Origin of the sequence: Flavilitoribacter nigricans DSM 23189 = NBRC 102662 (assembly GCF_002646595.1) — a bacterium.
GTDB lineage: Bacteria > Bacteroidota > Bacteroidia > Chitinophagales > Saprospiraceae > Flavilitoribacter > Flavilitoribacter nigricans.
On record NZ_PDUD01000032.1, the window covers coordinates 1 to 57671 of the forward strand.

General features: G+C 50.6%; 46 protein-coding genes and 1 tRNA gene (1 of these 47 running past the window's edge). 25 read left to right on the forward strand and 22 right to left on the reverse strand.

The features are described from left to right. Window positions 1-33: 33 nt before the first annotated feature. From CRP01_RS26915 to CRP01_RS26930, 4 genes are all read right to left on the reverse strand, one after another. Window positions 34-107: transfer RNA gene (locus tag CRP01_RS26915), tRNA-Arg, on the reverse strand. Between the two features lie 280 nt (window positions 108-387). Then, entirely contained in the window at window positions 388-852 is a 465-nt protein-coding gene (locus CRP01_RS26920) for a CBS domain-containing protein (RefSeq protein WP_099153159.1), read from the reverse strand. A 100-nt stretch (window positions 853-952) separates the two neighbouring features. Beyond that, window positions 953-2566, reverse strand: a complete 1614-nt coding sequence (locus CRP01_RS26925) for a S8/S53 family peptidase (protein ID WP_099153160.1) — start codon at window positions 2564-2566, stop codon at window positions 953-955. A 270-nt stretch (window positions 2567-2836) separates the two neighbouring features. After that, window positions 2837-3505 (reverse strand): ABC transporter ATP-binding protein, encoded by a 669-nt coding sequence (locus CRP01_RS26930; protein WP_099153161.1) that lies wholly within the window; start codon window positions 3503-3505, stop codon window positions 2837-2839. A gap of 158 nt (window positions 3506-3663) precedes the next feature. Here CRP01_RS26930 and CRP01_RS26935 point away from each other — a divergent pair, with 158 nt between their 5' ends. From CRP01_RS26935 to mmuM, 4 genes are all read left to right on the forward strand, one after another. Further along, window positions 3664-5346 carry an ArnT family glycosyltransferase gene (locus tag CRP01_RS26935; RefSeq protein WP_099153162.1) on the forward strand — a complete coding sequence of 561 codons (1683 nt, stop codon included), beginning with the start codon at window positions 3664-3666 and terminating at the stop codon, window positions 5344-5346. Window positions 5347-5657: 311 nt separating this feature from the next. Next, window positions 5658-6371: a hypothetical protein gene (locus CRP01_RS26940; RefSeq protein WP_099153163.1), complete on the forward strand. Its 714-nt coding sequence runs from the start codon at window positions 5658-5660 to the stop codon at window positions 6369-6371. Next, window positions 6368-6583, forward strand: coding sequence for a DUF4177 domain-containing protein (locus CRP01_RS26945; protein ID WP_099153164.1), 216 nt, complete (start codon window positions 6368-6370; stop codon window positions 6581-6583). The genes CRP01_RS26940 and CRP01_RS26945 overlap by 4 nt, the downstream gene beginning before the upstream one ends. A gap of 10 nt (window positions 6584-6593) precedes the next feature. Further along, window positions 6594-7553, forward strand: a complete 960-nt coding sequence (mmuM, locus tag CRP01_RS26950) for a homocysteine S-methyltransferase (protein ID WP_099153165.1) — start codon at window positions 6594-6596, stop codon at window positions 7551-7553. On the opposite strand, the gene CRP01_RS26955 is transcribed toward mmuM, so the two are convergent. Next, the gene (locus CRP01_RS26955) at window positions 7536-8639 is read right to left on the reverse strand and encodes an arginase family protein (protein WP_099153166.1); all 1104 of its coding nucleotides are present in this window, start codon (window positions 8637-8639) and stop codon (window positions 7536-7538) included. The two genes, mmuM and CRP01_RS26955, sit on opposite strands and share 18 nt — an antisense overlap. A gap of 365 nt (window positions 8640-9004) precedes the next feature. On the opposite strand from CRP01_RS26955, the gene CRP01_RS26960 reads away from it, so the two are divergent. Continuing rightward, window positions 9005-10459 (forward strand): OmpA family protein, encoded by a 1455-nt coding sequence (locus CRP01_RS26960; protein WP_099153167.1) that lies wholly within the window; start codon window positions 9005-9007, stop codon window positions 10457-10459. Window positions 10460-10910: 451 nt separating this feature from the next. On the opposite strand, the gene CRP01_RS26965 is transcribed toward CRP01_RS26960, so the two are convergent. Together CRP01_RS26965 and CRP01_RS26970 are read right to left on the reverse strand one after the other, a co-directional pair. After that, window positions 10911-12227 carry an ABC transporter permease gene (locus CRP01_RS26965; RefSeq protein WP_099153168.1) on the reverse strand — a complete coding sequence of 439 codons (1317 nt, stop codon included), beginning with the start codon at window positions 12225-12227 and terminating at the stop codon, window positions 10911-10913. A gap of 33 nt (window positions 12228-12260) precedes the next feature. After that, window positions 12261-13157, reverse strand: coding sequence for an ABC transporter ATP-binding protein (locus CRP01_RS26970; RefSeq protein ID WP_099153169.1), 897 nt, complete (start codon window positions 13155-13157; stop codon window positions 12261-12263). Between the two features lie 127 nt (window positions 13158-13284). Between CRP01_RS26970 and CRP01_RS26975 the strand changes: the two genes are divergently transcribed. The 4 genes from CRP01_RS26975 to CRP01_RS26990 all read left to right on the forward strand — a co-directional run bounded on the left by CRP01_RS26975 (window position 13285) and on the right by CRP01_RS26990 (window position 17936). Further along, complete coding sequence (locus CRP01_RS26975) at window positions 13285-14235, forward strand: diacylglycerol/lipid kinase family protein (RefSeq protein ID WP_099153170.1); 951 nt, start codon at window positions 13285-13287, stop codon at window positions 14233-14235. A gap of 159 nt (window positions 14236-14394) precedes the next feature. Beyond that, window positions 14395-15060, forward strand: a complete 666-nt coding sequence (locus tag CRP01_RS26980; RefSeq protein WP_143473546.1) for a hypothetical protein — start codon at window positions 14395-14397, stop codon at window positions 15058-15060. A gap of 463 nt (window positions 15061-15523) precedes the next feature. Next, complete coding sequence (gene dnaB, locus CRP01_RS26985; protein ID WP_099153172.1) at window positions 15524-17050, forward strand: replicative DNA helicase; 1527 nt, start codon at window positions 15524-15526, stop codon at window positions 17048-17050. Window positions 17051-17120: 70 nt separating this feature from the next. Then, window positions 17121-17936 (forward strand): pseudouridine synthase, encoded by an 816-nt coding sequence (locus CRP01_RS26990; protein WP_099153173.1) that lies wholly within the window; start codon window positions 17121-17123, stop codon window positions 17934-17936. Window positions 17937-18052: 116 nt separating this feature from the next. Here the strand turns inward: CRP01_RS26990 and lipA are convergent, their stop codons facing one another. Both lipA and CRP01_RS27000 read right to left on the reverse strand, forming a co-directional pair. After that, on the reverse strand, window positions 18053-18931 hold the full coding sequence (gene lipA, locus CRP01_RS26995; RefSeq protein WP_099153174.1) for a lipoyl synthase: 879 nt from the start codon (window positions 18929-18931) through the stop codon (window positions 18053-18055). Between the two features lie 398 nt (window positions 18932-19329). Further along, window positions 19330-20136, reverse strand: a complete 807-nt coding sequence (locus CRP01_RS27000; protein WP_143473547.1) for a hypothetical protein — start codon at window positions 20134-20136, stop codon at window positions 19330-19332. 313 nt (window positions 20137-20449) lie between these two features. On the opposite strand from CRP01_RS27000, the gene upp reads away from it, so the two are divergent. The 3 genes from upp (at window position 20450) to CRP01_RS43210 (ending at window position 22939) form a co-directional block, all read left to right on the forward strand. After that, window positions 20450-21100 carry a uracil phosphoribosyltransferase gene (gene upp, locus CRP01_RS27005; protein WP_185154578.1) on the forward strand — a complete coding sequence of 217 codons (651 nt, stop codon included), beginning with the start codon at window positions 20450-20452 and terminating at the stop codon, window positions 21098-21100. Window positions 21101-21213: 113 nt separating this feature from the next. Beyond that, entirely contained in the window at window positions 21214-22656 is a 1443-nt protein-coding gene (locus tag CRP01_RS27010; protein ID WP_099153177.1) for a sulfatase, read from the forward strand. 154 nt (window positions 22657-22810) lie between these two features. Next, window positions 22811-22939: a hypothetical protein gene (locus tag CRP01_RS43210; protein ID WP_262510339.1), complete on the forward strand. Its 129-nt coding sequence runs from the start codon at window positions 22811-22813 to the stop codon at window positions 22937-22939. A gap of 325 nt (window positions 22940-23264) precedes the next feature. Here the strand turns inward: CRP01_RS43210 and CRP01_RS27015 are convergent, their stop codons facing one another. Continuing rightward, window positions 23265-23753: an RNA polymerase sigma factor gene (locus tag CRP01_RS27015; protein WP_099153178.1), complete on the reverse strand. Its 489-nt coding sequence runs from the start codon at window positions 23751-23753 to the stop codon at window positions 23265-23267. A gap of 173 nt (window positions 23754-23926) precedes the next feature. On the opposite strand from CRP01_RS27015, the gene CRP01_RS27020 reads away from it, so the two are divergent. The 7 genes from CRP01_RS27020 (at window position 23927) to CRP01_RS27050 (ending at window position 29937) form a co-directional block, all read left to right on the forward strand. After that, window positions 23927-24196 carry a hypothetical protein gene (locus CRP01_RS27020; RefSeq protein ID WP_099153179.1) on the forward strand — a complete coding sequence of 90 codons (270 nt, stop codon included), beginning with the start codon at window positions 23927-23929 and terminating at the stop codon, window positions 24194-24196. A 216-nt stretch (window positions 24197-24412) separates the two neighbouring features. Further along, a complete protein-coding gene (locus CRP01_RS27025; protein ID WP_099153180.1) occupies window positions 24413-24859 on the forward strand; it encodes a hypothetical protein in 447 nt (148 codons plus the stop codon). 119 nt (window positions 24860-24978) lie between these two features. Further along, window positions 24979-25530, forward strand: coding sequence for a hypothetical protein (locus tag CRP01_RS27030; RefSeq protein ID WP_099153181.1), 552 nt, complete (start codon window positions 24979-24981; stop codon window positions 25528-25530). A 106-nt stretch (window positions 25531-25636) separates the two neighbouring features. Next, window positions 25637-26329 carry a LytR/AlgR family response regulator transcription factor gene (locus CRP01_RS27035; RefSeq protein WP_099153182.1) on the forward strand — a complete coding sequence of 231 codons (693 nt, stop codon included), beginning with the start codon at window positions 25637-25639 and terminating at the stop codon, window positions 26327-26329. A gap of 40 nt (window positions 26330-26369) precedes the next feature. Beyond that, a complete protein-coding gene (locus tag CRP01_RS27040; RefSeq protein WP_099153183.1) occupies window positions 26370-28598 on the forward strand; it encodes an ATP-binding protein in 2229 nt (742 codons plus the stop codon). Between the two features lie 122 nt (window positions 28599-28720). Continuing rightward, window positions 28721-29305, forward strand: coding sequence for an RNA polymerase sigma factor (locus CRP01_RS27045; RefSeq protein ID WP_099153184.1), 585 nt, complete (start codon window positions 28721-28723; stop codon window positions 29303-29305). A gap of 203 nt (window positions 29306-29508) precedes the next feature. Then, window positions 29509-29937, forward strand: coding sequence for a DUF4783 domain-containing protein (locus CRP01_RS27050; protein WP_170110553.1), 429 nt, complete (start codon window positions 29509-29511; stop codon window positions 29935-29937). Between the two features lie 27 nt (window positions 29938-29964). On the opposite strand, the gene CRP01_RS27055 is transcribed toward CRP01_RS27050, so the two are convergent. The 7 genes from CRP01_RS27055 to CRP01_RS27085 form a co-directional block, all read right to left on the reverse strand. Beyond that, a complete protein-coding gene (locus tag CRP01_RS27055; RefSeq protein ID WP_099153186.1) occupies window positions 29965-30432 on the reverse strand; it encodes a hypothetical protein in 468 nt (155 codons plus the stop codon). Window positions 30433-30695: 263 nt separating this feature from the next. Beyond that, window positions 30696-31472 (reverse strand): DUF6503 family protein, encoded by a 777-nt coding sequence (locus CRP01_RS27060; RefSeq protein WP_099153187.1) that lies wholly within the window; start codon window positions 31470-31472, stop codon window positions 30696-30698. Window positions 31473-31579: 107 nt separating this feature from the next. Further along, window positions 31580-32893 (reverse strand): alkaline phosphatase D family protein, encoded by a 1314-nt coding sequence (locus CRP01_RS27065; RefSeq protein WP_099153188.1) that lies wholly within the window; start codon window positions 32891-32893, stop codon window positions 31580-31582. A 43-nt stretch (window positions 32894-32936) separates the two neighbouring features. Then, a complete protein-coding gene (locus tag CRP01_RS27070) occupies window positions 32937-34040 on the reverse strand; it encodes an endonuclease (RefSeq protein ID WP_099153189.1) in 1104 nt (367 codons plus the stop codon). 173 nt (window positions 34041-34213) lie between these two features. Then, entirely contained in the window at window positions 34214-34783 is a 570-nt protein-coding gene (locus CRP01_RS27075; protein ID WP_099153190.1) for a hypothetical protein, read from the reverse strand. A 47-nt stretch (window positions 34784-34830) separates the two neighbouring features. Beyond that, window positions 34831-35055: a hypothetical protein gene (locus CRP01_RS27080; RefSeq protein WP_099153191.1), complete on the reverse strand. Its 225-nt coding sequence runs from the start codon at window positions 35053-35055 to the stop codon at window positions 34831-34833. Between the two features lie 138 nt (window positions 35056-35193). After that, window positions 35194-36087 carry a T9SS type A sorting domain-containing protein gene (locus CRP01_RS27085; RefSeq protein ID WP_099153192.1) on the reverse strand — a complete coding sequence of 298 codons (894 nt, stop codon included), beginning with the start codon at window positions 36085-36087 and terminating at the stop codon, window positions 35194-35196. 237 nt (window positions 36088-36324) lie between these two features. Here CRP01_RS27085 and CRP01_RS27090 point away from each other — a divergent pair, with 237 nt between their 5' ends. From CRP01_RS27090 to CRP01_RS42460, 3 genes are all read left to right on the forward strand, one after another. Continuing rightward, window positions 36325-39642, forward strand: a complete 3318-nt coding sequence (locus CRP01_RS27090) for a WD40/YVTN/BNR-like repeat-containing protein (RefSeq protein WP_099153193.1) — start codon at window positions 36325-36327, stop codon at window positions 39640-39642. Window positions 39643-39744: 102 nt separating this feature from the next. Then, a complete protein-coding gene (locus tag CRP01_RS27095) occupies window positions 39745-42306 on the forward strand; it encodes a M14 family metallopeptidase (RefSeq protein ID WP_099153194.1) in 2562 nt (853 codons plus the stop codon). A gap of 524 nt (window positions 42307-42830) precedes the next feature. Further along, window positions 42831-42977, forward strand: coding sequence for a hypothetical protein (locus tag CRP01_RS42460; RefSeq protein WP_170110554.1), 147 nt, complete (start codon window positions 42831-42833; stop codon window positions 42975-42977). A gap of 20 nt (window positions 42978-42997) precedes the next feature. On the opposite strand, the gene CRP01_RS27100 is transcribed toward CRP01_RS42460, so the two are convergent. Next, on the reverse strand, window positions 42998-43561 hold the full coding sequence (locus tag CRP01_RS27100) for a hypothetical protein (RefSeq protein WP_099153195.1): 564 nt from the start codon (window positions 43559-43561) through the stop codon (window positions 42998-43000). Between the two features lie 155 nt (window positions 43562-43716). Beyond that, the gene (locus CRP01_RS27105; protein WP_099153196.1) at window positions 43717-43950 is read right to left on the reverse strand and encodes a sigma factor-like helix-turn-helix DNA-binding protein; all 234 of its coding nucleotides are present in this window, start codon (window positions 43948-43950) and stop codon (window positions 43717-43719) included. A gap of 427 nt (window positions 43951-44377) precedes the next feature. Here CRP01_RS27105 and CRP01_RS27110 point away from each other — a divergent pair, with 427 nt between their 5' ends. Then, window positions 44378-45943 carry a PAS domain-containing protein gene (locus CRP01_RS27110; RefSeq protein ID WP_170110555.1) on the forward strand — a complete coding sequence of 522 codons (1566 nt, stop codon included), beginning with the start codon at window positions 44378-44380 and terminating at the stop codon, window positions 45941-45943. 427 nt (window positions 45944-46370) lie between these two features. Next, on the forward strand, window positions 46371-49613 hold the full coding sequence (locus CRP01_RS27115) for a CheR family methyltransferase (RefSeq protein ID WP_099153198.1): 3243 nt from the start codon (window positions 46371-46373) through the stop codon (window positions 49611-49613). Here CRP01_RS27115 and CRP01_RS41970 read toward each other — a convergent pair whose 3' ends face one another. From CRP01_RS41970 to CRP01_RS27130, 3 genes are all read right to left on the reverse strand, one after another. After that, a complete protein-coding gene (locus tag CRP01_RS41970) occupies window positions 49614-51746 on the reverse strand; it encodes a sigma-54 interaction domain-containing protein (protein ID WP_143473548.1) in 2133 nt (710 codons plus the stop codon). A 160-nt stretch (window positions 51747-51906) separates the two neighbouring features. After that, window positions 51907-54732: a DUF4961 domain-containing protein gene (locus CRP01_RS27125; protein WP_099153199.1), complete on the reverse strand. Its 2826-nt coding sequence runs from the start codon at window positions 54730-54732 to the stop codon at window positions 51907-51909. Between the two features lie 201 nt (window positions 54733-54933). Continuing rightward, a complete protein-coding gene (locus tag CRP01_RS27130; RefSeq protein WP_099153200.1) occupies window positions 54934-55467 on the reverse strand; it encodes an RNA recognition motif domain-containing protein in 534 nt (177 codons plus the stop codon). Between the two features lie 412 nt (window positions 55468-55879). On the opposite strand from CRP01_RS27130, the gene pbpC reads away from it, so the two are divergent. Next, window positions 55880-57671, forward strand: partial view of a penicillin-binding protein 1C gene (gene pbpC / locus CRP01_RS27135; protein WP_099153201.1) — the 5' portion only. It continues 632 nt past the right edge of the window; 1792 of the gene's 2424 nt are visible here — the first part of the coding sequence; its start codon is at window positions 55880-55882; the stop codon falls past the right edge of the window.

Below are 57671 nucleotides of genomic sequence, written 5' to 3' on the forward strand. Positions count from 1 at the left end.
TTCAAAAAGGGCAGTGCGACCGTTGTAGCACTTAGACTCCGTTTGGACTCGAACCTTAAACCTTCCCGATCGTATCGGGATGCTCTATCCAGTTGAGCTACGGAGCCGTTATTCAAAAAAGGACAGCGCTAACGTTTTTAGCACTGAAACCCGCTAAAAAGAGATTTTTAACGAGTGACTTTTTAATGAGCCATTCCTCAAATGCGGATGCAAAGATAAGACTTTATTTTATTTCAAAAAAGGTTTTGTGAAAAAAAGAGAAAAAATCCTGGATAGGGTGATTAGGTTCGGTCAGTACAGTTGAGACAATAGTATGATTCTCTTGCAGATAGCAGTAAGTCTACCGGCAAATCAGGGAGGTGAAACAAAACCAAAAGGAAAGCGGATCTAACGTGCCAGGGTATGAATATCGTGGATGGCCCGCAAAATATCCTGCCGGCTGATCTGGCCGATCAGCCGCTGCTGATCATCCACCACCAGTAACCTTTTGTATTTGGTGCTGAGAAAAATATCCGCAACTTCGAATATATCGGCATGTGCGGAGATGGTCCGCATCACATTAGTCATATAGTCGGATACGGTATTTTTGTTGACGGGCTGATTGTGGTAAGAACTGTCAAACAACACCCGAAGGCAGTCTTTATCATCGATCAGTCCCACCAATTCTTTGCGCGAATTCAGCACCGGCGCACCGGCAATGTTCTTTCCGAGTAGCGTTTTGATAACCTCCATGATAGCGGTATCCGGCTGGAAGGTGATCAGGTCACGGACCATGTAATCAGAAACGGAAGGAGCTTTGACGGTGGTACGGTCATCCGTACGCTCAACGGGTTTTTGCTGATAATTTTTCATAGCTCGATTGGTTAGGGTGGAGAAAAGACAATTGTTGTATAAAATACCGATTTTTTGCGGATTTTCCTAACCAGAAGCACGCCCTACCCGGAGCGAAAGCCTAATGAACGAGTAATTTTTTACTGGAGATCTCCCGGCCGTTACTGACGCTGACTACGTACATACCGGCGCCAAGCTGGGTGAGTTTGATGCTTTTTCTTTTAGGGTCTAATTGCAGAGGAGAGAAATTTTCACGGTATACGACCTGGCCGAGTGCATTGGTAACGATCAATTCGTAAGTCTCAAAATCGGGAGTCTGCATCTCGATCGTAACCTCTCCCTGGGTTGGGTTAGGATAAAGCGTGATCAGATCGAGATCACCGATACTGGCGGAACAACCCTGGCTGAGCAGTTGCAGTGATTGAAAGAGGTTTAGCCGGCCACCGGTAACTGTTTTATCCTGAAGGCTGTTGAGCGGATCGACACCGTTCAGTAAAGCTTCGCGAATGGCCAGTGCCGTTTCCGCCGGTTGGCGCAGGGCATCTTCGGCCAGGTATTCGCAGGGCAGGCTGTATAATAAAGCGATAGAGCCGGTCACGTGGGGTGCGGCGGCAGAATTACCGCCAAACAGGCTGCGTTCGTCGTAGAGGTCAATGGTGACGGTGCCTTCTCCGGGAGCTCCCAGGTCAACGGAGGTGTTTCCGTAGGCCGAAGCTTCGTACTTTTCGTCGCGCCGTGTCGTATTGGTCACGGCAAGGATATAATCGCTGGTACAGGTGGGCGGCATATCTCCGAATTCTTCCACATCGAAATTTTCGTTCGCAGCCGCTACTCCGGCCAGAATGCCTACTTCGCCCAGGCGATCGTACATGCTGCCCCATACGGGCTGGTCCACACAAAAAGTACGCGCCAGACCCAGGGATAAATTGGTGGCGACCACAAAGGCCCCTTCCGCACCGTCCGATTCGTTGTAGCGCCGCCGCTGTTCGATCATATAATCATAGGCTTCGATCAGCCCGCTGATCCGCGTACTGGTCAACAGCATCATTTTGACTTCCCAGTTGATGCCGGAGGTGCCGAAACCGTTGTTGCCTCTGGCCCCGATGATGCCGGCTACCCGATGGCCGTGGTTATCGGCCGGGTGGACGTTATTATTCAGATTGAAATTCCAGCCCCGGTCGTCGTCGATATATCCATTGGCATCGTTATCAATCCCATCGTCGGGGATTTCACCTTTATTGAACCATAAATTGGGCAAAATATCTCCATGCCGGGGATTGAAGCCGGCATCAGTAATGGCCACTACAATGGTATCCCCACGAGCGGTAACCCCGCCGGTCGTAATATCCCAGGCTTTTGCAATACCGATGCGATTGAGGGTCCACTGGTCGGTGAAATACGGATCGTCGGGAGTGTTGCGCGGACTGAGTTCGTAGTCGGCCTGTACGGCTTTTACCGATTCCAGCACGGTCAGCCTGCCGATCACTTCAAACAGATCGAGTTCGGGATCGCAACTAAAAAGGTGAATGTTGTTTGGGGCGGAAAGCGTTCGGCTGTAGGCCAGTTCCAGAGCTTGTCCGGGCAGACTTTTGCTGTTGGATACTAAGTCCTGAGGAGAGCTCTTCGTATCCAGCTGGAGGATAATTACTCCCGGAATGGGGCCCGGAGCATCCCGGCTAAAAAGGGAGGAAAGCGCGATAAAGAATACGACAAATAAGGACGTAAATAATTTCATGCCTATATTTTATGGCCGGTATTAAAACTAATAAGCCGGAACGACTACTAAATTAAGCATTCGTTTTACCTCCTGCCAACTTATGCTGTTGGTTTTACCCGACAATAACTAAATTTATTCGGGTAGTAATGCTACGCTGGAGGCAGCAAGGAATAGTTCCGCTTCGGTAGATATCGAGTCCTTTCGGGGATAAAGAATACCTGCCGGAATGCTAGTTATCCGGTCCTATATATACGGAGAAATTTGGTGGAAGGTTTTGGGCCTGATGGGTTAGATGACCACTTTGCCGCCTTTGAGCCGCAGCATGCGTTGGGTCTTGGCCGCCAGATCGAGATCGTGGGTAACCAGCACCAGGGTGGTGTTCGCTTCCTCATTCAGCTGAAAAAGCAGATCCTCTACTAACTGGCCCGTATCCTCGTCCAGGTTGCCGGTAGGTTCGTCGGCAAATAAGATCTTGGGGCGGTTGGCAAAAGCGCGGGCCATGGCTACCCGCTGCTGTTCCCCGCCGGAGAGCTGGGAAGGATAGTGATCCAGCCGATCGTTCAGCTCTACACGCCGGAGCAGTTCCGTCGCCTGGCTGAGCGCATCGGGATCGCCCTGCAGTTCCAGCGGTATCATTACGTTCTCCAGCGCAGTGAGAGTGGGCAAAAGCTGAAAATTCTGAAAGATGAAACCGACGTGTTCGTTGCGTACGGCGGCCCGTTCGTCTTCGCTCAGCGGATCCAATTGGATACCATTCAAATAAACGGCACCGCTGGAGGCCTGATCCAAACCGGCGCACAGGCCGAGCAGGGTCGTTTTTCCGCTTCCGCTGGGACCGACAATAGCAAAGGTTTCCCCGGCTCCGATCTCAAAGCTCACTTCGTGTAATACGGTGAGCTCCCGCCCGTCATTTCCCGTAAAGGTTTTACTTAGGTTTTCAACTTTCAGCATGGACATCATTTAAAATGAGCCGCAGTCAGGCGGCCATCATTACTAACCCCTAAATGTACAAAAGGTTGATGGAAGGGTAGGAGGAAGAAATGGAAGGCGGGGATAAACAATCCTGGGAATGCTTTTATCTTTGCCTCCTGATTTAATCTAATGACGAGCGAAATATGCTTTGGGATAAGGAAGCGGTAAGGTATTCGGTTCTGCTGGCCCTGCTGGGAGCGGTTTTTTACATTTCCTTTCTGGGAGGGGTGCACCTGTTTGATTGGGATGAGATCAATTTTGCCGAGATCAGCCGGGAAATGCTGATCACCGGTGAGTACACCCGGGTATATATCGATTTTCAGCCTTTCTGGGAAAAACCACCGCTATTCTTCTGGCTGCAGGCGGCCGCAATGCAGGTATTCGGGGTGAATGAATTTGCGGCCCGTTTGCCGAATGCGGTTTGCGGGATTATTACCCTGGTGGTTCTGTTCAATATCGGCCGCAGACTTTACGATACACGTTTTGGTTTGATCTGGGCGGGCGTCTATTTCGGAACGATCCTGCCTTTTCTGTATTTCAAATCCGGGATCATTGATCCCTGGTTCAATCTTTTCATTTTTCTGGGAGTCTATTATTTCGTGCTGTCCCACTGGAAAAGAAATGGTTATACCGGCATTGAACTTCCGGCCAGTCACTGGACGTATCTCATCGCCGGTGGCCTGTTCATCGGTCTGGCGATGCTGACGAAAGGCCAGGTGGCTTATATCATTGCCTGTCTGGCGTTTTTCGTTTACTGGGTTATCTATGAGCGCTTTCGCTTTTATATCAATATGCCGCAGTTCCTGGTCTTTACGCTGGCAGCGGTGGTGATCACACTGGCCTGGTACGGCATTGAGACCTGGAATAACGGGCCCTGGTTTATCGGGGCGTTTCTGGAGTATCAGTATCGGCTGTTCAGTACGCCGGATGCCGGGCACCGGGGATTCCCCTTCTACCACGTTGTTGTATTGCTGGTGGGATGTTTCCCGGCTTCTGTTTTTACGATCCGCTCCTTTTTTAAGCTGCCGGGCGAGGAGCAGGCTTTCCGGAAAGACTTTCAGGTCTGGATGAAAATACTGTTTTGGGTGGTGCTTATTCTGTTCAGCATCGTTCAGTCCAAGATCGTCCATTACTCTTCGCTATGTTATTATCCGCTTACCTTCCTGGCCACGGTAGTCATTGATAAAATGGTGCGGGGGGAGATCCAGCTGCTGCGCTGGATGCGGATAGCGCTCTGGAGCATCGGCGGACTCTTCATACTGGTAACGGTGGCGCTGCCTTTTTTGGGAATGAATATCGAGTTGATCGAACCGCTGTTCAGTAAAGATCCCTTTGCGGCCGCAAACCTGGAGGCGGATGTCACCTGGACCGGTTTTGAGATCATTCCCGGACTGCTGTTGTTTGCGGTTATTTTCCTGACTTTGCGCTGGTGGCGACAGGAACAGTTCCGACGGGCCATACCGACCTTATTTGGTGGAACGGCAATATTCGTCATGCTGACGCTGATCTTTTTTATTAACCGCATCGAAAGTTATTCCCAGCGAGCCGCGATCGAATTCTTTGAAAGCAAGGTAGGGGAGGATGCTTATCTGATCACCGACGGCTATAAATCCTACGCCCAATACTTTTACGGAAAGACCCGGGAGTATTCGCGGAAAGGAGAGGAGGAGCGGGAAATACTTTTTTCGGGAGATATCGATAAGGATGTCTATATCGTAACTAAGATCCACAAAGCGGATCGGCTGCGGGCCAGACCGGAATTGACGGAGATCGGAGCGAAGAACGGATTTGTATTTTTTAAGCGGGAAAAGACTGCTGGGGACTAAATTTTGTAAAGACAACTCTCGCTTCGGATCGTCTAGTGTTCCTACCGGTTCATTCTGATGGTTCTTATTTTATGCACCAGTATTTCTTCCTTTTCCCCGGCGAGAGTCAGGGAATCGAACCAGCCTTCGCAGGCGCTTTCTATTTAACAATCATCAATTTAAAATATTAACATTTTCATAATTGCGTTTCGTCGATTTAACCCTTCTTTAACGTGGACAAAATTGGCAACGGAGCGCTTTTTCTTCTAATTTGTAGTGGCCAATATTCGTGAATTCAACTACAAGTTATGAAAACCAAATCTACTCTTTTGATGCTCTCTGGCTTGGCGCTGCTCTCTCTGAGTGCCTGCTTTTCTCCCCGCCCGGTAGTCCGGGTAGAACCGATTGAAGAACCGCAAAGATGGAATTACGGCCAGGCCATCCTCGAAGCGGAAAAGAACGGTATCACCGCCAATGCGGCCTTCGCTTACAGCGACGATGATTTCCTGGTGTTTGATGTAGAAGTTACCAACTGGCGCGAGGAGCGCATCCTGGTGGATCCCGCCGGCATCCAGCTCGATGTCAATTCCGCTACCAGTATGTACATTCCCGCAATTGATCCCGAGGAACAAATGCTGGGTATGGAAATGGATGCCTCCCGTCGGGAAGCCAATGCCAAAAATGCGGCAGTAGTGGCCGGGGTAGTAGCCGTGGCGGCCGTAGCGGCGGCCGTTGCTACCAGTTCTAATGACAACAACAATAATGAAAACAATTTCAACAACGATGGTGTTGATGTGGTCAATGTAGCGCCTACGCTCGTGCTTGGCGCTGGTGCCGGCGGAGCACCGCCTCCCGGACCTATTGCCGTGGATCCCTGGTTCTGGTCCGATCAGACCTTGCGGAAAACCACCCTGGAAAAAGGGCAGCAGGTGCGCGGTAAAGTACTTTTTCCACGGAATGATCAGATCCGGAATTTTGAAATGTCGGTACCGGTTGAAGAACTTATTTTTACCTTTGAGTTCAGACAAGTTTTACACCGACCATGAATTTGAAAAAATACGAGTACAAGATCGTTGAGGCAACGCGCAAAGGTAAATGGCAAAGCGAAATTGATGTAGATGCTAACGAAGATATCCTGATCGGCTTGGGCCTGGAAGGTTGGGAACTGATCCAGGTAAGCCCACATGTGCAGAACAACGGGCTGACGGCTTATCTCTACTATCTCAAGCGCGAATTGCCACCGGAAGATCTCGTTTAACCTTTATATTTTGAAAAATCCTTTTCAGCCATTTCTGGAACAGCAGGGTTTTGTGGTGCTGGATGGGGCAATGGCTACAGAACTGGAAGCGATGGGAGCGGATCTCAATGATCCGCTCTGGTCGGCCAAAGTCCTGGTGGAAGATCCGGAATTGATCCGCGAGGTGCACCTCAATTATTTGACTGCGGGAGCGGATGTGCTGAGTACCGCTACTTACCAGGCGACCTACCGGGGCTTTGCCCGGCGGGGCATCGATCGCGAAGCGGCAGAAAATCTTTTTGTCGAAAGCGTCCGGCTGGCTGCTGCCGCGAGAGCACAGTTTTGGATGGAGGAGCGACATAATATTGCGAGTCGGAACTTTCCCCTTATTGCCGCATCCCTGGGACCTTACGGGGCCTACCTGGCCGATGGCTCCGAATACCATGGCAACTACGGCCTTTCCCGTTCGGAGTTGGAAGACTGGCACCGGCCCCAGGTAGAAACGCTCGCTGCTCTGGAGGAGGTCGACCTGCTGCTTTTTGAAACGATTCCTTCCCTTTTGGAAGCCGAAGCCATTATCGATCTGATGGGGAATTTTCCCGATCGGCCATACGGATTGAGTTTTAGTTGCAAAAATGGGAGAGCAGTGTCCCATGGCGAAACGTTCATGGAAGCGCTCGCTCTAGCATCGGGCGTATCGCAGATCGCGGCCGTAGGGATCAATTGTACGGCTCCGGAGTTTATCGGTCCTTTGCTGGAAACGATCAAGGGGGAGGGTAGCCGGCCGCTAATGGTGTACCCCAACAGTGGCGAGGTTTGGAATGCCGGCGCTCACTGCTGGGAGGATCCGGAAAATAAGCAGGGGATTGCGGATCACCTTTCAGATTGGTACCATTCGGGCGCCCGCATCATTGGTGGCTGTTGCCGGACGACACCTGCCGATATTGCCCGGATCCGGGGAAATCTTCAACCTTTAGTCAAACCGCTGTAGCGCCCTGAGGAGCCTTTCGGGCAGTTCGTCCTGGCTGGCCTTTTTGTAATCGTTATAGGAGCAGGGGATCAGCCGGTGTCTTTGTAATTTTTTATTGGTCTTGACCGGGATCTGCATCCACCATCGGCCGCTTTTATTACTTTTCCAAAAGGTGAGTTGGTAGTCCAGTCCCTTGAAATCAACGATATATTCCACCAGTCCATCCGTACTGACGGGGAAATCGTTTTTACGACTGTAAAATCCTTCCGCAAAGTACCAGATCATTTGGGCTAAACTGCGGGCGGTCTGCTCATCCCGATCCTTCTCCGGTTTAAATCCATAAATACCGAAGGCCCGAAGTTTATCACTCATGCCTGCATACCGACTGATCTGGCAGGCTTCCTCCGTGAAAAAGCCGCTGGGTGATCCATCCTCCTGCCCCGGTGCTTCGGCCTGTTTTAAAGCGGAGATATGAAAGCTGAGTAGGTCGGCATCCCGGATCAGGGGTTCCAATTCCGACAGGTCGGCTTTGGCCTTGCCCAGCCGCATCATATCGTACTGTTGCTGGTGAACCCAGTTATAGGTACTATTGTTTATGAAATGTGACTGGCACCCGATCAACCCCAGGTGAAAGAGTCTGGACCTTTTTTGGTGCACGATTTCGTGAAAGTAATGCCGCTCGGTAGCGGAGCCCTCCGCTGCGAAAGGTACCTTTTCATCGACAATCACCTGACTGATGGATTCCTTAATGCTTTTAAACGCCCGGTATTGGGCCTGGATCATGGTGGCATGACTGCCGATAAGGATCGGAACAATGCGGCTGTCCATGAGTTCCCGGATCACCGGAACCAAAAAGCCAACCTGTTTGCGGCGGGCATTTCCGAAATCCATTAATTGCAGATTCTCGAAAGGGAAACTGAGCTGGTACAATTGGCGACGTACGGCATCTGCCGTTTCCTGGTCCAGCCCGACCAGCGCAAGTTGTACAGATTGCAGGTCAGCCTGGTCCGGACGAAAAAATTGGATGCTTTGCCCAAAATCTTCTGCCTTGAGGTCGAGGTCTTCAAAATGAGAAAGATCGATGGGGTGTAACCAATTTTCGTACATGTAGATGATAAATTTTTAAGCTAAGGGTATAAGTACTGCCTGGTCAAAGAACGATATTTTGTTAAAATATTTCAAAAAAGTTCGTTCAAAATGAAACCGGCGCAATGCTTATGCGTAAGAACTAATTAATTATGAATTTTCTGGGATATGACGCAAATAACATTTACCTTTGCGGAGGATTATGTCCCATGACGATTTGTAAGTGGCAGCTACCTGACCACATACCAACAGGGAAATTGCCGAATGAGAAAACTAACAGAGCTTACTTGTCTGCAAAAGATAAATTGAGAGGTTTGGTGGCCTGGTCCGTCAAGCCTTTTGTATTTTTTAACCACATTCCATGAACTGATTTAAAATCCACCCCTATGACAAGGAGAATTACCCTTGCGGCAGTCCTGATCCTCGGTCTGCTTTTTAACGCAAACGCACAACGAAAAAACAACGGACCCAAACCACGTAATATGTGGGAGGTTGGTGCCAATGGCGGTTACCTATTTTATTCTGGTGATGTTCCATCTGAAGGAGGCTGGGCAGCCGGTATTCATTTTCGGAAGGCACTAGACCATGCATTTTCTCTAAGAGCCGATGTTTTGTATGGTATGACCAAAGGTGACAATGGAACGAACAGACTTTACGATAGTAAGTGGACCAGCGGTACCGTTTTTGGTATACTGAGTATGAATAATTTCAGTATTGACCGAAAAGCTCGCAAATTCAACTACTATATTTTGATCGGTGCGGGCTTTAACCGATTTGAAACTAATTACATTAATGAGGGAGATGGTATGCAAGGTAGTACAGATAGAGGGACAATAGAGATGGACCTTGCGCCCCACATGACCCCCGGTGCCGGCTTTGCCGTACGCCTCAGCAAAAGACTCAATATCGGTGCCGAATACCAGGGCATGATCCTATTCGGTCGTCGGGCGGATTTGCTGGATGGCTCCGAATTGGAGAAAGGTATCCGTTCACCCTTCCGTGATATCGCCAACTACGCTAACCTCAAGATCAATTTCAACCTCGGTAATCCTTCCAAAAAATCCGAGCCTTTATACTGGGTAAGCCCCGGCGATGTGGTATTCCAGGAAATAGATGAGATCAAAAAACGCCAGGATGAAGCATTCCAGGATAGTGATAAAGATGGTGTGATCGACCTGCTGGATCAGGAAGAAAATACACCGCCCAATGCGGAGGTAGATACCAAGGGACGTACCCTGGACAGTGATAAAGACGGTGTACCCAACTACCGCGACAAAGAACCTTACTATCCACCCCGCGCCGGTGAAGAAGTGGATGATGACGGTGTTGTTATCAATCCGATCGCTGGTCCTAATGGTGCAAATGGCAGTGGAGGCGTGACCGAAGATCGCGTTCGGGAGATCATCGACGAAGAGTTATCCAAGTATAACCTTTCCGAAGGAGGTTCAACTGTAGCCGAATGGTTCCTGCCGATGATCCACTTCGGTACCAACAGCCACTCCGTGAAATACTCTGATTACGGAACGCTGGCGGGTATCGCCCGGATGATGAAGGGCAATCCGAGCCTGCGTCTGGTAGTGGAAGGCCATACTGACCAAACTGGTGGTGAGTCTTACAACGACATGCTTTCCTACGAAAGAGCTAAAGCCGTTGTTGACCATATGGAAACCAATCACGGCATCAGCCGCGGTCGTTTTGTGATCATCTGGAAAGGTAAGGAAAACGGTTTAGTTCCTCAGAATAGTAGCTACATGAACCGCCGCGTTGAATTCCGCGCTGCCGGTCCTGGCGATTACGAAATGGCTCCTCCATCTGAATCAGGAAAATCAAACGGATACTAGAACAAGCGATCCGTTCGTATAAAGTCTCTACGTTGAGGACCTAAAAAGGGATATCGGTTTCGGCCGGTATCCCTTTTTAGTTGTCCACAGCTTGGCTTTGCAATCCTAATAAGCCCCCCTTCGAAAACTACCTCATTCACTGCCGGCCCGGCACGGTTCGATCAAAGCGGATTGAGTTGATCCGGCAGCGGATCGGAGCGAACCTTATGCGACTGTCTCTGAGCGAATTCCCGCTTGAATGAACGATAATTTTCCAGCAATTAACCGGCAGGAGAAAAAACGTAGACATCGTTAAAATAGGGGAATCGGCACTTTATTAAAAAATTGTACTATATTTACAAGGGCAAACATGCAGTGAGAAAGCAAAATCAATCCGATCGCCGGAGTTGCTTTCCGAAAAATTCGGAGGCTCTCCGGCAATTTCAATATATAATTGCAATCCATTCTCTTTTTACATTTTCACAAAGAGCCAGCGCACCAACTCCTTCAGGCTCGTTTTCTTTCCATACATCAGAATACCTATCCGATAGATCCGGCCGGACAACCAGACTAGTCCGATCGCGGTACCGATCAATAAAAGGATGGATACCAGTAATTGCCAGGCCGGAGGATCATAGGGTATCCTGGCGGCCATAACAATCGGCGAAAAGAGCGGGAAAATGGAAGACCAAACCGCCAAACTGCTATTGGGAGCTTCTACCGTAGCGATCATGATGTAAAACGCCAGAAGTACCGGGATCGTAATGGGGATCGTAAGGGATTGTCCTTCGCCCAGATCATCACCCATAGCGGAACCAACCGCGGCAAAGAGGGACGCATAAATAAAGTACCCACCCAGGAAATAGGCAACGAACAACGGAATGATCACCCACCAGTTGAGATTGGAGATCTCCGCCATGATCTGAGTGACCATCGCCTGGGTTTCTTCCGGATCAATTTGTCCGGCTCCGGCCGGGGCTTCCATCTGGGACGGATCTACCCCGAAAAACAAGCTACTGATCACTAAGATAACGGGGAACAGGATCAGCCAGATGGCCAGTTGGGTAAGCCCGACTGCTCCCACGCCAATGATCTTTCCCATCATCAGCTGAAATGGTTTTACCGATGAGATCATGACTTCAACGATCCGGTTGGTCTTTTCTTCCATCACACTGCGCATCACCATCATACCGTAAATGAAAACGGTCAGGTACATCACAAAGCCCATTACAAAACCCATTGCGGCGGCGATCTTACTCGCCAGTTTGCCGGTATTGTTTTCGGCGGCCGCCGTGATCGGCCTGGGTTCGAGTTCTATATCGGTGTCCAGCGCTTCCAGTTGCCGCTTGTCCAGCGAAAGGGCATTGATCTTGTACTCCCGCAACGCGCGACTGACGCCGCGCAGGATAACGGGTTCCAGATCGAGCGTCAGTTTTTCATCCGAATAGAAATAGATCTCGTAATTGTTATCCAGCACATCTGCTACCGGAGGCAGGTACAGGATCCCATTGTAGTCTTCCTGGGGCAGATTTTGTTTGAGCGTCTCGAGATCCGTATCCATTTTCCGAAAGAAAATATTTCCATCGGAAGCGATGTTTCCGGCCAGGATCTTTCCTTCGTCGACGATAGCGATCCTCTTTGTATCGTCACTCTCGTAAGAAAAGATCACGGTGATCACTACTATAAAAAGCCCCATAGCCAGGGGAGTGAGCAAGGTAGCCAATATGAAAGACCGTCTTTTTACCCGGGTTAAATACTCCCGTTTTATGATTAGCCAGAGTTTATCCATAGTTGTTTTTTTAGGCTTGGAAGAATTAGGTGGTTAGAGTTGATTGACCTGACGGATGAATATCTCGTTCAAACTGGGAAGAACTTCCCGAAAAGCCCGCAGACGTACCCCATGATCCAGTAAATACCGAAGCAGATTGGTGGAGTCGACGCCTTCAGTCAGTTTTACCTTATAAATGCCGTTGCGCTCGTTTACAACGGTGGCGATTTCCTCCAGACTGGTTGGCAGCGTGTCCAGCGGTTCCAGCTCGTACAGGTTCTCTTTAAAGTTTTCCTTGATATCGGCCACCTTTCCTTCCAGGACGTTTTGACCTTTGTTGATCAATACGATGTATTCACAGATCTCTTCGACCTGTTCCATGCGGTGGGTAGAAAATATAATGGTAGTTCCGGACTGGTGTAATTTGAAGATCTCTTCTTTGATCAGATTGGTGTTGATGGGGTCCAGTCCGGAAAAAGGCTCATCGAGGATCAGCAGGCGGGGTTCGTGCACTACCGTGGAAATGAACTGAATCTTTTGTTGCATCCCCTTGGAAAGCTCATCCACTTTTTTGTTCCACCAATCGGTGATCTCGAATTTTTCCAGCCAGGCATTGATCTTTTGGCGGGCGGTCGCTTTGTCCAGTCCTTTTAGCCGGGCCAGGTAGATCAAATGCTCTCCCACCTTCATCTTTTTATAAAGACCCCGTTCTTCCGGCATGTAACCGATCTGCATCGGGTGGGCCGTGTTAAGCGGTTCTCCCTCAAAAAATACGTGGCCGGTATCAGCCCGGGTGATGGTGGTTATGATCCGGATCAGAGAGGTCTTTCCGGCTCCGTTCGGTCCCAACAATCCAAAGATGGAACCCTGGGGTACGGAAAAACTAACTTCATCAACCGCTTTGTGACGATGGTACTGTTTGACCACGTCCTGCAATTGGAGTACATCCATAAATTAATAATTAGGTTTTGAGTGGGCGATCACGAGCGAAAATAATTACTTTCGGTTAAACAAAACATAATTATCTATTGATCGCACCAAGCCTTCGATGAAGGCTGAAACTATCCACCCTTAGCGAATGGCTCGATTTGAAAATGCTCACTGGATGTTTATTGTCAACCCGGCGGCGGCCAACGGAAAAGTCGGTCGGATCTGGCCCGGCTTGGAAGCCCGGATCGCCGAACGGCTACAGCTTTACGAAGTGAGTCATACCCGCTATTCCGGGCACGGTATTGAACTGGCCCGGAAAGCTGTCCAGTCCGGCTTTCGGCACATCATTGCGGTAGGAGGAGATGGTACCAATCACGAAGTGACCAATGGAATCCTCCAGCAGGATCTGATCCCCAGTCGTGATATTTTTTATACATTGCTACCGGTGGGAACCGGGAATGACTGGATCCGTACCCATCGGATACCCCGCCAACTCGATGCCTGGCTGGATATGCTGGAGGAAGGCTTTTTGACCGTTCAGGAAGTAGGGTTGGTGCGTTACCGGCTTGAGAATGAACAATCTCAAAGGTATTTTGTCAATGTAGCGGGGATGGCCTACGACGGCTTTGTTGTGCATTACGGTGAAAAGTGGAAGGCCTGGATCCGAAACCGCTTCTTTTATCTGCTGCTTATCCTTCGGTGCCTTTTTTTGTATCGACTCACCGGAGGGATCATTCTGGCAGACGATAAACGAATTGAGAACCGTTTTTATACTATTAATATTGGGATCTGCCGGTTTTCGGGTGGCGGCATGCAACTCGTTCCTCAGGCCGATCCCCGGGATGGTCAACTGGCCCTTACCTACGCCGGGCCGGTATCTAAAATGGGCGTTATCCTCAATACTTGGAGGTTTTATAACGGCAGTATCGGACGGCATCCAAAAATTGAACTCCTGCAGGCACGGACCGTCGAGGTCGGCAGTCTGCCCGGCGAAAAGGGGATCCCGCTCGAAGCGGACGGAGAATTCCTGGGGTATAGTCCGGCCGCTTTTTCTCTGGTGCCGGCGGCCCTGACGGTGATCGTTCCGTCACCGGAATAAGTGCGATCGTATAGTAATGAAGGATCGCGAAAGAGGGGATCGGAGACAATTTACCGGGCCGTAAAAGGACGACTCCAAAGCCCGCAAACCGGCCAGGGGTGTGACCACTCCCAAAATTGACCGTCAAAAGAATGCCTATCAACCAAAAATTGATATACCATGAGAATTTATATGCTGAGCTTTTTGCTGATTTTTGTTACCACTCAATTCCTTTCCGCCCAACTTTACGAGAAAGCCGTCCCCATGAGTGAGGGTAGCAACAATGCATTGACGCTCTCCTTACCCCGTATCTCCGTAAAAGATGCGGAAAAAGTCTGGCAACAGTACATGGACGACTTTTATGACAGTAAAGCCAAATGGAACCGCAAGACCAAAGAATGGATCATTACCGATGCCGATATTGTTGCCCTCGGCCGTGGCAAAACCATTGATATGTACACTACTTTCGATAAATCGGGAGATGGTGTAAAAGTTAATCTCTGGGTCGATCTGGATGGCGAATTCCTTACCTCCAGAGAATACCCGGATCGCTATACCGATGCGGAAAAGCTGATGATGCGCTACGCACTGGAAGTCGCCAAAGCTTCGGTACAGGAAGAACTCGATAAGGAAGAAAAGGAACTGGATCGCATGGAAACGGATATGCGAAAGTTGAAGAATGCCAACGAGCGTTATCACCGCGATATCGAGCGGGCAAAAGACGCAATCAAAAAGGCCGAAGAAGACATCGTGAAAAACGTCCGGGAGCAGGAGGATACTCTGAAAAAGATCGAATTGCAGAAGGAATTACTCGATCAGATCCGGAAAAAACTGAATGAACTTTAGACGAAAGAAACCCTCATAATACACATTGGTATTTTTTGAAAAGCCTCGCTTTAAGCGGGGCTTTTTTTTGTGGAAAAACGACCAAAATTACTTTTGCACAATCTGCCGATAACAACAATATAGTGATAGTTTTATCCTAACTTTAAAGGACTGTGTCAAACCTGAATAAACAGTAGGTAAACTCCAGGTAAACAAACTGTCGATAAACTGAACAATATGCATTATTTTTTATAAACATATATAGAATTTTATTTTTTAAAACGAGTCCCCGAAAACCTGGAAAAATGGCATCAGATTGTGGACAACAAGTGGTTTATCCACAGTTTTTGCGCCTTTATTAACAATGGGCCTCGTATCAATTCGATCACCATTTCGTATAATCTTGAATTATTCATACGTTAACTGTAAGATAAGCTGTAAATTTGGCACTACTTTTCCACAGCACTAAAGCATTCAGCATACTATGGCCGAAGTGAATAAATCTGCAAACACCAAGGGGTACCGGAGCACGCGCGATAAGAAGAGAGGGGATGACCTCTCCAACTTCGTATTCGGGCGGGTGCAGCCACAGGCCAGTTCCCTGGAGGAAGCAGTGCTCGGTGCCGTAATGCTGGATAAGAATGCCTTATCGATCATACTGGATATTCTCCGTCCGGAGAGTTTTTACGTCGATGCCCATACGCTGATCTTCAAAGCTATGCTCCGGCTTTTCGAAAAGTCGCATCCCATCGACCTGTTAACGGTGATGGAAGAGCTGAAGAAATCCGGTGACCTCGAAGCGGTCGGCGGACCGGCTTACCTGGCAGAACTGACCAATCGCGTTGCATCGGCCGCCAACATCGAATTTCACGCACGGATCATCGCCCAAAAGTATATTCAGCGGGAACTCATCGCTACTTCTACCAAGGTGATCCGGGATGCATTTGAAGATACTACCGATGTATTCCAGTTGCTGGACGACGCAGAGCAGGGCCTCTTTGCCATTGCACAGCAGAACATGAGCCGTGGTTACGAATCCATGAGCACCCTGGCGAGTAAAACGCTCAAACAGCTGGAAGGCCTGAAAGACCGGGAAGACGGTCTGACCGGGGTGCCCACGGGTTTTACCGATTTCGACCGACTGACTTCCGGTCTGCAGAAATCGGATCTGATCATTCTGGCGGCTCGTCCCGGCATGGGTAAAACCTCTTTCACTTTGTCCCTGGCCAAAAATGCCGCTGCGGAATTCGGTAAGGGGGTCGCCTTTTTCTCCCTGGAGATGTCCAGTCTGCAGCTTGCCCAACGGATCATCTCCATGGAAGCGGAGATCTCCGGTATGAAGATGCGGAACGGCCAATTGGAAGAATACGAGTGGCAGCAATTGCACACAGCTATCGAAAGGGTAGGGGAAGCTCCGATCTTTATCGATGATACGCCCGGTATCAACGTTTTCGAACTGCGTGCTAAATGCCGCCGCCTGAAAATGCAGCACGATATTCAACTGATCATCATTGACTACCTACAATTGATGAGTGGTGGTGGCGAAAACCAAAAGGGTAACCGGGAACAGGAGGTTAGTGCCATCTCGCGGGCACTGAAAGGCCTGGCCAAAGAACTGGACGTACCCGTCATCGCCCTGTCCCAGCTGAGCCGGGCCGTAGAGGTGCGGGGAGGAACGAAACGCCCTCAGCTGAGTGACCTTCGGGAATCCGGCTCGATCGAGCAGGATGCGGATATGGTAGCCTTTATCTACCGTCCGGAATACTACCAGATCATGGAAGACGAAGAAGGACAATCCCTAAAAGGAGTCGCGGAGATCATCGTAGCCAAAAACCGTCACGGTGAGCTGAAAGACGTGCGCATGCGCTTTACCGCCGAGTTCGCCCGCTTTTCGGATCTGGGAGATCCCGATTTTGGGGATCTGCCGGACGATACTTTCGACACACCCGTCATTCCCAATATCATCACCCGTCCTTCCAAGATGAATGACGATGAGGATATTCCTTTTTAATTAAATTTACTACTCTACAGATTGGTAATGGCCGGATGGTCATCCTTCACATCTATTTAAACGTTGCAAAATGTCTAAAAGCAGGAAACCTGAAAAGAAAAGATCCTTCCGTCCCAGCGCACCTCCCAAAAAAGAAAAGCAAGCCGCCGCACCCGTCGAACAGACCACTTCGGTCGTCGGCATGCGACTGAATAAATACGTTGCCCACTGTGGTGTTTGTTCGCGCCGGCAGGCCGCCGACTTCGTAAAAGCGGGGAAGGTAAGCGTGAACGGTAAGGTTGAACTTTCGCCGGCCTACCAGATCGAAGAGGGAGATCAGGTCTCCTTTGAGGGCAAACCCATCCAACCGGAAGAAAAGCTGGTCTACATTCTGATGAATAAACCGCGGGGCATTATCACCACCGTGAAAGACGATCAGGGACGCCGTACGGTGATCGATCTGGTTTCGGATAAGGTATCCGAGCGGATATTCCCCGTTGGCCGGCTCGATCGGGACACATCCGGTTTACTCCTGCTCACCAATGACGGCTCCCTGGCCGAGCGCATGATGCACCCCCGACACGAGACCAAAAAGGTCTACAACGTCACCCTTGATAAAACGGTGACCAAAGCCCATATGGAGGCCATTGCGGCCGGCCTGGAACTGGAGGACGGACCTGCCCCCATCAAATGGGTACAGTACCTGGATCCGGATAACAAGAAGGAAGTAGGGATAGAGATCGTGATCGGCCGGAACCGCATCGTACGCCGAATCTTCGAACATCTGGGCTATCGCGTGCGAAAACTGGATCGTGTCTATCTGGGGGGGCTCACTAAAAAAGACCTGCCACGGGGATGGTGGCGTTATCTGACGGACCAGGAAATCATCATGGTAAAGCACTTTTAGACAGGCCAATACTCCAGGCATACGTCCAATAGATCACCTCGATCGGAAAGCACCGGTTAAACCGGGAGAGTACCATCAGCCCTCTCCACTATCAATACCGTAATCGCATTCGGAATTTACACATTCACGTGCCGTTCGGCGTGGTAGGAAGAACGTACCAGCGGTCCGCTTTCCACGTATTTCAGACCTTTTGCCAGTCCAACCTCTTCGTAGCGCGCAAATTGATCCGGATGGACAAATTCCGCTACTTCCAGGTGCATTTTGGTGGGTTGCAGGTACTGACCGATAGTAAGGATATCACAACCGTGGGCTACCAGGTCATCCATGATCTTGAAGACTTCCTCTTCCGTTTCACCGAGGCCGACCATGATACCCGATTTGGTTCGTTTACCGGCGTCTTTGGTACGCTGGGTCTGTTCCAGGCTCCGGGCGTATTTGGCCTGTGGGCGCACTTTGCGGTACAGGCGCTCTACGGTCTCCATATTGTGAGAAACGACTTCCTGGCCACCGCTGATCATGCGGTCCAGCGCATCCCAGTTGGCTTTTACGTCCGGGATCAGGGTTTCGATCGTGGTTTCCGGGCTGATTTCCTTCACCGCCCGCACGGTCTGGTACCAGATCTCGGCACCGCGGTCTTTCAGTTCGTCGCGGTTCACGGAGGTGATCACGGCGTGTTTGACCTGCATTAATTTAATGGCTTCGGCTACCCGGCGGGGTTCGTCTTCGTCATATTCCGGCGGTCTGCCGGTCTTTACGGCGCAAAAAGAACAGGAACGGGTGCAGGTATTACCCAGTATCATAAAGGTGGCCGTGCCGGCTCCCCAGCATTCTCCCATGTTGGGGCAATTACCGCTCTGGCAGATGGTATGCAACTTATATTCATCCACCAGTGACCTCACTTTTTTATAGTTCTCCCCAATGGGCAGTTTCACCCGCAACCAGTCCGGTTTCCGGGTTCTTTCTTTCTTATTCTCTACAATTGGTAATTCCAGCATGAAAACGTTCCTTTTTTGGGTATTAGCCAGTGCAAAGATAACACTTATCCTTCATTTTGGTTGTATGCGTGGACTGGCTTATAGGTCAATCGCACTAAATTCTTAACACTCTTTTAGCGATCAAAGAGAGTCAAAAAAACCGGCCAATCCTATGCTCGTCACCAGGCTGTCAACCAAGAGGTGCGCACCCGTCTGGGCGCCCACTGCATTGGCCGATTCCCTCGTGTAAAACCTAATTTTTGTGATACCCTTATTTTGATGCGATTGTCTTAGCTCAATTTTCGGAATTGCTCTGGTAAGATCATTTAAATTCCAAAGGGCCCGTTCCAAAACGATAGAAGCCCGACCGGCATCTCATAACCGGTCGGGCTTCCAGGTATCGGGCTTATCTCCGATGCTTACCAGCGTTTACCCAGCTGCACATTGATGAACAGATTGATAAACAATGGCGAGTTCTCTATATCGCCGTTAGCAGTTTCCACCATGATGGGCACTTTCTTAAAATAGAAATCCACCATCACGCCGGCTTCCATGGCTTTTACGAATTCGTCAAACGCACCCCAGTCGAAGTGGAGCGCCATTTTAGCGTGGCCACCGGGGAGGATCTTAAGTTCGTCCAGCCCTTTCGAGAAACCCGAGGAACCGTAGATGAGCCCCAGGTTGGTAAAGTCGGCCGCATTTTCCTGCGTATAGCGTTCGCTGCGAATGAAGTAGTTATTTGATCCCGGATCAAGCGTCCGGTATAGCTCCAGGTAATAAGGCTTCAGCAGACCCAGAGAGGGGCCGGCTTCGTAGCTGATACCGATGGCGAGTCCTTTGTGTTTGGCTTTTTCCGAAAAATAGCGCTTTTCGCCCACGCCGCCCCGGAGTACAAAAAAGCTGTTTTGCTTTCCGAAAATGAAGGCACGGGATACTTTCCCCGCCGCGGCGGTCTGAAAATCGCTTTGGCGGTATTCCTTGATGTGCTTGAGCTCCCCGATCTCAAAATTCAGGAAACGGGTCAGATAGTAGGTATTGATGGTACCGATCTGGGTGCCGATAGCAAAGCCGTGCGTATGAAACTTCAGGTCAATGGTCAGCTCCTTATTGTACACAATACCGGCCCGGTCATCATAGTAGTTTTCTCCAGAATTTAAGTATTGCTGAGCATCTGCAACGACTGCCAGCAACAGAAAAGGAAGTACAATATATATAGCTCTTCTCATGGGCTATGTTCTGTGACCCCGTCGACCAACATTCAGGTGCGGGGTAATGTTAAAAAGGTAAAAATTTCGCTCCCAGGGGGATGGAAATGCGTGTACGATAATTATTTAACGTACAATTTAAGCAAATCATTTGATTAAAAATAGTCGTCCACCAGCCTTTAAGGGCGATTTGGACAAAAAAGTCCCGCTAACCGGATCGAAAGCAATAAAAATTGGTAGGTCGATGAATTTTCGCCAATTTTATGCCGCGTTAAGGGACTAGTTTATTAATAAAAAACAAGCGAGTTATCCTCTTGTTCAAATTATTTACGGAATGATCTTCAACCTGAGTAAACAGGCAAATATTGGGAACCAGTTTTTGGCAGAATTGCGGGATATTCACGTGCAAAAAGATCGGATGCGCTTCCGGCGAAACCTCGAAAGGGTCGGCGAAATTCTGGCCTACGAGTTGAGCAAGCGCTTAGAACACAAAGTGATAGAAGTAGAAACTCCGCTGGGAACAGCCACCGCTAATGTCCCGGCGGATCGTATTGTATTGGCTTCGATCCTGCGGGCCGGCTTGCCCTTGCACCAGGGATTACTGAATTATTTTGATCAGGCCGACAATGCCTTTATTTCCGCTTACCGCAAACACCATAAAGACGGCACCTTTGAGATCAATCTGGAATACGTTTCCTGCCCCGATCTGAACGATTGTGTCCTGATCCTGTGCGATCCGATGCTGGCCACCGGCGCTTCCATCGATATTACACTCCAGGAACTGAGTCCTTTCGGCACGCCCAAAGCGATCCACATCGTGACGGCCATTGCCGCTACCGCGGGCCTCAACCACGTGCGAAGACTGCACCGCAAAGCCCACATCTGGCTGGGAGCCGAGGACGAAGAACTGACGGCCAAGTCCTATATCGTGCCCGGACTGGGCGATGCCGGGGATCTGAGTTTTGGTCCTAAATTGCAGGAATAAGTAGGGATAATTTTGATGATCTGATGATCGTATGATTGGATCGGGGGAAATGACCACAGAACTCACCTGCCCGCTTGCGAAGCTTTTCTTTTACCAGACACCAGCGTTTAAATATGAAAAACTACCTGATCGTTATTGCATTTCTGGCTAGCCTGCAGTTGGTGGCCCAGGAAGAAAAGAAGATGAATGTGCTGTTCATCATTGCCGATGATCTTACCGCAACGGCCGTATCCGCTTACGAAAACAAAGTTTCCCGTACGCCCAATATTGATGCGCTGGCGGGCGAAGGGGTTCGGTTCACTTCAGCCTATTGCCAATACCCGGTATGTGGTCCTTCGCGGGCTTCGCTGATGTCGGGATATTATCCGAGTGCAACCGAGATATTCGGTTATGTCAGCGGTCGGGACGGGATCGGCCCGGAACGCCGGACCTGGGCGCAACTGTTCAAAGAGAACGGGTACTACACCGCCCGGGTGAGCAAGATCTTCCACATGGGCGTACCCATCGATATTGAAAAAGGCAGTGACGGTACGGATGACCCGGCCTCCTGGAACGAAAAATTCAACAGTCAGGGGCCGGAATGGCGGGCTCCCGGCGATGGAGAGCTGGTACAGGGAAACCCGGACGGCACCCTGCCGATCAAAGGGGGAAATGTGATGACGATCGTGAAAGCCGAGGGTGACGATATGGTGCATTCCGACGGAAAAACGGCCGAAAAGGCCAGCGCCCTGATCCGGGAACATAAGGATAAGCCTTTTTTCCTGGCGGTCGGTTTCGTTCGCCCCCATGTGCCCTTTGTTGCCCCCAAACCCTACTTTGAGCCCTATCCTTTTGAAGACATCATCATGCCACCCAAGGTGGAAAACGACTGGGATGATATTCCCAAAAAGGGGATCAACTACGTGACCAGCGTCAATGGCAAAATGAACCGGGAGCAGGAGAAAAAAGCCGTTGCCGCTTACTATGCCTCCGTTGCCTATATGGATGCTCAGGTCGGCAAAGTGCTGCAGACCCTTAAAGAGGAAGGTCTGGAGGATAACACCATTGTGGTATTTACTTCCGATCACGGATTTCACCTGGGCGAACACAACTTCTGGATGAAAGTCAGTCTCAAAGAAGAATCGGTACGGGTGCCCCTGATCATTAAAGTACCGGGCCAGGCGCCGGCGGTCAGTCACTCTCTGGTCGAACTGCTCGATCTGTACCCGACGATCTCCGAGCTGGCCGGACTGGAACATTCCGAGCATCTACAGGGTAAAAGTCTGACGACCGTACTGGAACAACCGGAAACGGAAGTACGGGATCTGGCCTTCTCGGTTACCCAGGGCGGCAACACCTTCCTGATCCGTACCAAAGACTGGGCCTACATTCAGTACCAGGAAGACGGTAGCCTGGGTATGGAATTGTTCGATATGCGGCGGGATCCGCAGCAATTTACCAACCTGGCTCACATTCCGGCCTACGCTCCGATCGTGGCTGAATTCCAGCAAAAATTGCGGGATAAACTGGAGGCCGTGCGGACCAATGATCTGGAAAAGGATTATTCCGATAAATAAATAGGGGCAGTGATCCGACAGGTAGGTCGCTTCGACGGCTTCACCGACAGATCATTCCCATCCAACGATACATATTCCCGATCCACCGAAGAATCCGGCGGCGTGATCAGAAGGAGCCTAACTTCGACTCAGTTTTTAAATAAAATATGGAGTTATGGCATCTTCACCGATGAAAAAAGAAATATTCGACCGCGACAAAGTAGCTCTGTGGTTTTTCATGGGCACTCTGGTCCTCGGTCTGATCCTGATCCTGGTTCTGCTGCTGAAAAATTATTTAACCTAGCAGTTGCTGCTCCGGGCATAGCCTTGGGATCTGAAGAACTATTTAGCGCATGTCAGTGCGATATTTTGGGTCAAGTCCAAAATTTGCGTGATTAAAACCTCAACGGCCTGGGCAGTTACACCCAGGCCGTTTTTCGTCTGTATTGCTCTCCGGGAAAAATTGATCCCGTTTGTGGTTTGTTTCCGAAAATGCTAAGTATGGATATGAGAAAGTGGCCGGCCGGGATCACAGTGGGAGCAGGCCCGGCATTCCGAAAGCCATCGGGAATACCCGATGCTTGCATGGAGCCTCCAGTCACTATGATCTGCCGCCCGGCGGGTACCGGTCAACTGGCGAGTCTTTGCTTTAAATAACCTCTGGCTGAGTGCATTCTGCTTTTAACCGTACCGATGGAAATGCCCATGTCTTCGGCAATTTCCCGGTAGGAAAAACCTTCGTAAAAAAGTTCAAGGGGTTTACTGTAATTGGTTGCCAGCGTGTGGATCTCGTTCAGGAGATCGTCGTATATCATTTTTTGTTCTCCGGAGTTTTCGATATGACTTTCAATTTTTTCTTCATCATAATAGGCCGAATCGTTTCTCCTTTTTTTCTGCTTGCGGTAGTCATTGATAAAGAGGTTCCGCATGATCATCGAAGACCAGGCTTTAAAGTTGGTCCCCATTTCGAATTTATCCTGATTACTCCAGATCCGGACGACGGTGTCCTGGAAAAGATCGTCCGCTGCCATTTCACTGGAAGTGTAATTGCGAGCCAACTGTTTCAGGTAAATAAGCTGGGAATCGATCAGGGCTTCGAAGTTCATTATCACATCCATGATTTTCGGTTTTTGTGGAAAGGACAGGAATCCGGACAAAGGTCACCCGTATGGCTGCAAAAAATTGATGCCGCTTAATCTGTAGCGCCTGGAGTCGATTGTGACCTTTGGTAAGCAGCCAGTCTTTTAGGGGATGAATGGAATTGCTCTTTTAAGACCTTAAAATATACACCATGGATCAGGATCAGCTTCGTCGGCACGGCCCCAAGGTTATTTTTCTTCTTCTGGCACTCCTGTTATTATTTCTCCTCTGGCCGGATTTAACCGATACCGGAGAGGAGAAAGAAAAGGTGCTGGAAGATCAGACCCGGATAGAACAGGAGGAACAAGCCGGCATTGAGAGCGCCGAAGAAAATACGACTCTGAAGCCGGCGCCGGAACTACGCGACGAAATAAGAGAAGTACCGGATACGATTCCCACTAATCTGGACTCAATTAAGTAATTCAAGTTTCGATACTTGAATTGTAGAGAGTAGATGGTAAAGCGTAGAGAGACTGCAACCGTTAAAATGAGCGATTTTGCTCCATTTTAACGATAGGTAATCCCTCTACCCGCTACTCTCTACCCGCTACCTAAGTTACATCGCAACTTAGATTAAATAAGAAAAGTGACCTCTCCCAAAGCGCTTGTCCTATCCGTAAACCAAATCCATTATGCTATGAAAAAGATCAAGATCGCAGTAATCGCCGGGATAACCGTCCTGAGCGCCTGCGAACAGGTCATTGACCCTTCGGATCAGGCCAAAGAACGCACGCCGGAAAATACTACGGTATTTGAAGCCTACGCGGTGACGGATGCCAATGCCTCGGTTCAGGCTTTCGGAGAAGTAGTGGAGGCCTTTGAAAAAAATGATGAGGGATTAGTCGCCCGGAAACTCCAGACCGGGATCAATGCGCTGGCCAACGAAGGCAAAAGTCTCAACGGCCAAACGAAAGTCCGGCTGGACCGCGCCATACGGAAGCTGGAGCAACTGCGCACGAACGTGATCGACGGTAAAGTGCCCAATATTGACGAGCTGCTGACCGCAATCTCCACCGCAGAGCAGGATGTACCCCATAAACTACTGGCCGGCTACGCGGAAACGGAAGTTGAACCGGGATCTTAGCTATCGTTTCGGCACCTCCATCCGTATCCAAAAAACCGGGAACAATACCGCAAAAGACCAAAAATATCATAATCGGCAGGGATTCGATCCTGCCGAAAGAACCACAAAAATTACCAGTCATGAAAAAGCAAATTGCATTATTCGTACTATCAGCCTTGACGGTAACGACGGTATCCGCCCAAGAAATGCTATTCTCCGCCAAATTGAAAAAAGAAGAAATTCCGGCCGTGGTGATCACCGCGCAGGAAAGTGATTATCCGGGTATGGAGATCACCGATTACGAGGCCGTGCCGCTGGAATTTATTGGAGAAGACTGGATCGTGCACCCCAACACGGCAGCCTTCGCCAATAAAGATTACGATACTTACCTGATCACCTTCTCGGGCGATCGACTGAAGGGGCAGGCTACTTACGATAGAGACGGTAACCTGATCTCGGCCCGCGAACGCATGGAAAACGTGCCGCTACCGCATTACATCCAGAGAGCCGTTGCTCAATCCTATCCCGGATGGGCGATGGCCATGGACCACGAGTTGTTGACTATTAACCGAAAAGGCCAGAAACGCGTGTACTACAGGATCGAACTTGATAAAGCTGGAAAAACTAGAAATGTAGTGTACGACGGTAATGCCAACGAAGTGAAAGAAGGTAAAGTCCATCATCTGGGATAGTTTCATTGCGAAGTAGAAGCGGTGGTCTGTCGGCTGGTCCTGTCACCAGTCCGGCAGACCATTTTCTATTAAGCTGCTTATCTTTGGGCGGGTAAAACGGAAAGAAATGAAATGCCTGATCGTAGACGATAACCCACTGGCCAGACTGGCATTGAAAAAAATGCTGGGCGGCGTAGCGGACCTGATCCTAATCGGGGAATGTGAAAATGCCATGGCGGCCTATAATCTGCTGCAAAAAGAACCGGCGGATGTACTTTTCCTGGATGTGGAAATGCCCGGCATGTCGGGGCTGGACCTCCTGAAAAGTCTGGATTACCAGCCGCAGGTGGTGCTGATCACTTCCAAAAAGGATTACGCCGCAGATGGTTTTGACCTGGAGGTTGTCGATTATATTGTAAAACCGGTTGAAATGCCGCGATTGTTGAAAGCCGTACAGCGCGCGCGGGACCGGTGGATACAGGCAGGCGGTTCCGGACAGGAAGGTACCGGGTCCACTATTTTTATCCGCGTAAACAATCAGCTGCTGAGCGTCAGGTACGAAGATATTCTCCAGGTACAGGCGCTGGGGGATTATGTCGTTTTCGTGACGGCGGACAAAAAATATCCCGTGCATCTGACCATGAAAGTGGTCGAGGAACGGCTGCCGGCAGATCGCTTCCTGCGCGTGCATCGCAGCCACATCGTAGCCGTGGATAAAATTACGAACCTGGAACAGAATTCACTACTTATCGATGATCAGGTGGTTCCCGTCAGCGAGGGGTATAAAAAGGCGCTGATGGAGCGATTGAATATATTTTAGGGACCGAATCTGCGGTGGGCCATTTGAAAAAACAGCGTGTATGAATCATGAACATAAACAGTCGATCAAGCTGGAAAAGCAGGACTGGCAGCTGGCGGCCGTGCTCCTTACGGCCATCCTGCTGGCGCTGGCGGCTCACCTGGTAACCATCGAAACGCTCGAAGAACTGGAAGCTTCCGGCAAGGAAGTCATGGGCGTATACGATGGCACCGAAAGCCTGCGGAGCCTGGACCGTCATCTGATCGAACTGGTGCACGCTCAGAACGATTTCGTCGACACCGGCGATGGCGCGATGACCCAACGGGCGGAGACCGCCGTTCGCGGGATCAAAAAAGATCTGGGTGAGATTAAGCTCTTTTTTCAGAACGATCTTACCGCTCCTTTTTTGAATCAACTGGATAGTCTGGTCGCCCAGAAGATCGCCTACCACCGCAACCTGATTGCGAAAGCCCAGACAGAAGGAATACAGCCCGAATTGCAAAACCTGGACCTCAACCGGGGCGAAATACTGCGGGATAGCATATTGGAAACAACCGACCAGCTGCGGCACTACCACCGGCAGTACATGCTGAACTATCTCGATAAAAAAAATGGCCTTTCTTCTACCCTGATGCTGATGAGTCTGGGCAGCGTGATTTTCGTTATGCTAATCGGCATTTTTTCCATCTATTACCTGATGAAAACGGCCCGCCGCCGGCGGGGCTTACTCAATAATCTGGTCGATGCAAAAGAGCATGCTGAACGGGCCGCGCTGCTGAAGGAACAGTTCATCGCCAACATGAGCCATGAGATCCGCACCCCGCTCAACGCTATTATCGGTTTTTCCAATCTGCTACAGCGTACCGACCTGCAAAACGACCAGCCCGAATTCGTACGCAGTATCCGAACGAGTAGTGAAAACCTGCTGTCCATTATTAACGACATTCTGGATTTTTCCAGGATCGAAGCGGGCGCCCTGCACCTGGAGATCATCCCCTTCCACCTGGAAGCGCTGATCGGATCGGTGGAGAGTATGTTTCGCTACCGCGAAAAGGATAAACCGATCCGTTTCCGGGTACTGCTTGTCGGGGAGATCCCCAGTGTTTTGCTGGGCGACCCGACCCGGCTTACCCAGATCCTGGTCAACCTTCTGGGTAATGCCTTCAAGTTCACGAACGAAGGTCAGGTGGAACTGGTGGTAAAAGCCGGAGCGCTTCAGAACGACCAGCAGTGGATGCATTTCGAGATCCGAGATACCGGTATCGGGATACCCCCGGAAAAGTTATCCAACATCTTTGATCGTTTTGCGCAGGCCAGTTCGGAGACTACCCGGAAATACGGGGGCGCCGGACTTGGGCTTACCATCACCCGACAGCTGGTGGATATCCAAAAAGGGAGAATAGAGGTAGTGAGTAAGGAAGGGGAAGGGACTACCTTTTTAGTGGATATTCCCTACCGGGTCTCAGCGGTAGCCCAGGAGGCAGACCGGCGTACGATCGCCGCGGCCCACCTATCCGAACCGGAAGAGGTCCGTATCCTGTTGGTGGAAGACAATCCGCTGAATCGCCGGATCGCGGCCTTACTGCTCGATGAATGGGGTTTTTCCCACGATCATGCGGGCAATGGCCGGGAAGCTTTGGAAAAACTATCTGACCGGAAATACGACCTGGTCCTGATGGATATTCAGATGCCCGAAATGGATGGATATACGGCCGTACGGAAAATGCGGGAAGAGATGGATCTGCAAACTCCCGTAATTGCTACTACCGCTCACGCATTTGCCGGAGAACGCGAAAAGTGTCTGCAATATGGCATGACCGAATACATTGCCAAACCGCTGAATGAACAGGAGCTGCTCCGGCTGATCCTGCAGTTGCTGCCCGCCGGCAAAAGGACGGAAGAGCAACCCATCCTCCCGGAGGCCGCCGGTATGGAAACCTCCCCACCGGCCTTCAACCGTGCTTATTTGCTGGAGATCGCCCAGGGGGATGAAGCAACTATTCGGGAAATGGCAACCATTTTCCTCGAACAATCTGCGCGGGAAATGGAAGCTATTGAGCAGGGGCTACGAGAGGAGGACCTCGCCGCAGCGGCAGCGGCGGCCCACAGTATGAAAAGTACGGCTTCCTATATGGGATTTGCGGCGTCCCTGAGTAAAACCATCGGTCACTTTGAGACCGAGTGCAGGAAGGATGTACCTTCACCGGAGGCGCTGCGGGACCAACTGGAAAAGATCGGGGAGGCCTTAGACGCAGCGGGCGCGCTGATCCGTCGCGAATTCCTGGCCTGAACGCCTACCGAAGCATTTACGGAACTCACCGAAGTATTTCCCCAATCTACCGAAAAAACCCATACCGGGGGGCGCTACGGACTAACTTGTAGGTATCAATTAAACAAAGAAAAAAGTTAGTCATGGAAACTGTCGCTCAAAACACCTTACAAGATCTGCCAGATAGCACCCTGGTCTACCAATATCAGTTAACACTGAATGAAATTTACTTTAGCACCCTGTACAAGCGGTATTACGAAAAGATGAACCGCTACTGCCTGAAAGCACTCGGCAACCCTACCGATGCGGCGGATATGGTACAGGACGTTTTCCTGAAGGCATTCGAGAAATTACCTACTCTCAACAATCCGGAACTGTGGGTAGCCTGGTTATTCAGGATCGCTCGTAATAAGATCATCAATCTTCACAAAAGACAGGCCCTGCGCCCGACCGACTCCCTGGAAGACAAAACCCCGGATATTCCGGCCACCAATGAGATAAAAGAAAAACTGGAACTGGAAAAAAAGTTGCTGGCTATTCCCCGCTTGCTCGGTAAGATGCCCAGCCAGCAGGCCAGGATCCTGCGGTTGAAATACATTGAACACCGCACTATTGAAAACCTCTGTGACGAGCTGCAATTGAAAGAAAGCGCCGTGAAAATGCGCCTGCTGAGGGCCAGAACCAATATCGTAAAAATGTACGAAGATCAATCCCGGGTCAGTGCCTGATCCCGGTGATCTTCGCCTGGACACTCATAAATTACGTTCTGAGATCAGAACTTGTTGATCATTGTTGACCGATCAAACCCGAATTCCGGGTCTGAAGGTTTTTAAGTTGTCGATGCTCCGCCTACCCTGAGAGGCGGAGCATTTTTTGTAGCTATACCGGTGACCGGCTCCCGGCCAAATGTCTTTTTATTAAATGCATGACCATGAAAAATCTAATCGCAATACTGTTCATTGCTCTGGCATTTGTCACGCTTATTTTGATCACGGCGATTGTATCCGTGCGTACCGAAGCACTCGAAGAAAAGGCCATACGGACGGATGAGGCGATCGTGGGAGCTTTGCAAACGGGGATGGCGGATCGGCTGAGTACTTTTTTTGCACCGGACGTTACTTTCTTTATTCCGGGACATCCTACTTCCAACGACAGCGCGGAGGCTACCCGACTGGTGCGGGGATTTATGAGCGCGCATCCGGTACAGAGTTTTGAAAAGAAAAGTATGTTGCCCGGCAGTGCTCCCAGTCTGTCTTACCTCAAAGGGATACTACACACGACTGATGATGATTTTGCGCTCTATGCTACCATTTACAACGGCAGGATAGAGCGCTTTGATCTGAACGAAGAGAAGAAGTAGGTCGCTAAACTGCGGCTACAGGGCCGCTTAATTGCGGTTAAAGAGATAAATAAAAATGATGGAAGCCAGGAAGCCCATACTCACGTCAACCAGGAAATTCCCCATGGCGTTCAGCGCAAATTTGAATCCACTGGAGATCGGCAGAGTCATGATACCCACCTCTACCGGTACGTGGATCAGAACGAAAATAATGTTGCAGGGCAGGGTGAATAAGGCCGTGGCGGCGGAGATCATCAAGCCGAGAATAATGGTGTCATTGGCTTCAAATCCCTCATTGAGCAAATGCTGGCCGCCGGCCCGAAAAGTACCTATTCCTATCATGAGAAAAAAGATCAGGTAGTTCAGCATGTGAAACCCCTGCCGTCCGTCCATACCGGCAAAATGGATCAGAAGTTCAAAAATGCTCATCAAAACGGCCGTGGCCGCACCGTAGAAAAGGGCGTATCTGAGAAATTCACCCAGATCGTGGTGCCGGGAAATTTTTAAGGATATCATAATACCTTGGTTTGGGAAGGTACCGGGAGATCGGGTTGGGAAACCAGAGAACCTGGAGAAATGGCGAAAAGCAGTGCTTTTCCCCAATCTCCCGATCACCCCGTCTAATAGCAAGGCAACTACAGGCATGGCCCGTATAGCTGCGATCTCCCAATACCTTCGAGGATTTAAACAACTTACTGGTCACTGAAAAGACCTTTTAAATCCCCAAGGTCACCACTGCATCCACAGCCGGAGAGATGTAAAAGCCCGATAGGGGAGGCCTAACGGAGCTGCACGCTAATATCTTCCGATTCGATGCGCGATAACTCCTTCATCTTTCCTTCATTGAACATACGGTCGAAAGTAGCTACTTCCCGGATTTCGGGTTCCGGCCGGTAGTTGACGTAATCCGCAAAGCGAATACCGTCGATGGTTCGTACATTATAAGCTTCCCGGAAGCGGGCGCCTCCGCCGTCAACGATGTAGTTATAGGCAAAATAGTCCATCGTAAAATCATCCTGGTGGATCCAGTAAACGAATTCATCTTCGAAGTCTTTGCCGCCGTCCGCCTGCCGGAAGGTCACTTTGACCTTGTGGTAGGTCTGGCCCTTGATATCGCCCTGCCCCAGGTAGGTTTTACGTACGGCGGGATCGTTCAGATAATAGGGCAGCAGTGCAAAATAAAGCACGGAATTGGTGCTATTGGCGTAAGCCGAACTGTCTTTGGCCGAGAGTTCCACCCGTTCGCCGTTAATCTCCCGGTAGAGTCGGTCGTTGGTCAGCACATCCCGGTACTGATCGCCGGTGGTATCCTGCCAGATCCGTTCGTAAGTGAAAGCACCTCCCTGCCGGTCGGAAATGTAATGGCGGTCCCGAAAGTCGAATTCGATATGGCTGTTGTCGACCTTGTCCCCACCGTGGGCACTTATCGCCTTATCGATGACCCACTGGGCACTATCGACGGCACTGCCTCCTTCGTTTTGGGAAAGCTGGTCGCCAGACTCATTCCCACAGGCCCAGAGAATGAGTAAGAGTAGAATGTACCAGGTATTTTTCATGCTTATTTTTTTGCAAAAATATGGTTTCACGATCATATGGAGTGTCGGTCCCGGAACAGTGTGTTGCAGAAGCCGCATCTCCGATCTCTGAATGAAGGTACGACACTTTATTCGCCGCCAATCTCATACTCCCACAATAATGCTCCCTGCGTATCCCGCACTTCGATCTGAATCCGGCGGTCATCCCGGGGACCGGTAACGTTCAGGATACCGAAATTCTGGATGCCCACATGGGTGCCGGGCACCCGCAGGGTATTGGGCTCGTCCGTGGCGTCATAGCTGCGGGAAGTCAGCGGGGAAATAGTAAGATCATAAACCGGGATACCGCGGTTGTTGACGTAGCGGCTCAGTTCCGTATGGTGCCGATCCCCTGTCAGGAAGACCACCCCGGTGATCCCTTCTTCCTCAATACGGTTCAGCAGATATTGTCTTTCTTCAAAATGCCGGTTGGCATAATTTTCGAACAGCGGCGCCGTGTTGAGTACCTGCCCGCCGACGGCCACCATTTTGTACGGTGCGTTGCTGTAGCTGAGGGCATCGATCAGCCATTCCAGTTGCGCTTTGCCTAGTATGGTCTTTTCTCCTCCCCGCCGGTCATTGGGGCTGCGGTGGTACCGGTTATCCAATAGGAAAAAATCGATGTCCATATACTGGAAAAAGCTGATCGCACCGGGCACGCCCGGAAGGCCGAAGGTCGGATTGCCCCAAAAAAGCTCGAAGGCCGCGAGCGTTTTATCCTTGTGGATGAAGCTGCGGTCGCTATTATTGGGGCCGAAGTCGTGATCGTCCCAGATGGCATAATTATGGGCGGTGGCCAGCAACTCCTGCATTTTGGGGATGGAGCGGGTGTGGGTGTAGCGGTGCAGGATCCCGGTTTGGGTGTACCAGTCTGCATCACCCAGGTAAATATTATCACCCAGCCAGAGCATCAGGTCCGGTTGCCGGTCGGCAATACTGGGAAAGATCTCGTAGCGGGCCGTGAATTCCGGGTTGGGCGCATCAAACAGGGGATCGATGGTATTGGTGCAGCTTCCGAGTGCGATCCGAAAATCGGGCGCACGGCCATCGCGCTTCCAGTTGGGCTGGGCGGTGAAGGTGGTAGGGTAGGGCAGGTCGACGACCGTACGGTTGATGATGAGCCGGTAGTCGTAGGTTACACCGGGCATCACCCGATCGGCGATGAATTTGGCGGTAAAAGCCCGTTCCGGTTCGGTCCGAATCTGCCCGGTATATAAGGTATCGCTCGGCTGGTCGGACTCCCAGTACATAAATTGCACCTCGGCGGCGGAAGTGGTCTGTACCCAGAGCAGGACTTCCCGCATTTCGTTGTAACCGAGCATGGGGCCGGACTGCAAAAGGGCGGATTGAGACCAGACCGTCAGGGAGCACCAGAACATCAAAACTGCCAGTACAAAACGCATGCCACTGTATTTTTAAATGAACGAATTGATTTCGGACGCAAGATCAAAGCTTGATCAGTTTCTGTGTATGCCACCAGGTATGTTCCGGGGTCCGGAACTCAAACTGCAGGGAATAAAGCCCGGCCGGGATAGGCTGTGTGTTGAGCTGACTCCGGTAAGACCCGCTGGATTGTCGGGCATCGACCAGCGTACGCAGCGGCCGGCCCAGCGCATCGACCAGTTGTATGTGTACCTGGACGACTTCGCTGAGTTCGTATTCAAAAGTGAATTGATCGGTGAATGGATTAGGAGCACTGTCCGTTGTCCGGAACGGGCGGGGAGGCGGGACGTCTTTCACCCGGGTAAATCCGCAGGCCGGCGGGGTGCGTTCCGGACAAAAAGCCCGATAAGCCAAAGTGCAATCCAGAATATAGGGATTGGGTTTATTATCCTGATAGGCAGCGATCGCCGCGTTGCGATCCCACTCCTGCTGGTCAACGGGATCCAGAACATGCCAGTCGCATAAAGTATTTTTCTGATCGGGGAAAAAATCCCGGTCGGCCAGTTCCGCTTCCGTCCGGTACATGGTGTAAAAGTAGAACATGGCCCGGGCGATATCGCCTTTCGAATTTTCCCGGACTTCAAACTGTCCGTTGCCCAGTTCGCTGTAGGCGTCAATATTGTCCGTTGGGGTGGCGGATTGTTTTCGATCCAGATAGTACCAGGCAGTGGTTTGCGGATCGGGTACTTCGCCGAACGGCAGATCTCCGCGATCGGAGTTGACGTCCACCCGACTGGGAAACAGATGGTGCATATCCGAACGGGCCATGTCTTCTTCGGCCCCTTTGGAGCGGGGGTAGGCGTGTTCGGTATTGATACCAGCGTCAAAAGCGGCCATAGTCGGATCCAGGCCGGGCGGCAGGTAGATCCGGTAACCGGTGTAAATGCAGACCAGGCTGTCATTTTGATTGAGGATGCGGCCGTAGAGGGTATCGCGGGCGTTACCGTAATTCAGGCCGGAGGCCGGTTTATAGGTCGAAACGAGGGAATCGAGGAGCTCTTCGCCGCCTAGGGCCGGGAACACGGAAGTCTGCGCGTGGACGCCGGAAAAACCTAGCCAGCAGTACAAAATAATGGAAAGTAAAGATCGACGGTGAGCGGTCAGCATGGGCAAATGGACAATTTTCTGAGCCGCAAATATAGTTATTCTCTAACGCCAAACCACCGGCCGGGCCGTTAATCCGACCCGGGGCCTTTCACCCAGAAATAATGGACCGAAGCCAATGATCATCGACTTCGGTCCGGTTTACTCATAGTATTTAATTCCCGCAGGAATCGTGTTTATTGCTCTTTGATCTTCTTTTTGCTGCGACTGACGGTGTTCTCCAACTCGGCCAGTTTGGCTTCGGCTTTCTGGATGGCCGCTTCGCGTTTGGAGATCTCTTCTTCGTTCATTTTTCCCTCGGCTTTGGCTTTAGCCAGTTTTTCCTTGGCCATATTGATCTTTTCCTTGGCTTCGGATTTTTTCTCTTCGGCCATTTCGATCTTTTCCTCGGCCATTTCCTTTTTCTCTTCGTGTCTGGCTTTGGCGGCGGCGGCTCTTTCCGCACCGAATTCTTTACCGCTCATATCGCTTTTATTCTTGCCGTAGGCATTGCCTTTTCCTTCCTTTGCCTTTTCGGGCTTTTCTTTTCGGTCTTCATCCATCTCTTCCAGATCATCATCGTCTTTCTCCTGCTGTGCTTTCTCCATTTTCTCCTTTCCGGCTTTGCCGCGCTCCTCTGCTTTTTCCGTTTTCTCCTTTTTGTCTTTCCCCTTGCCCTGAGACTGTCCCTGAGCGTAGGAAAGATTGGTAACAAAGGCCAGGCAAAGGATCAATATCCAACTCAATAATAAGGGCTGCTTTTTCATAATGATGCATTTTTGGTGGTAAAGAAAAGTAAAGGGATAGGGATGGATCAGTTCTGTTCTTCGGAAAACAAAGCGTCCAGGGAATCCAGGGCTTCATCCAGGTCGGCTACCGTGGAGTCGATGCTTTCGACACTTTCCTCCAGCGCTTCGCTGGCATTTTCCATTTCTACAATTTCCGTTTGAGAAACTTCATCGGCGGGTTCCTGTTGGCTGCCACAGGCAGTGATCAATAGGGCTCCGGCGAGGATCAGGGGTAAGGTGAACTTTTTCATACTGTTTTTGATTTACGTGTTTTGTGACGAAACGTCCTTGAAAAAGTAACATATTGACCTTCTAATTTAAAAAAGAAATCCCAGACCGGACGACTGCCGATCTGGGATATACTCACTGGGGGATGCTTCGTAAAGCGTTTACTGGATGACCAGTTTTTCTTTGAAGGTTTCGTTATTGCGTTGGATGACCATGTGATAAAACCCGGCCGGCAGGTTCCGGAATTGCGGGCTGAACAGGGCGTCGGGAGACTGGAATTGCATCACCCGTACTCCAGCGGCATTGTATAATTCCGCCTGATCGAAGGTACCCTGAATGTTCAGTTGCTGCCCCCGGCCTAGCGGATTGGGGAAGATGCGGAGGGTATTGGGTTCCTCACCGATATATAGGTTAGCGATAGAGGAATACTCGTACTGGCCGTCGAAGTCCATTTGTTTCAGCCGGAAATAGTGCTCACCGGTCGGCAGACCATCTACGGTAAATTCGTAATTCTGGGCTTCTTCGGTCGTACCCACTCCGGCTACAAAGCCGAGGGGTTCCCAGACTTCTCCGGTCTGGGTGTGTTCAACCATAAAGCCTTCGTTGTTCACTTCGGTTTCTGTCCCCCAGTTCAGGACCGCTTTGCCTTTGTCTTCTTCGGCATCGAAATACAGCAGTTTAACGGGGAGGAGCGCCGCTACATCCAGGCCACAGGAGCCGGAAGGAGTGACGATGTCGATCTCATCGAGAAAACGGGTCAGCAGGATACAGGGAAATACCGTATTCACCTGCCCCTGGAACTGAACGATCCCGGGGTCGGAAACGGAAAAAGCGACGAGCGGCTGGCCCAGTGCCTCGACACTGTAGGCGCCTACTTCGGTAGCAGTAATGGTGATGTTATAATTGATAACACAACCGGATCTCCGCAAGGAGCTAAATTCAAGGTCGGTAACCGTAACAGAGGTACCGGGTGCACCGCATTCGATGGTTTCCTGGGCGTTTAGGGTGGTGCTGAAGAGAAGAGCCAGGAGTAGATTGAAGTAAAAAATTTTCATGGTAATAATTTTATGGTTATAACTTGAATGCCAGCGTTGTTCACGGCGATTTACAGGGCTCTTGTTTTTGACTTAAATTGGGTACGGTCTGCCGTATACAGCTTTAACCGACCACAGGTGCAACCGTGTTTTACGGCTGAAAGCCCGTGTCGGCTATAGATTTCTTTTTACCTTTACTAAACAGTGCCAATTAGATCCGCGAATACCAATTCATTACTAACCACATACCAAATTACTATGCTATCTTTTCGATCAGCTTTTCAACTCCTTCTGGTGATTGCAATGATATTCCAGGCTTCTCCTGCGGAAGCACAAAAGAAAAAGGACAAGAATGATGAACAGGCTACAAAGTATTACCTGGACACCTTAGGACTAAACGGTTTGAGATTTCGATCTATAGGGCCCGCCTTAACTTCAGGTCGTATTTCAGATTTCGCGGTGCACCCGGCCAGGCCGAGCACCTATTACGTTGCCACTTCTTCCGGGGGGATTTGGAAGACTACTAATGCTGGTACTACCTTTCAACCAATTTTTGATCAGGAAAGTTCGTATTCAATTGGATGTATTGTAATAGATCCTAATAATACGAATATTTTATGGGTTGGCACAGGAGAAAATAACAATCAACGCTCAGTTTCTTACGGAGATGGAGTCTATAAAAGTGAGGATGGTGGAAATAGTTGGAAAAATGTCGGTTTGAAGTCATCTGAGCACATCGGAAAGATCATTGTCGACCCCCGAAATTCATCCGTGGTGTACGTCGCAGCCATCGGCCCGCTGTGGAGCTCGGGCGGCGAACGCGGCGTATATAAGACCACTGACGGCGGCGAAACCTGGGAGGCCGTACTAACGATCGACGAGCATACCGGCGTTACCGATCTGATCATGGACCCGCGCAATCCGGATGTCCTCTACGCAGCGGCTTTTCAACGCCGCCGGCACGTATTCACCTATGTGGGCGGTGGCCCCGGAAGCGATCTGTACAAAAGCGAGGACGGCGGAAAAACCTGGAAAAAAGCCAATCGGGGATTACCCTCGGGAGATAAGGGAAGGATCGGTCTGGCCATCTCACCCGCCGATCCCGAAGTACTGTACGCTCTGGTCGAAGCTCAGGATGGTAAAGGCGGCTTCTACCGGTCGACCAACCGGGGTGCCAGTTGGGAAAGAAGGAGCGGCCATACCACCAGTGGTAATTACTACGTGGAGATCGTTCCGCATCCGACCGACCCGGATATCATTTACAGCATGGATACCTGGCTGCAGTGGAGCACGGACGGCGGCCGCAGTTTCGAAATGGTAAACGAGCAGTACAAACACGTCGACAACCACTGTATGTGGATAGATCCGGCGGATACGGATCACTATCTGGTCGGTTGCGACGGCGGGATCTACGAATCCTGGGATGCGGCCGAGACCTGGGATTACAAGGCCAATCTGCCCATCACCCAATTTTATAAAGTGGCAGTGGATAATTCCCAGCCCTTCTACTATGTCTACGGAGGTACCCAGGACAACTTCAGTATGGGCGGACCTTCCCGTACCCGTAGCCGTAATGGTATTCCCAATTCGGACTGGTTCATTACCAACGGAGGGGATGGTTTCGAATCCCAGGTGGAACCCGATAATCCCAATGTAGTGTACGCCCAGTCCCAGTACGGCAATCTCGTGCGCTTTGACCGGGCCAGTGGGGAGAGCATGGGTATTCAGCCCCAGCCGCGGGACGGCGAAGAAGAATACCGCTGGAACTGGGATGCTCCCCTGGCGGTTTCCACCCACCAACCGACCCGGGTCTATTTTGCCGCAAATAAATTGTTTAAAAGCGACGACCGGGGCAATACCTGGCAGGTGATCAGTGAGGATCTGACCCGCCAGGTGGACCGCAATACCCTGAAGGTAATGGGCCGGGTGCAGAGTATCGACGCAGTGGCCAAGAACCGTTCCACTTCGCCCTACGGCACGATTGTGGCGTTTTCGGAAAGTCCGGTCAATCCGAACCTGCTGTGGGTGGGAACGGACGACGGACTGATCCAGATGACCGGCGACGGTGGAAATTCCTGGACAACCATTGATGCCAACCGCATCGCCGGGGTGCCGGAAAGGACCTACGTCAATGCCGTACTCGCCTCCCAACACGATGAAAATGTAGTGTACGCGGTTTTCAACCACCATAAATACGGTGACTTTACACCTTATGTATATAAGAGCACCGATAAGGGAAAAAGCTGGACGGCTATTGCTGCGGGCCTGCCGGAGCGGGGATCGGCCTATACGATCGCCGAAGATCATGTCGACCCGGATCTGTTGTTCCTGGGGACGGAATTCAGTTGCTTTTTCTCCAACAACGGCGGTAGCAACTGGAAGAAACTAAGTGCCGGTCTGCCGCCGATCGCCGTGCGGGATATCGCGATCCAGGAGCGGGAAAACGATCTGGTACTGGCTACCTTCGGCCGGGGTTTTTACGTAATGGATGATTATTCGCCCCTGCGGCATCTGGACCGGGAAGCGCTGACGGCGGAAGCCAGTATTCTGCCGGTCAAAGATGGCCTGCTGTTTATCGAGAGTACTCCATTGGGTTTAAGGGGTAACGGCTTTCTGGGGCACAGTCACTTCAGTACGCCCAACCCACCAGTAGGGGCCACTTTCACCTATTATATAAAGGAAGGCCACGAAAGCCTGGCGGACCAGCGGCAAAAACGCGAACGCGAACTGATCAAAGCGGGAAAAGATGTGACGTACCCCACTTACGAAGAACTGCTGGCCGAAGAGCGGGAAGAATCTCCGTATCTGGAATTTACCATTCGCGATCTGGACGGCAATATCATCCGCAAGTTGAATACCAGCCTGCGCAAAGGCGTACAGCGGATCGTCTGGGACGGCCGTTATCCGAGTTTGCGACCGGTAAGTCTGCGGTCCTCCGGATTTGATAATCCCTTTGCCAACGAGGATGTCGGCATTCTGGCGGTACCCGGGCCCTACACGGTTTCCCTATCCCGCAGTGTCAACGGCAAAATGGAAGAACTGGTAGCTCCCATGGAGTTCAAGCTGAAGACCCTCGGCGGGGAAACCCTGCCGGCGAAAGATCGCGATGCTTTGGCCGCATTCCAGCGGGAAGCACACGAATTGCAACGGGCCCTGAGCGGAGCTACCCAAATGATGAGCGACATCAACAACCGCATGCGGTATATTGAAAAAGCCATTCAGTCCGCACCGGCAGCAACGGCCGATCTGATGGCCGATTACCGGGCATTGGAACAGAAAATGTATACGCTGCGGCAGGATTTTTACGGCGACCGCCTGGCCGGCCGTCTGGACAAAGGTACCCAGGCCACGCTTACCAGTCGGCTGAACGGCCTGGTTTACGATATGTGGAATTCGACTTCGGCACCTACTGCCACCCAGCGGGAGGCTTTCCGACTGGCCAGCGCGGCTTTCCGTCCGCTGCTGCAGCGGGTACAGGATATTATGGATAAAGATGTGCGGGCACTCGAAGAAAAGCTCGAAAAAGCCGGCGCTCCCTACACGCCCGGCCGGGAAGTGGAATGGGGCAAAAACTGATCTGTAGCGCCCGGTAGCCCGCACGCTTAGCTTGCGCTACCGGGCGCTCAACATTGGACCAAAACCTTTTTGAACCTGATTATAACAAAACACAACTCTTTAATGCAACGAATCTTAACACTCCTACTAGTTTTAAGCTGGCTGGGTTTATCGGCTCAGTCCGTAGATCTGACCTACTATCTGCCCGATATTGACTACGATCCGGAGATACCGACACCGGAGTCATTTCTGGGTTATCAGATCGGATCCTGGCACATCAGCCACGATCAGCAACTCATGTATATGCGTCACCTGGCGGAACTTTCGCCCCGGATGAGCTTGCGTCAGCACGCCCGTACCTACGAGGGACGCCCACTCGTTCATATCATCGTGACCAGCGAGGCCAATCAGGCCCGACTGGATGAAATTCAGGCGGAACACGTCGCGCTCAGCGATCCGGAACAATCCGGTCGACTGGACACGGAAGACATGCCGACGGTGATCTACCAGGGATTCAGCATCCACGGGAACGAGCCCAGTGGAGCCAACGCCGCGCCGCTGGTAGCCTATTATCTCGCGGCCGCTCGGGGGGCGGAGATCGAAGCCCTGCTCGATGATCTGGTGATCATTTTTGATCCCAGTTTTAATCCGGACGGCCTCACCCGTTTCTCGACCTGGGCCAATATGCACAAGAATGAAAATCTCACTTCGGATTCCAACGATCGCGAGTACGACGAGGCCTGGCCCGGCGGGCGGACAAACCACTATTGGTTCGACATTAACCGCGACTGGTTGCCGGTACAGCATCCGGAAAGCCGGGGACGCATCCAGACTTTCCACGACTGGAAGCCGAACATCCTGACGGACCACCACGAAATGGGTTCCAATTCTACCTTTTTCTTCATGCCCGGAGAACCCACGCGGGTACACCCCCTGACGCCCAAGATGAACCAGGAGCTGACCGGCAAAATTGCCGACTACCACGCTGAGGCGCTGGATGAGATCGGGTCCCTTTATTACAGTGGCGAAGGATACGATGATTTCTACTACGGAAAAGGCTCTACCTATCCCGACGCCAACGGCTGTATCGGTATCCTGTTCGAGCAGGCCAGTAGCCGGGGGCACCTGCAGGAAACGGACAACGGTCTGCTGAGTTTCCCCTATACCATCCGGAATCAGGTAACCACTGCACTGAGCACCCAGCGGGCTGCGGTGGGCTTGCGCCAGGATCTGCTTAATTTTCAACGTGATTTCTATCGCCAGTCGATGGACGATGCCCGGGGAGACCGGGTGAAGTCCTACGTTTTCGGCGATGCCAATGATGCTTCCCGCACCCAGCACTTGCTGGAGATCCTGCGGCGTCACCGGATCGATGTCTATAAACTGGACGGCGACCTGAGCCTGGACGGTAAACCCTTTGCCGCCGAAAGCAGTTATGTCGTGCCGGTGGAGCAAACCCAGTACCGGCTGATCAAAGCGATGTTTGAGACCCGTACCAGCTTTGAAGACAGCCTGTTCTACGATGTTTCCGCCTGGACACTGCCCATGGCCTTCAATATTCCCTACGCGGAGACCGGCCGCAGAGATATTCAGGGAGAGCAGGTTACCGGATTGATGGATGCCAATGAACCGGCTGTACCGCAGCAAAGCAATTACGCTTATCTGGTAGACTGGGACGATTATTACGCACCGAAGGCGGTATACCGCTTGCTGAAAGCCGGCCTGCGCGCCAAGGTTGCCTCCCGTCCTCTGGAACTGGAAGGTGAGCGTTACCCGGAAGGTACGGTTATGGTGCCGGCACGAAATCAGGACATGTCCGGCGATGAGATCTATGAGTTGATCAGATCGGTCAGTCAGTCAACCGGAGTGGAGATCACCGCGGTGGCTACGGGATATTCTCCTGTAGGTCCGGACCTGGGGAGTAACGATTTTGAACCTCTGGAGTTGCCCAAGGTCTTACTGGCTGTAGGGGAGGGCGTTTCCAGCTACGATGCGGGAGAAGTCTGGCACCTTTTTGACCAGCGCTACGGCATGGTGACCAGTAAAGTGGATATCTCCAGCCTGTCCCGGGTCGATATCTGGCAATATAATGTTATCGTACTGCCCAACGGTTCCTACAGTCGCATCAATAGTGTAGCGTCGACCATTAAGCGCTGGCTGCAGGACGGTGGTACCCTGATCACCATGGACCGCTCGGCCCAGTGGGCCGCCCAGAATGATCTGGCCAGCTTGAAAGTACGCAAACCCACGGATGAGAAAGATGATGATAAAACGCGCCGGCCCTACGCAAAAGCCAATCGGGACCGCGGAGGTAAAGTGATCGGAGGGGCCATTTTTGCCATTGAGGCGGACCTCACCCATCCGGTGTTTTACGGTTACCACCAGGAAGAGATCCCGGTGTTTAAGCGGGGGACGATTTTCTTCGAGCCTTCTAACAATGTCTACGCGACCCCCGCGATTTACCGCGATAAACCACTGCTGAGCGGTTACCTGAACAAGATCTACGAAGGTAAGATCGACGGTTCGGCTGCTGTAGTGGTGAGTGGGGTAGGACGCGGACGGACGATCTCTATGACTTTCAATCCCAACTTCCGGGCTTTCTGGTACGGAACGAACCGAATCTTTCTGAATAGCGTTTTCTTCGGTTCTACCATCAGTGGCGGCACCGTGGAGACGGAGGATTAATGAGCTGATCATCAGTAGTTTCGTATTCTCCGGATAGGAGGCTGAGGCTAATTCCCGGAGTTTGACGAAGCATGAAACGGAGAAGGCGCGGATGGTAGGTACCACCCGCGCCTTCTCTAATTTTATCCTTAGCTTATGCCGTAGGGAAACTGCTGATAATCGAATTTTGGTCCGCCCGTGAAAGCTTACCTGAAAAAAGGTCCGGAGAATTGATCCTCCATAAATCAGGCTAGGTAAACAATTTTAGGTAGATTTTGTTTATATTTATAGATATGTTCCTCTTTTTCAATGCTTTTTGCTCCTGGAACCAAATTTAGGAGATGGCGTCGGCCACGATGCCCTTGATGTAAGGTCATTCCACTCATCTTTTTGAAAAAAGCCGGAAAGGAATTATAAAGTTGACGGGCAGCACATTTGGGTAACTGCTTCTCTATCGAGCTTATTCGATACGGATGGTCAGCTATTTTCCTTTGGGAGCAACAATCAAACACCCAATTTTTTTTAACAGATAAATTTTTTCCATTATGAAAAGTAGTATGAAAGTAAGAGTGATAAAGGAAAATGCCAACCGCGTAACCATTAAACTGATTATGGCCAATGCGAAAATGCCGGTACCCCGTGACGAATTTGAGAAGCGGGTAAAGGATGGTGTTTACGAAGTGGTCAACTAATACCGGCCGACTTATAACTATTAAGAAATAAAGTTTCCAATAATTTTATGGCGATTGAAAACCATCCTGGACAATTCTTCCAGGGTGAACGAATTTAGCGGACGCAGTGCCTGCTTGAGCAAAGATTCAAATTTTTGAAGTAACAGATTTTTCTGTTTTATCCTTTTCTGGCAGTTTCTTTCCTGCTCCACGGTCTCCGCACTATTGTTGTAAACCGATTGAATCACGGCACCGGACTGATCCAGATGACTCCGACCAATAATGGCCCGGACGGACCAGGAAGAAGATTCTTTTGACAAGAAACCATTCTCCATTTCCGGACAGTCCGTGATCAGGATAAAAGGCAAATAGGGCATCGTAATACGAAGCCTGATATTTGCCTTTTGTGCTTGGTTGTGGGGTAACTGGTGGTCACAGATCACCATATGGTAATCCAGCCACCCGATCCGTTTTTTCAGATTTGCTTCATTGCGGGCAACTACGTATAGACTATTGGGAGCAAAGCTCCGAATTTTTGATTTTACAGTTTCAATATCTTTGCTATTGCTACTGATAATTAATATAGACAAGGGTTGATCAATCATTTCTTTATGGTTTAAGGGATAAGAGGCATCTCCGGTACAATATCGTCCGGAGATGCGTTCTCAGGGTCTACAGGGTTATAATTTGGCTAAACAGTACTTGATGCCTTTAGAGAACAGAGGTATGGAAAGGCAACTACTTGTTAGAGCTGAGTTTATTATTGGTAGTATTTTTGAATTAACTTTCTAGCTTCCTGTTTGGTAGCGTTCAGCTTATTTTTTACAATGGGTTCGGAAATATTTAGTGCTTTGGCAATGTCCCGGGGGGAATACCCGCGGTAATGCATTAACATGATGCGACTCTGTTCATCTCCGAGCTGCTTAAAAATCTTTTCCAGGATTTGAAACCTGAGTTGCGCCCTTTCAGAAAGAGAATTGGTTATCGGTTTCATTATTAAATCCGGTTTTCGCGATTTTAAAAAATACTTATCACTATATAGTACTTCAAAAACCAGTCCAACTTTTTAACCACTGATAATCAGTAGTTTACGGGTTAAATAAAAATATTTTTATTAAATATAATAATCCCTGTTTGTCAATTTTATTATATTTAAAACAAATGCGCCACTCATTTGAAAATCAGTAGAAAAAAAGCGACAGAGATCGTATTTTTGTGCCTGGAAATTATGGTCAATCTCGAATAAGCTGAGCTGGTAAATGTCTCATCAAAACTTAGATAAATATACGCAATATCTGATCGACAGGTTTGTGCCTAAATCTGTCTTTGTCAATGCTGACCTAGATATTCTATACACTCACGGAAATATTGAGGAATATTTTAGTTTTCCCCGTGCACTGGTAAAATTCAATGTCTCCAGGATGCTGGATGGAGAAGTCCTGCTGCTATTCCAGAATGCGGTAAAACGTTGTCTGGCCGGAGAAAGTTCGCTTGCTTTTCGCAATGTAGCTTTCAGTAAGGCAGGAGTAGAAAAGTTAGCGAATCTCCATTTCCAGAAAATTTGGCTGGAGGATAAGCGGCAAGAGATCATTCTGGTGGAGATCACGAACGTTGAGCCTTCCGGCGCAGACGGGCCGAAAGATAGTTCTCCTTCCAATCAGTCGGTTATCTGGAACCAGCAGATGAAAAACCTGGAAATGCAGCTCGGCGATGCCAATCAGAGAGCTCAGAACCTGATCGATGAACAGGAAGCCACCAATGAAGAGTTACAGGCTTCTAACCGCGAACTGATGGCCTCCAATGAAGAACTGCAAAGCACTAATGAAGAATTGCAGTCGGTCAATGAGGAACTGTATACCGTCAACAGCGAGCTGCAACTCAAAAACGATGCACTTTCCCAGGCCAACAACGACATACTCAACCTGCTGAGAAGTACCGATATTGGCACGATCTTTCTGGATAAGGAATTACAGGTGCGAAGGTTCACGCCCGCTATCCGCAAACATTTTAATCTGCTGGAATCGGATATCGGCCGCCCTATCTCGGATTTCTCCACCACACTTATCGGCGTGGATATCAGTCGCATCAGCCGACAGGTATACATTACTCTCGACAAATACGAAAAAGAAGTAGAGGACACAAACGGCAACCACTACCTGTTGCGGGTATTGCCGTATCGCACCCAGGATGACCTCATTCAGGGCCTGGTCATTACTTTCGTGGATGTCAACGAGCTGATCAGGATCCGGGAACAGATGCTGACCTTTGCCAAAAAATTCAAAGCCATCTTTCAGAATTCCGATGATATTATCCTGGAACTGGACGCCGTAGGCGATATCGAGGAGGCCAGCAACGGTATCGGACCTTATTCGAAGGGTGCCCTTGTGGGTAAGAATATTTTCGAAGTCCTTCCCGGGGAGGAAACCCGGCGACTGAAAGCGGAACTGGAAGACATGTCCAAAAAGTTTCGCCCCCTTTCATTTGAATTTGAGATCAGAGATCAGAATGAGCTGTCGCGTTATTACGCAGGTACCATGATCCCCCTGGGGGATAATCCTCCAAATGGATCGGGGCAGGTGTTGGTCTCTTTTGTAGCCATAATGCAGGATATCACCAAAAACGTCAATGAACAGCATGAGCTAACCCAAAACCTGGCAGCATATGAGGCATTTATGGATAATGCCCTCCATCAGATTGCTTTGATCGACCGGGACGGCACCATCAAATATCTGAATTATGCCCAGCATACCGGTAGCAGTAAGAAAGAGATGATCGGTACCAGCATTTATAAATATCTGGGAGATTCCGAGCAAGGCAAGGTCAGATCATCTATTGAGAATATCTTCTCCGGTAACCCGTTTGAAACAGTGCGGTTCAATTTTGTCGATAAAAACGGAAGAGAAGCAATGATCGAACTGGTCGCTACGCCGGTGATCATTGAGGAGCGGATCAGGTACGTAGCACTGATCGGACAGGAGTCCGGGTAGGGTAAAAAAAAAGCATCTCTAACTTGTAGTTAGAGATGCAAAAGAGCCCCAATTTAAATAAATCAAAAACGATTTATTATTTTTAAACATCGTTACTTACTTAAAGACAAATAGCGTGCCATCTGGTAAAGTGTTGATAATCAGTGTTTTATAGAATGTGCCAAAAAATGAAATTTTATTAAATCTAATAATCGTTATCAAATTTAATACTTTCCTGGTTGAGGACCACTCTGACACTCTAGCCGGAAGTGCGCTAATCCGGTAAATAAGGAACTAATGTCAACCGGTTTTGTTAAATTATGGACTCTAACAACGCACTTACCTTTTTTCCTGACTGATTTGCACGATAATTGATAGGGATTTATCAGTTGATTCATAAGGTGTTGTTTATCCCAGGAAAGATTTTACTAATCATTCAATTGAGCTCATGAGAGTGGTAGGACTTGGAGCCTCCGCCGGAGGAATGGAAGCATTGATGTCCTTATTATCTAATTTGCCGGATAATACGGGTGCCGCTTTCGTACTTATTCTACATCTTTCTCCGGATCACCACAGCGTTATGGACGAACTGTTGGCCAAGCACGCCAGCATGCCGATCACGATCGTTGATTCCGTAATGCCCGTTCAGGCCAATCAGATCTATATCATTTCCAAAGACAAAAATCTCACCCTCGAAAAGAACATGCTGATCACCCATCCGCGTACACCGAATGATGGGTTAAATCTTCCAATAGACAAGTTTTTCCATTCCCTGGGAGAAAGTCAGAAAGAAAAGGCGATCGGGGTGATCCTGTCCGGCACGGGCACGGATGGCTCCCGGGGTGTTCGTACTATTAAGGAGGCCGGAGGGCTGGTTTTGGTGCAGACTCCCGAATCCGCCAAATTTGATGGGATGCCCAAGGCGGTGCTCCGCCTGCAGATGGCCGATAAAGTCCTATCCCCAGAAGGGCTGGCTTCTATCTTGACGGATATTCTGGAGTGGTCCGACACGAATGGAGATTTCAATATAGCCATTTCCGGTAACGGGGTGGAACCGCTTCCTTACCTGGACCGGATCCTGCGGGAAGTACTTACCGCTACCGGAATTGATTTTTCCGGCTACCGGGAGCCCACGCTCAACCGGCGTCTGGCCAACCGGGTGTTGCTACATCGACTGGGGGATCCGGAGGAATACATCGAACTGCTGAGAAAGGATGATCGTGAGATTTTCGCGCTCCAGAAAGATTTCCTGATCGGGGTTACGCGATTTTTCAGAAACCCACTGGCCTTCGAATCTCTGGAGAGGGTAGTTTTGCCACAGATATTCGACAACCGGGAAGAGGAAGAGGCCGTTCGGATCTGGGTGCCGGCCTGCTCAACGGGAGAAGAAGCTTACTCCATCGCCCTGATCTTCGACCGCTACCTCCGGAAAAACAATCTCAATCACGATTTTAAGATCTTTGGTACCGATGTAGATAGTGCAGCTATTAAGCTGGCGTCAGAAGGGGCCTTTTCCCATAACTGCGCCGCGGATATCCCCGATGATCTGCTGTTGGAATACTTTGTCAAAGAGGCGGACTTTTATCGCATTAAAAGCGTAATCCGGGATAAGATGCTTTTCGCCGTTCACAATCTGTTGAGCGACCCTCCTTTTATCCATATGGACCTGATCTCCTGTCGGAATGCATTGATCTACTTCAAATCTGTTTCCCAGCGGGCCGTGTTGTCTACTTTTCACTTTGCTCTCAATCCGATGGGTTACCTGTTTCTGGGACCCAGTGAATCGCTGGGAGATGTCAAGCACGCTTACAATCAGGTAGAAAAGAAATGGAATATTTTCCAGAAAAAAGAAAATACCCAGCTGCCCTATCAGTCCCGCTTAAGATCCGGACCGGGACAGCTACTGCACCAGCCACGTAAAAAAACTAAAACGGCCGAAGTGCAGGCCGTATCCTCCGGCGAAGAAGAACTAAAGGATCCATTTACAAAGTACCTGCTTGACTATTACGTTCCCACTGTGCTTTTTCTTAATGACAAATTGGATGTTATCTATATCCAGGGCAATGTCGAACGCCTGCTTACTTTTCCCCGCGGGCAGGCTGACTTCAATCTGGATAACATGCTGCCGCCGGAACAGGTCCTGCTTTTCCGAAAAGGAGTTGGTAAAGTGTCCGGTAATGAAATATCCGTCGTGTACAAGGATGTTAGTTTTTCCAAAAACGGGAATGATGAGCTGCTCGACCTGCGGTTTCGCCGGGTCAATCTAAACGGGAACGAGGAAGATACCTTTATGGTAGAACTCCTCGCCAATACGGACGGGGCCGCGGCCAATGAAGTAGAGCTGGAAGAAGTAAACAGCAACGAATTGCTGAAGGATCATATCCGGATCCTGGAAGGTAAACTGAACCAGGCCAATAGCAACAGTAAAGACCTGGTGAGCCGCCTGGAGTCTACCAATGAAGAATTACAGGCTTCCAACCGCGAGCTACTGGCCGCTAACGAAGAATTGCAGAGTACGAACGAAGAACTGCAGTCGGTCAACGAAGAGCTCTATACCGTTAATAATGAGCTACAGATCAAAAACGAAAACCTGACTACGGTCAATAATGATATCAAGAATCTCCTGAAGAGTACGGAGATCGGTACGATCTTTCTGGATGCCGAACTCCGCATTCGCCGCTTTACCCCGGCCATTCGCCAGCAGTTCAATCTGTTGGAAACGGATATTGGCCGTCCGATCACCGATTTTTCCAGTACCCTGGAAAAGCTGGACATCGCCGAGATCAGTCGGGAGGTATTCGAAACCCTCGATACTTTCGAACAGGAAGTCACGGATCAGCAAGGTAATCATTACCTGTTGCGGATCCTGCCCTACCGAACGGAAAAGAACATGATCAAAGGCCTGGTGATCAACTTCGTGGATGTCAACGAACTCATGAAGGTGAAGGAGCAGATCAAGACCTTTGCCAACAAGTTCCAGGCTATTTTCGATTATTCGAATGAGACCATCATGGTACTGGATAAGGATGGTACCATTACCCGGATCAACCAGGAGTTCGGAGGGCTGGAAGCTCCGAAGCTGATCTTCAAAAACGTGTACGACTACCTCCAGGAAGAAGATCGCAACAGCTTAGAAAATGCTCTACAGAAAACCCTGAATAAGAAAGAACCGCAGGAAGTAAAGGTCAGTCTGATCACCCGGGACCGGGGAGACCGGTTCTACTCGGGTTGTGTGATCCCCGTTATCGATCAGGATCAAGAGACGCATCCTGTTAAAAAGATCATCATCATCTGGGCAGACCGGACCGAGCAGATCATCAAACACCAGCAAATGCTGGATGCAGTGGGCGAATACGAGTCCTTTATGGACAATGCCCTGCACCAGATCATTCTTTTGGATAGTGAGGGCATTATCAAACACATCAACCGGGTTAAATTTCAGGATCTGGAAAAATCCGATCTGATCGGCAATAGTATCTATGATTTTGCCGGCGAAGGCGAAGGCAAACAGATCGCTACCGCTATCGAGCAGGTATTCACCGGCGCTACTTCTCAAAAAATAGCCTATGAGATCCGGAATAAAGAGGGGAAAAATATACAGGTGGAGTTGATCGGTACGCCCGTAATCCTCAACGATAAGGTACAGTATGCGGCGCTGATCGTGAATGACACCGAAAGTATTAACCAATAATCAACGATCGCTGCGCTTGATGCCGAGTTTTCGCATCCGGGAATAGAGCGTCTGAGGATGCATATCGAGAATAGCCGCGGCACCATCCGGACCACTGACCCGCCAGTGGGTTTTCTCCAGCGTACGGATGATCAACTCCTGCTGCATTTCTTCCATCGTTTTAATCTCCGTACTTCTTTCCCGACTGGATTCATTATCCGGCTTCCAGTAGCTGAGGTCAAGAATTTCTCCGGGAGTGAGAATGACCGCCCGTTCAATAATGTTTTCCAGCTCGCGCACATTACCGGGGAACCGGTACTGTTGGAGCCGTTTCATATCCTTAGGCAGGATCTTATCGATCTGTTTTCCAGTTTTCAGGCTGAATTTTTTCAGGAAATGCTGGGTCAGTAATGGAATATCCTCCGTTCTTTCCCGGAGCGGGATATTTTCGATCGGAAAGACATTCAGACGATAATAGAGGTCTTCCCGGAATTTTTTCTGACCCACCATCTGCTTCAGCTTGCGGTTGGTGGCGGCGATGATGCGTACGTTGACGGTCAGGGTGACGTTGCCACCTACCCGTTCGAACTCACCTTCCTGCAGTACGCGGAGCAGTTTGGCCTGGATGTCCAGGGGAAGTTCCCCGATCTCATCCAGAAATATGGTGCCGCCGTCCGCGAGTTCAAAGCGGCCCTGGCGGCGTTTATCGGCTCCGGTAAAGGCCCCTTTTTCGTGACCGAACAGCTCACTCTCGATCAGGCTTTCCGGTAATACCGCGCAGTTTACCTTTACCAGCGCCCGTTGGCTGCGCTGGCTCAGCCGGTGGATGGCGTGGGCGATGAGCTCCTTACCCGTACCGCTCTCCCCTTCGATCAGGACCGTTGAATCGGTGGGCGCCACCTGTTCTACCTGGTGCAGAACTTCTGCGTAAGCCTTGCTTTTACTAATGATATTTTCAAAATGGTGGGAGACTTCCTCCTGCAGATATTGATTTTCGGCTTCCAGTTGTTGACTCAACTGATTGATCTGCAGCAGGCCGGCTTTCAATTGTGCTTCTTCCTGGCGGCGCATACTGATATCCTGGGCGAGCAATCCAATGACTCCATCTTCCAGTTGCACAATGTTGACTGCTACCGGAAAAACGGTGCCGTCCCGGCGTTGGAAAGAGGTTTCCATCTGAATGGTCTTTTGCTCCCGCAATTTGTCGCGAAAGCTATTCCATTTGGTCCGGGAATTCTCAATATCGATCTGATAAATACTAATTTCTTCCTGCAGCTGCTGGCTGGAATATCCCAGTGCCCGGCTCAGGGACTGATTGATGTAGGCCAGGCTACCGTCGGGCTGAATCCAACAGATCATGGCCCGGGCATTATCCAGCAACAGTTGTGCCTTCTGGTCACCAACGGGTGGCGGACTATTTTCCACTTTCTTCAATACGCCGCGGATCTTGTGGATCTGCCCTTTGTTGCCGATGGCTTCGGCCCGCAGTAAGATCTGTTTTTCCGTATCCTTCCACTTAATGCGCAATTGCTGTTCAAAGCTTTGTTTACCGGACCGCAGATCGGCCACGGATTGGGTAAATTCAGCCATCTGGTCCGCGGTAAGGCGGTCCCTCAGTAATTGGAGAATGTTGAGTCCATGATTCTGGTATCGCTCCGGGTCGAGATCGAAAAGTCGGTAGAAGTGATCGGTCACTATAAACCGCTCCTTTTCCAGATCCCATTCCCAGGCTGCGCTCTGGGAAAAACTGGCGCTCGACTGCAACAGGGGAAACAGCGCATTGACAGACGAAAGATGGATCTTGTAGACGGCAAACGGACGGCTTTCATTTAACAGGATACAGGCCGTGAAAAAGATGGGGATTGTTTTCCCGTTGGATTTGCGCCAATGGGTACGGGTCTGGATAAAACCTTCCGTTTCCAGAGATTTCCACCATTTCCGCCATTCCTTCATCGTCAGCGATTCATCCAGGTGAAAAATGGACATGGTCTCGAGGGTTTCCCGGGAAAATTCGGTGATCTTACTGACCATCGGATCGGCCCGGTAAATATTTCCCTGGTCATCGATAAAAAGGATACCCCTCACTACTTTAATCAGTGATTGGTAGATCGAATCAAAGTGAAACAAGTCCAGGTTTTCTTTATTGTTGCTCATCGGAGACACAGCCAATTCACCGGGAAAGGGCGAATTGAACCGAATTTACGGCTCTTAATTTTAGTTAATATGCGAGGATAATTGGGGACACTTATACATTCTGCCACGGCGGATAGACCGTAGCGAATGGAAAAGAACACTAAAAATAGGATTTTTTAACCTAATGGATCACAAATGGATAGACTTCCTGCTGCCGGTTGGTCTGTATTTGTAAAAAATACAGGCCGGCCGGCAGGTCCAGATCAAAGCTTTTCCGGTATTCGCCACCCGGCTCGTAACCACTGTAAAGCGAACGGATCCGGCGTCCCTTACCGTCGGACAATAACAGGCTGATCCGTGCCGCCTCGGGCAATTGATAGCTTATATTTACCGGTCCGGTGGCTGGATTGGGCGCTACCCGGACCCGGAAATAATCCTGCACCAATTCCCGGGTAGGTGTGGGATAGCCATTGGGCGGAGGCCCCAGACGAACCGAGGTATATACGTGGTATTCACCCGGAGCCAGACCTACGCTCTGAGCGGCGTCTTCCACCAGTATGCTGTCTCCGCTGAAATAGTCGTACCACCATCCTGTTGCGGAGAAGGCCGCACTAAGGTCCCGATCATTTACATCGAAATTCCCTTGCACCACCACGTCCATATTCTCGCCGTTCAGGAAGATCTTTTTTACGGTGGTTCCCCCGCCTATATCCAGTGTGAAATCTGTGGTGTTAAACACATCGTAATTGGTTTTCAGATGTATCAATCCGCTCACTACATCGAACAACCGCTTGCGGTAGGCATCTTCCAGATAATCCCAGCGAATGGGTTTGCGGGACAGGCGACAGTTATCACTGACACTGCCATTTTCACAGGTATTAATGGAGTAGTCGTAACCCAGTTCACCAAACTGCCAGAGCATTTTGGGGCCGGGAACGGTGTAAAAGAAAGCCGCCGCCAGTTCGGAGCGTTTGATTGCCGTGGGATATTCCCGGATGTCGTAATCTCCGTCGCTATTACCAAACTGGGTGTTTTTATACACCAGTCTTTCTTCGTCGTGACTTTCGATATAGGCCACCAGATGCGGCTGGGTCCAGTTGCGGTAGGTGTAGGCTGCCCCCCGCAGGTCAGCGGTGTATCCGAGCGCTGCTTCCAGGTATTGATTGTGTACTCCGCCTCCGGCCCAGGACATCATTCCGTAATTGATCAGTTCTACTTCTTCGAGATTATCCGCAAAATGTTCCAGGATCACGTAGGCATCCGGATTGACGGACCACATCACATCGGCGTAGTGTTTGAGAATGGCGACCCGGTTGGCATCGTACGAACCCCAGAAACCGACATCCGTGGTCATGCGCTGGGTGAAGCCTTTTGACAGGTCGAAGCGGAAGCCGTCCACCCGGTATTCTTCCAGCCAGTATTTCATCACCCGATCTACGTAGCGCCGGGTAGCCGGACTGCTATGATTGAAGTCATAACCCACGTTAAAGGGGTGCATAGGAGTCACATTAAACCAGGGGTTGGTGGCCGTCGGCCGGAAATTCACCGGATCCCAGTCGAGCTGAGCCAACGGACTCTGACTAAAGGCGTGATTGTACACGACATCCAGGATGACCGCGATCCCGCGACGATGACATTCGTCGATCAGCGCTTTGAAGGCCTCGGGGGTGCCGTAATACTTATCCAGTGCCATATGGAAACTGGGGTTATAACCCCAGCTGTCATTCGCTTCAAATTCGCTCACCGGCATCAGTTCGATGGCGTTTATACCGAGCCGCTCCAGATAATCCAGGGTGTCTTTGAGGGTCTGATAATCGTGGCGTTCAATAAAATCACGCAATAGCAGCTCGTAGACCACCAACTCCTCTTTCGGAGGCGCCTGGAAATCATCGATCTGCCAGTTGTATTCGGCCTCGGCCATGGTAAATACACTCACGATCCCCTGTCCTTTTCCGGATGGGTAAGCCGGTAGATCGGGGAAGGTCACTTCCGGAATGAATGGATCATTAGCGGGGTCGAGTACGAGCGTGCTGAGCGGATCGGCCAGGCGCAGCCCCTCGTCCACCAGATACTGGTAGGTGTAGGTTTCGCCCGGAGTGAGACCGTCTACTTCCAGCCAGAAAGTGCCGTTCAGATCGCGGTGCATGAGGTAATCGGTACTGACTTGCCAGTCGTTAAAATCCCCTATCAGAAAAACGACCTGATTGCTCGGCGCGTGTAACTGGAAAAAAGCCGTGGTGCTGTTGATTTCGGTTCGCCCGTCCGGATAATCAGCCGGTACGGGCATTGTCCCGACCAGATAAGGGACCAGATAGGCCAGACGACGGGAAACGATCTCTCCACCGGCTTCGGCCCGGATCTCCACGGAGTGGGGCCGGGTGTCCGCATCGAAGGTGTAAGTGATTGCCGTAGCGTCCGTCTGGCTGGTGACCAGCATCTCGTCCTGGAAGATGGAGATCGTGGCCGGACGGTTCGTCTGAGCCTCTACCACAATGTCGTCGCCGGGGTTCACCAACATAACCTCCTGGGCGGGACTGGCCAGATTGAGCTGGAGGGATTCGTCAAAGACACCGGCAAAGATATCGGTATTGCCGGTGTTCTTGCCTTCTTTGGAACCATCGGCATTGCGAAATACAAAGGCCATTTTTTCAATCGATTCTTCCGCCGGCACGTTGTAATATTCCCGGATAGAAGGGCCGATCACGAAGCTGTAAACGTTGGGGCGTCCTTCTACGGGAGTGAGCTTCCAGTCGGCGTTGGCCTGGCCCCATACTGTTTGCACGTATTTCCAGTCGGTATCGGTACTACTGAGGTTGGTGACTACCCCGGTATGGAGGTAGACGTCGCAGTTGCAGTCTTTCAGGCCGGCATTGCCCAGGCTGGCGTCAAAATAAATGGTTACCTGGTCGGCCTCAGTGGGAAATGTAGGTTCGGTGGTGAGGATCTGGGCAGTGAGAGCAACGGTGGCCCATGAACAAAGCATAGCCAGTAATAGTCGTTGGTGCATGATGGTATGTGAGTTTAAGTTTCCTTACTCACAAAGTTACAGGAATAAATTTGAATATGCATCTACAGACTGGCCGGTTAGGAGTACCGGTAAGGAAGGGAAAGGGCCCGGGAGAGAAAGTAAAGAAAAGTATATCGGAAGGAGAGGAGTGAAGGATGGCAGACGAAGCTCGTCTGTCATGCTCCACTCCTCGATCCTATCTTAGTCCCAGTCGTTACGACGACGGGATCCACCCCGGTCATAACGATCATTATCGTATCCTCCGCCACCGCCACGACGATTGCCGCCGCGGTCATTGCGATCGCGATATCCGCCGCCGCCACCGTCACGGTCGCCGCCGCCACCATAACCGCCGCCGCCACCGCGGTTGCCGTATCCGCCGCCACCATAACCGCCGCCACCGCCGCGATTACCGTAGCCGCCACCACCGTATCCTCCACCGCCGCCACCGCGACGATTACGGTTAAATCCACCTCCGCCGCCACCTCGGCTTTCACGAGGTTCAGCTTTTTTCACTACAATCGTGTTGCCATCCAAATCTGAATCATTCAGGGCTTCGATCGCCGCGTATGCTTCATCGTCGTTAGGCATTTCAACAAATCCAAATCCCCTTGATTTGCCAGTAAATTTGTCCATAATAACTTTGGCAGAATCAATCTCACCGAACTGAGCAAATGTACTTTCCAGCTCCTCGCTGGTAGTGTCAAAATTAAGTCTAGCTACAAAAATGTTCATCTTGAGAAAAAAATTAATAAAGAAAAAGTTAGGAAAAAGAACTCTAGCCCTTGGAAAGGCTTATATCCAAAGGGATAAGTAATAGCGAGTAGATTTTAGGAAATTTCCGGGGAGTGGAGGTGCTAAAAAAGACCGGCTAATCTTATCAAATTGCAAAATTGTCATTCGAATTAGTGAAAAATCAAAAACCTAACCGACGTGGTGAAGCATATAAACTTACCAATACCTTTGTACACTAGACAAAAGTAGCACAAATACTAATACAACGCCAGCGTAGTTGACAAATATTTTATACGAATTTTGCCCCTTTTGGCCCATAAACAGGCCCAAAATAGTCGCTTAAGCGGTCAGTACCCATTTTGGCCCTTTCCGCCTGCGCGCACTGCATGTAATTAAACCCTATTTTTGCACGATGATCAGGCGTCTCTGGAAATCCATTCGAAAACTCTTCCGGACCCATCCGCGGTGGGCCTGGGGATCCGTTTTGGTTCTGCTGCTGGCCTACGTTTTTTGTCTGCCTCGCCCCTTGTTCGATGCGCCTACGAGTATGGTGCTGGAAGACCGGGAAGGCAATCTGCTGGGGGCCCGTATTGCGGCCGACGGACAGTGGCGATTTCCCGCTCCGGACAGCTTGCCGCAGACTTTCGTACAGGCCCTGCTCGAATTCGAGGATCGCCGGTTTTACCGGCATCCGGGCGTCGACCTGCGCAGTATCGGCCGGGCGATGGTGCAGAACATCCGCAACGGCCGGATCGTAAGCGGCGGCAGCACCATCACGATGCAACTCATGCGAATGTCCCGCAACCGGGACAGCCGTTCCCTCTGGCAAAAGCTCATCGAAGTGATCCAGGCCACCCGCCTGGAATGGACCTACAGCAAAGAGGAGATCCTGACGCTCTACGCCGCCCACGCGCCCTTCGGTGGCAACGTTGTGGGCCTGGAAGCCGCTTCGTGGCGGTATTTTGCCAAGCGCCCGGAACTGCTTACCTGGGCCGAAGCCGCTACCCTGGCCGTACTTCCGAACAGTCCCGGTCTGATCCATCCGGGCCGCAACCGGGATGCCCTGGAAGCCAAACGCAACCGTCTGCTCGACCGACTGGAACAAGCCGGTACCCTGGATAAACTGACATGCGAACTGGCGAAGGAAGAACCACTGCCGCAGGCCCCGCTGCCGTTGCCGCGTCTCGCACCCCATCTGCTCGACCGGGCGGACCTGGAATACGTCAAAAGTGGACAGGTCCGGCAATCCCGCGTACGCACCACGCTGGATCGGGGACTGCAACAACAGTTGAACACCCTGGTCCAACGGCACCACGAGCGCCTGCGTGCCAACGGAATTTTTAATCTGGCGGCTTTTGTAGTGGATCTGGAAAGCGGAGCGGTGCAGGCCTACGTGGGCAACGTCATGGGTGCCGGCGAAGACCACGGAGAAGCAGTAGATGTGATCACCGCCCCACGGAGTACGGGCAGCATCCTGAAGCCGTTGCTGTACGCCAGTATGCTCCAGGAAGGGCAGATCGTGGGCGAAACGCAGGTACCGGATGTGCCGACGCTGCTCAGCGGGTATAAGCCGGAAAATTTTCACGAGCAATACGACGGACTGGTCAGTGCCCGTCAGGCGCTGGTACGTTCCCTGAATGTGCCGTTTATCCATCTGTTGCAGGGATACGGTCTGGAAAAATTCCACTATCAGTTGCGGAAGTTCGGCTTCCAGCACATCACTTTCCCTCCGGACCACTACGGTCTGCCGCTGATCCTGGGTGGGGCGGAAGCGAGTTTGTGGGATATTACCGGCACCTACGCCTCCCTGGGAAGAATATTGCAACATACCTACGGATACAGCGGCGAATACGATCCCGCCGATTTTCACAAGCCCTACTATTTATACCGGGAACCGACCGGTAACGCACCGGCGGTGGATCTGCGAAGGGACCCGCCTTTTCTGGGGTCGGGCGCTATCTGGCTGATGCTGGATGCGATGAAGGAACTGGAACGACCTAACGAGGAAGGTATCTGGGAACGTTTTCGTTCCAGCCGGCAGGTGGCCTGGAAAACCGGCACCAGCTTCGGCTTCCGGGATGCCTGGGCGGTCGGTGTGACGCCGCAATACGCGATCGGTATCTGGGCGGGCAATGCGGACGGTGAAGGCCGTGCCGGTCTGGTAGGAGTTAAAGCAGCCGCTCCGGTGCTGTTTGATATAGTCA

Excerpts from the sequence above, each read along its gene's own strand:
- CRP01_RS26955 (WP_099153166.1), bottom strand. The coding sequence starts at position 8,639 with ATGTACGAAAATTGGTTACACCCCATCGATCTTTCTCATTTTGAAGAC.
- CRP01_RS27075 (WP_099153190.1), bottom strand. The coding sequence starts at position 34,783 with ATGAAAAAGCAGCCCTTATTATTGAGTTGGATATTGATCCTTTGCCTG.
- CRP01_RS26975 (WP_099153170.1), top strand. The coding sequence starts at position 13,285 with ATGGCTCGATTTGAAAATGCTCACTGGATGTTTATTGTCAACCCGGCG.
- CRP01_RS26930 (WP_099153161.1), bottom strand. The coding sequence starts at position 3,505 with ATGTCCATGCTGAAAGTTGAAAACCTAAGTAAAACCTTTACGGGAAAT.
- dnaB (WP_099153172.1), top strand. The coding sequence starts at position 15,524 with ATGGCCGAAGTGAATAAATCTGCAAACACCAAGGGGTACCGGAGCACG.
- CRP01_RS27125 (WP_099153199.1), bottom strand. The coding sequence starts at position 54,732 with ATGCACCAACGACTATTACTGGCTATGCTTTGTTCATGGGCCACCGTT.
- CRP01_RS27080 (WP_099153191.1), bottom strand. The coding sequence starts at position 35,055 with ATGAAAAAGTTCACCTTACCCCTGATCCTCGCCGGAGCCCTATTGATC.
- CRP01_RS27115 (WP_099153198.1), top strand. The coding sequence starts at position 46,371 with ATGAGAGTGGTAGGACTTGGAGCCTCCGCCGGAGGAATGGAAGCATTG.
- CRP01_RS27030 (WP_099153181.1), top strand. The coding sequence starts at position 24,979 with ATGAAAAAGCAAATTGCATTATTCGTACTATCAGCCTTGACGGTAACG.
- CRP01_RS27085 (WP_099153192.1), bottom strand. The coding sequence starts at position 36,087 with ATGAAAATTTTTTACTTCAATCTACTCCTGGCTCTTCTCTTCAGCACC.
- CRP01_RS27110 (WP_170110555.1), top strand. The coding sequence starts at position 44,378 with ATGCTGGATGGAGAAGTCCTGCTGCTATTCCAGAATGCGGTAAAACGT.
- CRP01_RS26940 (WP_099153163.1), top strand. The coding sequence starts at position 5,658 with ATGCTCTCTGGCTTGGCGCTGCTCTCTCTGAGTGCCTGCTTTTCTCCC.
- upp (WP_185154578.1), top strand. The coding sequence starts at position 20,450 with ATGATCTTCAACCTGAGTAAACAGGCAAATATTGGGAACCAGTTTTTG.
- CRP01_RS27050 (WP_170110553.1), top strand. The coding sequence starts at position 29,509 with ATGAAAAATCTAATCGCAATACTGTTCATTGCTCTGGCATTTGTCACG.
- CRP01_RS27045 (WP_099153184.1), top strand. The coding sequence starts at position 28,721 with ATGGAAACTGTCGCTCAAAACACCTTACAAGATCTGCCAGATAGCACC.
- CRP01_RS43210 (WP_262510339.1), top strand. The coding sequence starts at position 22,811 with ATGGCATCTTCACCGATGAAAAAAGAAATATTCGACCGCGACAAAGTA.
- CRP01_RS27130 (WP_099153200.1), bottom strand. The coding sequence starts at position 55,467 with ATGAACATTTTTGTAGCTAGACTTAATTTTGACACTACCAGCGAGGAG.
- CRP01_RS27100 (WP_099153195.1), bottom strand. The coding sequence starts at position 43,561 with ATGATTGATCAACCCTTGTCTATATTAATTATCAGTAGCAATAGCAAA.
- CRP01_RS27060 (WP_099153187.1), bottom strand. The coding sequence starts at position 31,472 with ATGAAAAATACCTGGTACATTCTACTCTTACTCATTCTCTGGGCCTGT.
- CRP01_RS27035 (WP_099153182.1), top strand. The coding sequence starts at position 25,637 with ATGAAATGCCTGATCGTAGACGATAACCCACTGGCCAGACTGGCATTG.
- CRP01_RS27025 (WP_099153180.1), top strand. The coding sequence starts at position 24,413 with ATGAAAAAGATCAAGATCGCAGTAATCGCCGGGATAACCGTCCTGAGC.
- CRP01_RS27055 (WP_099153186.1), bottom strand. The coding sequence starts at position 30,432 with ATGATATCCTTAAAAATTTCCCGGCACCACGATCTGGGTGAATTTCTC.
- CRP01_RS42460 (WP_170110554.1), top strand. The coding sequence starts at position 42,831 with ATGAAAAGTAGTATGAAAGTAAGAGTGATAAAGGAAAATGCCAACCGC.
- CRP01_RS27090 (WP_099153193.1), top strand. The coding sequence starts at position 36,325 with ATGCTATCTTTTCGATCAGCTTTTCAACTCCTTCTGGTGATTGCAATG.
- lipA (WP_099153174.1), bottom strand. The coding sequence starts at position 18,931 with ATGCTGGAATTACCAATTGTAGAGAATAAGAAAGAAAGAACCCGGAAA.
- CRP01_RS26920 (WP_099153159.1), bottom strand. The coding sequence starts at position 852 with ATGAAAAATTATCAGCAAAAACCCGTTGAGCGTACGGATGACCGTACC.
- CRP01_RS27015 (WP_099153178.1), bottom strand. The coding sequence starts at position 23,753 with ATGGATGTGATAATGAACTTCGAAGCCCTGATCGATTCCCAGCTTATT.
- CRP01_RS27105 (WP_099153196.1), bottom strand. The coding sequence starts at position 43,950 with ATGAAACCGATAACCAATTCTCTTTCTGAAAGGGCGCAACTCAGGTTT.
- CRP01_RS26945 (WP_099153164.1), top strand. The coding sequence starts at position 6,368 with ATGAATTTGAAAAAATACGAGTACAAGATCGTTGAGGCAACGCGCAAA.
- CRP01_RS27040 (WP_099153183.1), top strand. The coding sequence starts at position 26,370 with ATGAATCATGAACATAAACAGTCGATCAAGCTGGAAAAGCAGGACTGG.
- CRP01_RS27070 (WP_099153189.1), bottom strand. The coding sequence starts at position 34,040 with ATGCTGACCGCTCACCGTCGATCTTTACTTTCCATTATTTTGTACTGC.
- CRP01_RS26980 (WP_143473546.1), top strand. The coding sequence starts at position 14,395 with ATGAGAATTTATATGCTGAGCTTTTTGCTGATTTTTGTTACCACTCAA.
- CRP01_RS26935 (WP_099153162.1), top strand. The coding sequence starts at position 3,664 with ATGCTTTGGGATAAGGAAGCGGTAAGGTATTCGGTTCTGCTGGCCCTG.
- CRP01_RS26990 (WP_099153173.1), top strand. The coding sequence starts at position 17,121 with ATGTCTAAAAGCAGGAAACCTGAAAAGAAAAGATCCTTCCGTCCCAGC.
- CRP01_RS27065 (WP_099153188.1), bottom strand. The coding sequence starts at position 32,893 with ATGCGTTTTGTACTGGCAGTTTTGATGTTCTGGTGCTCCCTGACGGTC.
- CRP01_RS27020 (WP_099153179.1), top strand. The coding sequence starts at position 23,927 with ATGGATCAGGATCAGCTTCGTCGGCACGGCCCCAAGGTTATTTTTCTT.
- CRP01_RS26925 (WP_099153160.1), bottom strand. The coding sequence starts at position 2,566 with ATGAAATTATTTACGTCCTTATTTGTCGTATTCTTTATCGCGCTTTCC.
- CRP01_RS27000 (WP_143473547.1), bottom strand. The coding sequence starts at position 20,136 with ATGAGAAGAGCTATATATATTGTACTTCCTTTTCTGTTGCTGGCAGTC.
- CRP01_RS27010 (WP_099153177.1), top strand. The coding sequence starts at position 21,214 with ATGAAAAACTACCTGATCGTTATTGCATTTCTGGCTAGCCTGCAGTTG.
- CRP01_RS26970 (WP_099153169.1), bottom strand. The coding sequence starts at position 13,157 with ATGGATGTACTCCAATTGCAGGACGTGGTCAAACAGTACCATCGTCAC.
- CRP01_RS27095 (WP_099153194.1), top strand. The coding sequence starts at position 39,745 with ATGCAACGAATCTTAACACTCCTACTAGTTTTAAGCTGGCTGGGTTTA.
- CRP01_RS41970 (WP_143473548.1), bottom strand. The coding sequence starts at position 51,746 with ATGAGCAACAATAAAGAAAACCTGGACTTGTTTCACTTTGATTCGATC.
- CRP01_RS26960 (WP_099153167.1), top strand. The coding sequence starts at position 9,005 with ATGACAAGGAGAATTACCCTTGCGGCAGTCCTGATCCTCGGTCTGCTT.
- CRP01_RS26965 (WP_099153168.1), bottom strand. The coding sequence starts at position 12,227 with ATGGATAAACTCTGGCTAATCATAAAACGGGAGTATTTAACCCGGGTA.